This window comes from Pyxidicoccus sp. MSG2 (genome assembly GCF_026626705.1).
Taxonomy (GTDB): Bacteria; Myxococcota; Myxococcia; order Myxococcales; family Myxococcaceae; genus Myxococcus.
On the sequence record NZ_JAPNKC010000001.1, the window covers coordinates 5,511,927 to 5,568,167 of the forward strand.

General features: G+C 70.4%; 53 protein-coding genes (2 of these 53 running past the window's edge). 20 read left to right on the forward strand and 33 right to left on the reverse strand.

The window, feature by feature from the left end; translation table 11 throughout:
- The 5 genes from epsB to OV427_RS21405 form a co-directional block, all read right to left on the reverse strand.
- On the reverse strand, positions 1-706 hold the 5' portion of the coding sequence (epsB, locus tag OV427_RS21385; protein WP_267863456.1) for a GH44 family glycoside hydrolase EpsB. 1,481 nt of this gene lie to the left of the window's left edge; only the first 706 of its 2,187 coding nucleotides appear in the window; it begins with the start codon at positions 704-706; its stop codon lies beyond the left edge, outside the window.
- A 54-nt stretch (positions 707-760) separates the two neighbouring features.
- The gene (epsC, locus tag OV427_RS21390; RefSeq protein WP_267857992.1) at positions 761-1,315 is read right to left on the reverse strand and encodes a serine O-acetyltransferase EpsC; all 555 of its coding nucleotides are present in this window, start codon (positions 1,313-1,315) and stop codon (positions 761-763) included.
- 9 nt (positions 1,316-1,324) lie between these two features.
- A complete protein-coding gene (epsD, locus tag OV427_RS21395; protein WP_267857993.1) occupies positions 1,325-2,338 on the reverse strand; it encodes an exopolysaccharide biosynthesis glycosyltransferase EpsD in 1,014 nt (337 codons plus the stop codon).
- Entirely contained in the window at positions 2,335-2,862 is a 528-nt protein-coding gene (locus tag OV427_RS21400) for a hypothetical protein (protein ID WP_267857994.1), read from the reverse strand. Before OV427_RS21400 ends, epsD begins: the two co-directional genes overlap by 4 nt.
- Before the next feature lie 161 nt (positions 2,863-3,023).
- Complete coding sequence (locus tag OV427_RS21405) at positions 3,024-4,445, reverse strand: hypothetical protein (protein WP_267857995.1); 1,422 nt, start codon at positions 4,443-4,445, stop codon at positions 3,024-3,026.
- A 470-nt stretch (positions 4,446-4,915) separates the two neighbouring features.
- On the opposite strand from OV427_RS21405, the gene epsF reads away from it, so the two are divergent.
- The 3 genes from epsF (at position 4,916) to mgtE (ending at position 9,104) form a co-directional block, all read left to right on the forward strand.
- Positions 4,916-6,478, forward strand: a complete 1,563-nt coding sequence (epsF, locus tag OV427_RS21410) for a response regulator EpsF (protein ID WP_267857996.1) — start codon at positions 4,916-4,918, stop codon at positions 6,476-6,478.
- Positions 6,479-6,544: 66 nt separating this feature from the next.
- Positions 6,545-7,603 (forward strand): cation diffusion facilitator family transporter, encoded by a 1,059-nt coding sequence (locus OV427_RS21415; RefSeq protein WP_267857997.1) that lies wholly within the window; start codon positions 6,545-6,547, stop codon positions 7,601-7,603.
- Positions 7,604-7,784: 181 nt separating this feature from the next.
- The gene (gene mgtE, locus OV427_RS21420; protein ID WP_267857998.1) at positions 7,785-9,104 is read left to right on the forward strand and encodes a magnesium transporter; all 1,320 of its coding nucleotides are present in this window, start codon (positions 7,785-7,787) and stop codon (positions 9,102-9,104) included.
- 3 nt (positions 9,105-9,107) lie between these two features.
- Here the strand turns inward: mgtE and wzy are convergent, their stop codons facing one another.
- Positions 9,108-10,700, reverse strand: a complete 1,593-nt coding sequence (wzy, locus tag OV427_RS21425) for an exopolysaccharide repeat unit polymerase (RefSeq protein WP_267857999.1) — start codon at positions 10,698-10,700, stop codon at positions 9,108-9,110.
- Positions 10,701-10,757: 57 nt separating this feature from the next.
- Here wzy and epsH point away from each other — a divergent pair, with 57 nt between their 5' ends.
- Positions 10,758-12,065 (forward strand): exopolysaccharide biosynthesis glycosyltransferase EpsH, encoded by a 1,308-nt coding sequence (gene epsH, locus OV427_RS21430; RefSeq protein WP_267858000.1) that lies wholly within the window; start codon positions 10,758-10,760, stop codon positions 12,063-12,065.
- Between the two features lie 4 nt (positions 12,066-12,069).
- Here the strand turns inward: epsH and OV427_RS21435 are convergent, their stop codons facing one another.
- The 4 genes from OV427_RS21435 to OV427_RS21450 form a co-directional block, all read right to left on the reverse strand.
- Positions 12,070-12,471, reverse strand: coding sequence for a carboxypeptidase-like regulatory domain-containing protein (locus OV427_RS21435; RefSeq protein ID WP_267858001.1), 402 nt, complete (start codon positions 12,469-12,471; stop codon positions 12,070-12,072).
- A 93-nt stretch (positions 12,472-12,564) separates the two neighbouring features.
- Positions 12,565-13,470, reverse strand: coding sequence for a nucleotidyl transferase AbiEii/AbiGii toxin family protein (locus OV427_RS21440; RefSeq protein ID WP_267858002.1), 906 nt, complete (start codon positions 13,468-13,470; stop codon positions 12,565-12,567).
- On the reverse strand, positions 13,467-14,051 hold the full coding sequence (locus OV427_RS21445) for a type IV toxin-antitoxin system AbiEi family antitoxin domain-containing protein (RefSeq protein WP_267858003.1): 585 nt from the start codon (positions 14,049-14,051) through the stop codon (positions 13,467-13,469). The genes OV427_RS21440 and OV427_RS21445 overlap by 4 nt, the downstream gene beginning before the upstream one ends.
- Positions 14,052-14,173: 122 nt before the next feature.
- Complete coding sequence (locus OV427_RS21450; RefSeq protein ID WP_267858004.1) at positions 14,174-16,309, reverse strand: YfbK domain-containing protein; 2,136 nt, start codon at positions 16,307-16,309, stop codon at positions 14,174-14,176.
- 243 nt (positions 16,310-16,552) lie between these two features.
- Between OV427_RS21450 and OV427_RS21455 the strand changes: the two genes are divergently transcribed.
- Together OV427_RS21455 and OV427_RS21460 are read left to right on the forward strand one after the other, a co-directional pair.
- Positions 16,553-18,673, forward strand: coding sequence for a hypothetical protein (locus OV427_RS21455; protein ID WP_267858005.1), 2,121 nt, complete (start codon positions 16,553-16,555; stop codon positions 18,671-18,673).
- A complete protein-coding gene (locus OV427_RS21460) occupies positions 18,661-20,139 on the forward strand; it encodes a M48 family metallopeptidase (protein ID WP_267858006.1) in 1,479 nt (492 codons plus the stop codon). Before OV427_RS21455 ends, OV427_RS21460 begins: the two co-directional genes overlap by 13 nt.
- Positions 20,140-20,208: 69 nt before the next feature.
- Here OV427_RS21460 and epsU read toward each other — a convergent pair whose 3' ends face one another.
- The 10 genes from epsU to glp form a co-directional block, all read right to left on the reverse strand.
- Entirely contained in the window at positions 20,209-21,417 is a 1,209-nt protein-coding gene (epsU, locus tag OV427_RS21465; protein WP_267858007.1) for an exopolysaccharide biosynthesis GT2 family glycosyltransferase EpsU, read from the reverse strand.
- Between the two features lie 22 nt (positions 21,418-21,439).
- Entirely contained in the window at positions 21,440-22,954 is a 1,515-nt protein-coding gene (gene epsV / locus OV427_RS21470; protein WP_267863457.1) for a PCP family exopolysaccharide biosynthesis protein EpsV, read from the reverse strand.
- 2 nt (positions 22,955-22,956) lie between these two features.
- Complete coding sequence (gene epsW / locus OV427_RS21475) at positions 22,957-23,361, reverse strand: exopolysaccharide biosynthesis response regulator EpsW (RefSeq protein WP_267858008.1); 405 nt, start codon at positions 23,359-23,361, stop codon at positions 22,957-22,959.
- A gap of 29 nt (positions 23,362-23,390) precedes the next feature.
- Positions 23,391-23,567 (reverse strand): hypothetical protein, encoded by a 177-nt coding sequence (locus OV427_RS21480; RefSeq protein WP_267858009.1) that lies wholly within the window; start codon positions 23,565-23,567, stop codon positions 23,391-23,393.
- 10 nt (positions 23,568-23,577) lie between these two features.
- Complete coding sequence (gene epsX / locus OV427_RS21485) at positions 23,578-24,840, reverse strand: exopolysaccharide export protein EpsX (protein ID WP_267858010.1); 1,263 nt, start codon at positions 24,838-24,840, stop codon at positions 23,578-23,580.
- A gap of 3 nt (positions 24,841-24,843) precedes the next feature.
- Positions 24,844-25,479, reverse strand: coding sequence for an exopolysaccharide export protein EpsY (gene epsY / locus OV427_RS21490; RefSeq protein ID WP_267858011.1), 636 nt, complete (start codon positions 25,477-25,479; stop codon positions 24,844-24,846).
- An 18-nt stretch (positions 25,480-25,497) separates the two neighbouring features.
- Positions 25,498-27,063 carry an exopolysaccharide biosynthesis flippase gene (gene wzx, locus OV427_RS21495; RefSeq protein WP_267858012.1) on the reverse strand — a complete coding sequence of 522 codons (1,566 nt, stop codon included), beginning with the start codon at positions 27,061-27,063 and terminating at the stop codon, positions 25,498-25,500.
- Between the two features lie 124 nt (positions 27,064-27,187).
- Positions 27,188-28,663, reverse strand: a complete 1,476-nt coding sequence (gene epsZ / locus OV427_RS21500) for an exopolysaccharide biosynthesis polyisoprenyl-phosphate hexose-1-phosphate transferase EpsZ (protein WP_267863458.1) — start codon at positions 28,661-28,663, stop codon at positions 27,188-27,190.
- Between the two features lie 344 nt (positions 28,664-29,007).
- Positions 29,008-30,399, reverse strand: coding sequence for a formate dehydrogenase accessory sulfurtransferase FdhD (gene fdhD, locus OV427_RS21505; RefSeq protein WP_267858013.1), 1,392 nt, complete (start codon positions 30,397-30,399; stop codon positions 29,008-29,010).
- Entirely contained in the window at positions 30,396-31,658 is a 1,263-nt protein-coding gene (glp, locus tag OV427_RS21510) for a gephyrin-like molybdotransferase Glp (protein WP_267858014.1), read from the reverse strand. Before glp ends, fdhD begins: the two co-directional genes overlap by 4 nt.
- 259 nt (positions 31,659-31,917) lie before the next feature.
- Between glp and mobA the strand changes: the two genes are divergently transcribed.
- Positions 31,918-32,532, forward strand: a complete 615-nt coding sequence (gene mobA / locus OV427_RS21515; protein ID WP_267858015.1) for a molybdenum cofactor guanylyltransferase — start codon at positions 31,918-31,920, stop codon at positions 32,530-32,532.
- Between the two features lie 3 nt (positions 32,533-32,535).
- Here the strand turns inward: mobA and amrS are convergent, their stop codons facing one another.
- The 3 genes from amrS to OV427_RS21530 form a co-directional block, all read right to left on the reverse strand.
- On the reverse strand, positions 32,536-33,615 hold the full coding sequence (amrS, locus tag OV427_RS21520; RefSeq protein ID WP_267858016.1) for an AmmeMemoRadiSam system radical SAM enzyme: 1,080 nt from the start codon (positions 33,613-33,615) through the stop codon (positions 32,536-32,538).
- Positions 33,616-33,739: 124 nt separating this feature from the next.
- A complete protein-coding gene (locus OV427_RS21525) occupies positions 33,740-34,786 on the reverse strand; it encodes a hypothetical protein (RefSeq protein ID WP_267858017.1) in 1,047 nt (348 codons plus the stop codon).
- Between the two features lie 149 nt (positions 34,787-34,935).
- A complete protein-coding gene (locus tag OV427_RS21530; RefSeq protein WP_267858018.1) occupies positions 34,936-35,343 on the reverse strand; it encodes a hypothetical protein in 408 nt (135 codons plus the stop codon).
- A 172-nt stretch (positions 35,344-35,515) separates the two neighbouring features.
- Here OV427_RS21530 and OV427_RS21535 point away from each other — a divergent pair, with 172 nt between their 5' ends.
- Both OV427_RS21535 and OV427_RS21540 read left to right on the forward strand, forming a co-directional pair.
- The gene (locus OV427_RS21535) at positions 35,516-35,833 is read left to right on the forward strand and encodes a DUF3817 domain-containing protein (protein ID WP_267858019.1); all 318 of its coding nucleotides are present in this window, start codon (positions 35,516-35,518) and stop codon (positions 35,831-35,833) included.
- A 159-nt stretch (positions 35,834-35,992) separates the two neighbouring features.
- Positions 35,993-36,574, forward strand: a complete 582-nt coding sequence (locus tag OV427_RS21540) for a DUF2378 family protein (RefSeq protein ID WP_267858020.1) — start codon at positions 35,993-35,995, stop codon at positions 36,572-36,574.
- A 10-nt stretch (positions 36,575-36,584) separates the two neighbouring features.
- On the opposite strand, the gene OV427_RS21545 is transcribed toward OV427_RS21540, so the two are convergent.
- From OV427_RS21545 to OV427_RS21560, 4 genes are all read right to left on the reverse strand, one after another.
- The gene (locus tag OV427_RS21545) at positions 36,585-37,943 is read right to left on the reverse strand and encodes a PQQ-dependent sugar dehydrogenase (RefSeq protein ID WP_267858021.1); all 1,359 of its coding nucleotides are present in this window, start codon (positions 37,941-37,943) and stop codon (positions 36,585-36,587) included.
- 128 nt (positions 37,944-38,071) lie between these two features.
- Positions 38,072-38,887, reverse strand: a complete 816-nt coding sequence (amrB, locus tag OV427_RS21550) for an AmmeMemoRadiSam system protein B (protein WP_267858022.1) — start codon at positions 38,885-38,887, stop codon at positions 38,072-38,074.
- 135 nt (positions 38,888-39,022) lie between these two features.
- On the reverse strand, positions 39,023-39,781 hold the full coding sequence (locus OV427_RS21555) for a hypothetical protein (protein WP_267858023.1): 759 nt from the start codon (positions 39,779-39,781) through the stop codon (positions 39,023-39,025).
- On the reverse strand, positions 39,778-40,821 hold the full coding sequence (locus OV427_RS21560) for a radical SAM protein (protein WP_267858024.1): 1,044 nt from the start codon (positions 40,819-40,821) through the stop codon (positions 39,778-39,780). The genes OV427_RS21555 and OV427_RS21560 overlap by 4 nt, the downstream gene beginning before the upstream one ends.
- Before the next feature lie 466 nt (positions 40,822-41,287).
- Here OV427_RS21560 and OV427_RS21565 point away from each other — a divergent pair, with 466 nt between their 5' ends.
- Both OV427_RS21565 and OV427_RS21570 read left to right on the forward strand, forming a co-directional pair.
- Positions 41,288-41,896 carry an SDR family NAD(P)-dependent oxidoreductase gene (locus tag OV427_RS21565; RefSeq protein ID WP_267858025.1) on the forward strand — a complete coding sequence of 203 codons (609 nt, stop codon included), beginning with the start codon at positions 41,288-41,290 and terminating at the stop codon, positions 41,894-41,896.
- A gap of 95 nt (positions 41,897-41,991) precedes the next feature.
- Positions 41,992-42,564 carry a hypothetical protein gene (locus tag OV427_RS21570; protein WP_267858026.1) on the forward strand — a complete coding sequence of 191 codons (573 nt, stop codon included), beginning with the start codon at positions 41,992-41,994 and terminating at the stop codon, positions 42,562-42,564.
- Between the two features lie 118 nt (positions 42,565-42,682).
- Here OV427_RS21570 and OV427_RS21575 read toward each other — a convergent pair whose 3' ends face one another.
- The 6 genes from OV427_RS21575 to OV427_RS21600 all read right to left on the reverse strand — a co-directional run bounded on the left by OV427_RS21575 (position 42,683) and on the right by OV427_RS21600 (position 47,101).
- Positions 42,683-43,585, reverse strand: a complete 903-nt coding sequence (locus OV427_RS21575) for a hypothetical protein (protein ID WP_267858027.1) — start codon at positions 43,583-43,585, stop codon at positions 42,683-42,685.
- A 465-nt stretch (positions 43,586-44,050) separates the two neighbouring features.
- Positions 44,051-44,497, reverse strand: a complete 447-nt coding sequence (locus OV427_RS21580) for a hypothetical protein (RefSeq protein ID WP_267858028.1) — start codon at positions 44,495-44,497, stop codon at positions 44,051-44,053.
- 117 nt (positions 44,498-44,614) lie between these two features.
- Positions 44,615-45,289 (reverse strand): O-methyltransferase, encoded by a 675-nt coding sequence (locus tag OV427_RS21585; RefSeq protein ID WP_267858029.1) that lies wholly within the window; start codon positions 45,287-45,289, stop codon positions 44,615-44,617.
- A 214-nt stretch (positions 45,290-45,503) separates the two neighbouring features.
- The gene (locus tag OV427_RS21590; RefSeq protein ID WP_267858030.1) at positions 45,504-45,806 is read right to left on the reverse strand and encodes a hypothetical protein; all 303 of its coding nucleotides are present in this window, start codon (positions 45,804-45,806) and stop codon (positions 45,504-45,506) included.
- A gap of 89 nt (positions 45,807-45,895) precedes the next feature.
- Positions 45,896-46,834: a proline dehydrogenase family protein gene (locus tag OV427_RS21595; RefSeq protein ID WP_267858031.1), complete on the reverse strand. Its 939-nt coding sequence runs from the start codon at positions 46,832-46,834 to the stop codon at positions 45,896-45,898.
- Positions 46,835-46,858: 24 nt separating this feature from the next.
- Positions 46,859-47,101, reverse strand: coding sequence for an alpha/beta fold hydrolase (locus OV427_RS21600; RefSeq protein WP_267858032.1), 243 nt, complete (start codon positions 47,099-47,101; stop codon positions 46,859-46,861).
- A gap of 296 nt (positions 47,102-47,397) precedes the next feature.
- Between OV427_RS21600 and OV427_RS21605 the strand changes: the two genes are divergently transcribed.
- From OV427_RS21605 to OV427_RS21645, 9 genes are all read left to right on the forward strand, one after another.
- Complete coding sequence (locus tag OV427_RS21605) at positions 47,398-47,895, forward strand: hemerythrin domain-containing protein (RefSeq protein WP_267858033.1); 498 nt, start codon at positions 47,398-47,400, stop codon at positions 47,893-47,895.
- A 192-nt stretch (positions 47,896-48,087) separates the two neighbouring features.
- Positions 48,088-48,609: a cell wall protein gene (locus OV427_RS21610; protein WP_267858034.1), complete on the forward strand. Its 522-nt coding sequence runs from the start codon at positions 48,088-48,090 to the stop codon at positions 48,607-48,609.
- Between the two features lie 134 nt (positions 48,610-48,743).
- Positions 48,744-49,622, forward strand: a complete 879-nt coding sequence (locus tag OV427_RS21615; protein WP_267858035.1) for a tryptophan 2,3-dioxygenase — start codon at positions 48,744-48,746, stop codon at positions 49,620-49,622.
- Positions 49,623-49,737: 115 nt separating this feature from the next.
- Positions 49,738-49,914 (forward strand): hypothetical protein, encoded by a 177-nt coding sequence (locus OV427_RS21620; RefSeq protein ID WP_267858036.1) that lies wholly within the window; start codon positions 49,738-49,740, stop codon positions 49,912-49,914.
- Between the two features lie 130 nt (positions 49,915-50,044).
- Positions 50,045-50,599, forward strand: coding sequence for a Uma2 family endonuclease (locus tag OV427_RS21625; RefSeq protein WP_267858037.1), 555 nt, complete (start codon positions 50,045-50,047; stop codon positions 50,597-50,599).
- A 20-nt stretch (positions 50,600-50,619) separates the two neighbouring features.
- On the forward strand, positions 50,620-51,741 hold the full coding sequence (locus OV427_RS21630) for a hypothetical protein (RefSeq protein WP_267858038.1): 1,122 nt from the start codon (positions 50,620-50,622) through the stop codon (positions 51,739-51,741).
- A gap of 117 nt (positions 51,742-51,858) precedes the next feature.
- Positions 51,859-54,891, forward strand: coding sequence for a GAF domain-containing protein (locus OV427_RS21635; RefSeq protein ID WP_267858039.1), 3,033 nt, complete (start codon positions 51,859-51,861; stop codon positions 54,889-54,891).
- Positions 54,892-54,966: 75 nt separating this feature from the next.
- Entirely contained in the window at positions 54,967-55,986 is a 1,020-nt protein-coding gene (locus OV427_RS21640) for an OmpA family protein (protein WP_267858040.1), read from the forward strand.
- A 58-nt stretch (positions 55,987-56,044) separates the two neighbouring features.
- A protein-coding gene (locus tag OV427_RS21645; protein ID WP_267858041.1) for an adenylate/guanylate cyclase domain-containing protein crosses the window boundary here: on the forward strand, positions 56,045-56,241 show its 5' portion. The gene runs 1,264 nt beyond the window's last position; 197 of the gene's 1,461 nt are visible here — the first part of the coding sequence; its start codon is at positions 56,045-56,047; its stop codon lies off the right edge, out of view.

Sequence of the window (56,241 nt, forward strand, 5' to 3'; positions counted from 1 at the left end):
GGCTGATGCGGTGGCCGGGCGCGGTGCAGTCGATGGACATGCGCGCCTCGCGGCCGGTGCCCTTGCCCGTCTTCCCGCCTCCCGCGGCGAGCGCGGCCGCCACTTCCGGCGGCAGCGGGACGAGCGCCACCTTGTCGAAGAGCACCCAGTCCCGGCCCACGTCCTTGGACGCGCGCAGCACCACGCGGTCGAACGTCTCGCCGCGCGGGTTGAGCAGGTCCATGGGGATGACGACCTCCGTCCACTCGCCGTCCTTCTTGACCTTGAGCTCGGGCGTCACCGGGACGCGCGGGAAGGTGGCGGCGCCGGGGGCGTCGAGGCGCGCCTCCAGGAACTCGCCGTAGGCCTCCGGGGCGCTGAAGCGGAACGTGAGCGCACCGAAGCCTCCCTCCAGCTTCGGCCGGTAGAGAATCCACCCGCCGTAGTTGAACAGGCGCATGCGCGCCGGAGCGCCCTTCGGCAGCTCGCGAGGCGACCAGCCGATGTCATTCCACCCGGAGGACAGGCCGCCGTCGTAGACCATGACGGGCGTGGTGGACGGGGCAGGCGTGGGGGCTGCTGCTCCGCTCGCCGGGGTCTCCGTCGCCGGAGCCTGGGCCTCCGCGCCCGAGCCACCCGTGCCCGCCGCGTCCGTACCCATCCGTGCAACCGCCACCGTTCCGCCCGCGAGCAGGGCGCACGACAGCACGGCCGCGCCAGCCTTCATCCGCGCACGCTTCACACCATCCTCCATGAGCTTCCTTCCCCCGGCAGCAGCGCCTCAGAGCGCGACGTCGTCCTGGTCCTTGCGCGGGAAGATGCGGGCGGGAATGCCCACGGCCACGCTGTCGGGAGGAACGTCCTGGAGCACCACCGCATTCGCGCCAATCCGCGAGCGCGCGCCGATGCGCACCGGCCCGAGGATGCGCGCCCCGGCGCCAATCCACACGTCATCCTCGATGACGGGGTAGCCGTTGTCCTTCGCGGTGCCCACGGTGTTGTTGCCGTAGAAGCGCACGCGGTCGCCAATCTTCGCGTCGCCGCCGATGACGACGCCCAGGCTGTGCACGAAGTACACGCCGCTGCCGAGCGTGACGTCCTTGCCGATTTCAATCCCCATCACCGCCGTCTGCGTCACGCGCAGCACGTGGTTGAGCAGGGGAATCCGGTACGTGAGCGCCGCCTCGCGGGCGCGGTTGAGCGCGGTAATCCGGTACGAGTCGCTGGTCAGCACCACCCGGGCGATGGACTTCGCGTCCGAGGAGCCATTCGCGGCCTTCGCCAGCTCCAGCGCGTCCGTGACGAGCGAGCCAATCATCGACGTCTTGAGCTTCATGGTGCCCACTCAGTCCTCTCGCCCTTGCAGGTAGCGGGCGACCTCGCGGGCGACGCCCGTCCAGCCGCCGGCCTCGTTGCGGGCGCCGCGCAGGTACTCCATGCCGTACGCCACGGAGGTGCCGGCGAAGGCGGCCTTCTCCAGCCCCAGCTTGTCCGCCGTCTTCGCCACGTTCATCACCGTGTTCGTCAGCACGCGCGTGGCCTCGGGGGCGACGACGGTGGCGGCGAGCAGCGGGCGGGCCAGCGGGTTGGTTTCGAAGAGCAGGCGCCACGGATTGAGGCCGCGCCGGTCCGGGTGCTTGCGCGCCACCTGCGTGTCGAACATGCCGTAGCGGTTGGCGCGCTTGAGCCAGCGCTCGAAGGACACGTGGTCGCTGCCGTGCAGCACGTACGCGTCGCTGGCGAAGACGAAGGTGCAGCCGGCCTTCTCCAGGCGGACGCCCAGCTCCACGTCCTCGGACTGGCCCAGGGACTTGTCGAACCCGCCCACGCCCACGTAGTCGGCGCGGTGGAAGGACACGTTGCCGGTGTAGAGGTGGTTGCCGCGAGCGCGGGCGCCGGGGGCGGACAGCTCGTCGGCCATGCGGCCGTTGAGGTACGCGTACCAGCGCTCGAACAGCGGCATGTCGCCAATGGACGGGTCCGGGCGGATGCGGCCGAGCACCACGTGGCGCGAGCCGGGCGGGTGGTGCGCCAGGTGCCGCTCCAGGAAGTCCGGGGCCACCTGCATGTCGTCATCGGTGACGAGGACGACCTCACCGCGCGCGGCGATGACGCCCCGGTGGCGCGCGGCGGCGGCGCCGGCGTTCTGCTGCACCTCCACGCGCAGGCTGTACGGGAGCTTCTGCTCGAGCAGCGGCTCGCGCACGGGCTCCTTCGAGCCGTCGTCCACGACCACGACTTCGAACTGCTCGGGCGGGAGCGTCTGGCCGGCGAGCTGCCACAGCAGGCGGGTGATGAGCGGCAGCCGGTTGTAGGTGGCGATGACGACGCTGAGGCGGGGTGTGGAGGCGGCGGTCATGGCTTCTTCTTCTTGTCCTGCGCGGCCTTGGCCTTCTTCTTCTTGGCCTTGGGGAAGATGACGCTGCCCACGAAGCGCTCCGCGCCCACGTACTCCATCGTCTTCCGGGCGGCGCTGAACTCCGTGTCACCGAGCCCGACGCAGAGCAGGACGCCGTCGGAGGCGAGCGCCAGGGGCAGGCTGGCGGGGTGGGTGAGGAGGGAGTCGAGGACGACGACGACGCGCTCACCCTGGGCGACGCGCTCGCGCAACTGCACGACGAGGCGCGTGGCGTCTCCGGGGGAGATGCCGGTGGCGTCCTGGAGGTGGATTTTCTGCGAGTACGCGTAGGGCGCGCCGGCCTCGAGGATGGCGGTGGCGGCCTCGAGCGCGGGCCCGCCGGGTTGGGCGGGGACGATGGTGAGGTAGGACCAGGCGCGGCGCTCGAGCGCGAACCACAGCCGTTGCAGCTCCGGAGATGGCACGGAGCTGTCGGGCGGAGCGGCATCCGCGGGACTGGAGGGTGCGCTGGAGTCGGCGGCCATGGGGAGGCGCCCGGTATAGCGCAACGCGTGGCGGGGGCCCAACGACCTGCCCGGGCGGGCAGGAGAGCGGGTGTTGGTTGCCCTGCTCCCAGGGATTTCGCGGGCTTCTCGTGGGGGAGGGGGCCGGCCGGGCGCCACGTGGGCGCCCGGCGCCGCCTGGCTCAGCCCGCGGAATAGAGGTCCGGGGACTGGGAGATGAACGAGTGGTCGCGGGGCGGCTGGTCTGCTCGCGCGGGCGGATAGAGGCCGTTGGTGCTGCCGGGGTTGTTGATGAGCGCGAGGAAGTTGTCGGCAATCTCCCGGTAGATCTGGTCGGCCGTCTTGGTGCCGTTGTTGAAGGCGCGGGACTGGGCCTCCGTCCAGCCCTTGTTGAAGGCCACCAGCAGCGCCCAGTCGGGCTGGGCGGCGTCCAGCCCGGGCCACGAGGTCAGCATGGGGCCGAAGGGCGTCTGCTGCGTGCCCACGCCCCGCGCGGCGTCCTCCGCCGACGGCATGGCGTTCGGGTAGACCTGCTGCGCCTTGTAGAGCGTGAGGTTCGCGAAGACCATCAGGTTGTAATACGGGTCCTGCACCGCGCGGGCGATGTCGATGTCCGGCATCTGCAGCGTGAGGTTGGCGTCCGCCGGGAAGGGGTCCGCGGCGGTGCCCTGGATGCGCTGGCCGTTCTGATAGACGTCCACGGACGCGGCGATGGTGACCGTGGGGAAGGTGAGCTGCGTGAGCCCCAGCCCCAGTGTGTCGCCGGTGGTGCGGTCTCCCTGCTTGACGCCCGCATCCCAGCCGATGTTGACGGGCACCTGCTGGCCGTTGACCTGGATGGTGGGCCAGCCGTTCTCGCCCTGGACCTGGGTCCACAGCTGCGGGTAGCCGTCTCCGTTCAGGTTCCGGTACTGGTCCTCCGGCTCCAGGAACTGACGCGGGTAGGGGTCCTGGTAGTAGCGCGCCTGGGCCTCGCCGAAGGTGTAGGCCTTGAGGATGTCGGCGGGGACGCCCGTGCGCAGCTCCACGGCCTCGAAGAGGATGAGGTACTCGTTGCGGGAGAAGTCCGTCACGCCCGCCATGGCGCGCTCGGAGATGAGGTCGGCGCGGGTGAGGACGGCGGCGCGGCGCGCGCGCTCGTCGGACGGGAGGTCCGCGGGCTGGGCCGCGAGGTAGGCGTCGTACTTCGCGAGGGCGGCATTCGCGGCTTCCTCGCGGATGGCATTCGCCTCGGCGATGTTCGCGCCCTGGGGAATGACCGCGTTGTCGCGCGCGGCCGTCCGGATGGCGGAGCGGGCGCGGTCGCCGCTGAAGCCGTCCGCCTCGGGCATGGAGACCCGCGCCGGGTCGATGTTCGAGCGCGTGGTGGCGGCGGGCTCCGAGCCCAGGTCGAGCGCTCGGGACTGGGGACGTCGCGAGGTGAAGGTGTCCTGGGGCCGGCCCGTCTTCCGGGCGGCTTCCTCCGCGGCACGCCGGACGGCCTCCTCCGCGGCACGTCGAGCTGCTTCCGCCGCCGCGCGCCGGGCGGCTTCCTCGGCCGCGCGCCGGGCCACGTCCCCCGACGTGGATGGCGGGACCTGCGGTCCATTGATGGTGTTGCCCATGGCTGTTCCCCCTCTTCGGTGTCACCCCGGCAATGGAGTGACACCTGAATCTTCGAGAGCACGGTGGGGAACGTTCATCGGGCAAGTGGCCGTGGCGAACGTGGCGCCGGACCGACGCAGGCCGGAGGCGGCCTCATTCCCATGACGTCTCGCCCAGGCGAGCCGGGGAACCCGTGACGCGCGGCCTGGACGCTTCCCCGCACGGTGGGTGCTGCCCCTCTTCGGCGTGCTCGCTCGGAGAAGGGGCCGCATTCCCGTGGAGCCTTCCTGCTCCCGGTGTGCGGCAGGCCCCGGCAGGACTGCCGGGATGCGGTCATGGACTGGCCCCACTCGGAGGCTGGCGTCATGATTGGGGGACCTGACCGGGCAGTCCTTCCCGCCTCGTCCGCCACCGGGCCGGAGTCTCGGGGGCCCGTTGTCGGGAGGTCCGGTGCTGATTACCGCGAGGGTTCAAAGCCAGAAAGGAGGCGATGTCGTTGGAAGGCTCCCAGCAGCTCACCGCGAGTGCCTCCGTCCGGGCCGCGCCGTCTCCCACGAGCATCCTCATGGTCGACGACCACGAGGCGAACCTGCTCGCCCTGGAGGCCATCCTGGAGCCGCTCGGTCAGCGGCTGGTGAGGGCGACCTCGGGCCCCGAGGCCCTGCGGTGGCTGTTGCGCGAGGACTTCGCCCTCCTGTTGCTCGACGTGCAGATGCCGGGGATGGACGGCTTCGAGACGGCGCGCCTCATCCGCCAGCGGCAGCGCACGCGCTACACGCCCATCATCTTCCTCACCGCGCACAGCCGCGACGAGGCGCACCTGGTGCACGGCTACGCGACGGGCGCGGCGGACTACGTGGTGAAGCCCTTCAACCCGGACGTGCTGCGCTGGAAGGTGGAGGCCTTCGTCGCGCTGTACCGCCAGCAGCAGCGCCTGCAGGCGCAGGAGGCGGCGCTGTGGGAGCGTGAGCGGCACGTCCTGGAGCGCCAGAGCGAGCAGCGCTTCCGGCGGCTGGTGGACTCGATGCCGCAGCTCGTCTGGGCGCTGCTGGTGGACGGCACCATCAGCTACGCCAACCGGGGGTGGCTGGAGTACGCGGGGCTGACGCCTCAGCAGGCGCGGCGGCTCGAGGAGATGCGGCGCTTCATGCATCCGGAGGACCTGCCGCGCGTCCAGGACGCCTGGTCGGCGTCGCTGCGCACGGGGCAGCCGCTGGAGGCGGAGTACCGGCTGCGGCGGGCGAAGGACGGCGAGTACCGCTGGTTCCTGGGCCGCACGCTGCCCGAGCGGGACGAGGAGGGCCAGCTCGTCGGGTGGATAGCCACGGCGACGGACATCGACGACGCGCGGCGGGCGGTGGAGGTGCTGCGGGCGGCCAGCGAGGCCAAGGACATGTTCCTCACCATGGCGGCGCACGAGCTGCGCACGCCGCTGCAGGCGGCGCGGAGCTATGCGCACCTGGCGAAGGTGAAGGCGGGGCCGGAGGTGGAGCCGGCGGTGGACAAGGCGCTGCGAGGCATCCACCGCAGCGTCAATCGCATGGCGAGCGTGGTGGAGAACCTGCTGGACGTGGGGTGGCTCCAGCGGGGCGAGCTGAGCCTGGAGCCCGGTGAGGTGGACCTGGGGCTGCTGCTGCGCGAGGTGGTGGAGCACTTCCAGCCGCTGCCGGAGGAGTACCGCATCGACGTGGAGGCGCCGGAGTCGCTGGTGCTGCGGGGAGACCGGGAGCGGCTGGACCAGGTGTTCACCAACCTGGTGGCCAATGCGCTGCGCTACTCCCCCGGGGGTGGGCCGGTGCGGCTCACGGTGCGCGAGGAGCCGGGGCAGGTGCACGTGGAGGTGATGGACCGGGGGCTGGGGATTCCGGCGGGGCAGTTGGAGCGCATCTTCGAGCGCTTCAGCCGCGCGCACGGAATCTCCTACGGGGGGCTGGGGCTGGGGCTGGCGATTTCGCGAGGCATCGTCGCGCGCCATGGCGGGCGCATCTGGGCGGAGTCCTCCGGCCGCGAGGGCGAGGGCAGCACGTTCCACGTCGTGCTGCCGAGGGGCTGAGCGCGGGGGCTGGCTTCACCCCTGCGTGGTACCCTGGGCCCCCACTTTCCACCCGACAGCAGGTCCATGGCCGCGCCCGCCTCGTCCCTCACGTCCGTCCTCGTCGCGCTGAGCGGCAACACGCTCGTCACCGTCGTGAAGTTCCTCGCCTTCCTGCTGTCCGGCTCGGGGGCGATGCTGTCGGAGGCCATCCACTCGGCGGCCGACACGGGCAACCAGGTGCTGCTGTTCCTGGGGCTCAAGCGCGGCTCGCGCGAGCGCGACGCGGCCTTCCACTACGGCTACGGCGGGGAGCGCTTCATCTTCGGCATCCTGTCCGCGTCGGGCATCTTCTTCGTGGGCTGCGGCGTCACCGTCTACCACGGCATCCAGTCGCTCCTGCACCCGCACACGCCCGAGATTGGCCCCAGCACCTTCGCGGTGCTGGGCTTCTCCTTCCTCATCGAGGGCGGAGTGCTCGTCTTCGCCGTGCGCTCCACGCTGAAGGCCGCGGCCGGCCAGCCCTTCTTCCGCTACGTGCGCGAGAAGGCGGACCCCGCGACGGTGGCCATCCTCCTGGAGGACGGCGCGGCGGTGCTCGGGCTCGTGCTGGCCACGGTGGGCATCAGTCTCGCGTACTTCACCAGCAACCCCGTCTGGGACGCGACGGCGTCCATCATCGTGGGGCTGCTGCTGGGCCTGATTGCCATCTACCTCGTGGTGGAGAACCGCGCGCTGCTGCTCGGCCGCGCGGTGCCCGAGGAGACCGAGCTCCGCTTCGTGAACGTGGTGCGCGCGCGCGGCAGCGTGGCGGACATCCACGACGTGAAGACGCGGCAACTCACCCCGGAGACCTTCGTGTTCAAGGCGGAGGTGCGCTTCAGTGAGGCCTTCGTCGCCGCGAGGCTCGCCGAGGCGCTGCCGGTGTCGGCCCTGCCCGCGTCCGGTGAGGCGCGCACCCACGCCCTGAGCGGCGTGGCCGCATTCCTCATCCGCGCGCTGAGCGAGGAAATCGACGCCATCGAGGCCGACGTGCGCCGGGCCATCCCCGAGGCGAAGCACATCGACCTGGAGCTGGAGCACCTGCTCGTGCCCGGCGCCGTGGCCGCGCCCGCCCCCGTGCGCGGCGTGGTGGCCGTGCCCTGAAGCAGGGGCAGCCCCGCCTGCCTGCTCGCTGCTCCAACGACTCCACCCGTCCGCACGGTCCGTCCCCATCAGGACACAGCGAGTCCGCACGGCGCGAAACGGTTCCCTCCCGGTGCCTCCCGTGCTTGAAGGCGCCACATGCGCAGGCGTTGCCCGGCCGCGCGGGTGGAGGGAGGCGACCTTGAGTCCCGAGACGGAGCCCATCCTCGAAGACGAGCTGCGGGACGCGTGGGCGGTGCTGTCACCCCGCGACAGGGTGGAGGGCTTCCGCCTGCTGCCCCCCGCGAGCGTGGATGATTTCTTCCTCTCCCTGTCCTCGCAGGAGCAGGCCGGGCTGCTGCTGGCGCTGCTGCCCGGGGAGAGGCGCACGTGGATGCGGGTGCTCGCGCCCGACGACGCGGCGGACGTCATCCAGTACCTGCCTCCGGACGAGCGCGGCACCTTCCTCGGCCTGCTCGACGACACCTCCCGCCGCGAGGTGCAGGCGCTGCTGGCCTACGCGGAGGACGCCGCGGGCGGGTTGATGAACCCCCGCTTCGTGCGCGTGCGGCCGGAGTCGAGCATCGACGAGGCGCTCAGCTACCTGCGCAAGCAGGCCCGCGAGAAGGTGGAGACCGTCTACTACGGCTATGTGCAGGACGCGGAGCAGCACCTGCTGGGCGTGGTCTCCCTGCGCCAGCTCTTCCAGGCCGCGCCGGGCAAGGTGGTGCGGGACGTGATGCGCACGGACCTCGTCACCGTGACGGAGGAGACGCACCAGGAGGAGGTGGGCCGCCTCTTCGCGGAGCACGGCCTCGCGGCCATCCCCGTCATGGACGCCCAGGGGCACATGAAGGGCATCGTCACCGTGGACGACATCGTCAGCGTCGTCCAGGAGGAGGCCACCGAGGACATCCAGAAGGTCGGTGGCATGGAGGCGCTCGACGCGCCCTACTTCGAGGTGGGCTTCGTCGCCATGCTCAAGAAGCGCGCTGGCTGGCTGCTGGTGCTCTTCGTGTCGGAGATGCTCACCGCCACCGCCATGTCCCGCTACGAGGCGGAGATTGCCCGCGCCGTCGTCCTCAGCCTCTTCGTGCCGCTCATCATCTCCTCGGGAGGCAACGCGGGCAGCCAGGCCTCCACGCTCATCATCCGCTCGCTGGCGCTGGCCGAGGTGCGCCTCAAGGACTGGTGGCGTGTCATGCGGCGCGAGGTGTTGTCCGGGCTCGCGCTCGGCGGAGTGCTGGGCGTGGTGGGCCTGATACGCATCCTGGTGTGGCAGTCCCTCTTCCACAGCTACGGCGAGCACGCCACGCGGGTGGCCATCACCGTCGGCGTGTCCGTGCTGGGCGTGGTGATGTGGGGGACGCTGTCCGGCTCCATGCTGCCGTTCATCCTGCGGCGGCTGGGCTTCGACCCGGCGAGCGCCTCCGCGCCCTTCGTGGCCACCCTCGTGGACGTCAGCGGGCTGGTCATCTACTTCACCACCGCCGAGGTCGTCCTCCGCGGCACGCTGCTCTAGCGCTCACGACGCCTTGTGGGTGCCGGACGCCGCCGCGGCCCCTTCCGGGTTCGGGAAGGAGATGGCGCCGGGCGGCGGAACGGGGGCGGACGGCGACAGCGAGAGCAGCGTGCTGTTCGGCATGGGCCACGCCCCCGACAGCACGGCCAGCTTGCCCGCCATGGCCACGCAGACCGAGATGTGGAACGTGCAGATGTACGAGATGATGCCCATGTCTCCGAACACCTGATTGATGTACGCGGCCGTGATGCCCACGATGATGAGCGCGCACGCACGGTCCTCGGAGACGGGACTCCGGTGGTACGCGCGCACGGCCAGGTACACGGTGACCACGAGGTACAGCCACACGCCCGTGTAGCCGAGCATCCCTCCGAAGGCGAACAGCCCCAGCAGCGAGTCGTGGGGGTGGAAGCGGTACTGCGGGAAGACGAAGGCGATGTCCGGCAGCGGCACCGGCAGCAGGAACTCGTGGCCGTACCCCGTGCCCAGGAGGGGGAACTGGGCCCAGGTGGCAATCAGGTCCAGGTTCTCGATGTCCCGGTAGTCCAGGTTGCCCTCGCCGCCCTGGCCTTCAATCAGCGACTTGATGGTGTCCACCGGCCCGAAGATGCCCGTGGGCCGGTTCCACCCCACCGCGATGTAGACGATGAGGAACGGAGCGATGAACGGCAACGTCCGCACGAGGAAGCGCTTGAGCGGCGTCCACGGGTTGATGAGGAAGGCGGCCAGCAGGCAGCCCACGAGGCTGACGTAGGCCAGGCGCCGGTCATTGAAAATCATCCCCGTGACGATGATGGCGATGACGGCCAGGCCCCGGATGATGTGCGCCGCCTTGGGTTGCTCGATGAAGCGGATGAACACCACCAGCATGCAGAAGATGAACGTCATCGAGTCCGAGTGGGACGTCGTGTACTCCACGAAGATGCCCAGGGCGGGGATGATGACGAGCGCGAAGTAGCTGCCCACCAGCGCCTTGGTGATGCCGGCGGCGATGACGATTTTCGCGATGATGGGCCAGTCCTGCGGCCCGCGCAGGGCGTAGTGATACATGGCCACGATGAACGGCATCATCGCGGCCTGGTGCCACTGCCAGAGCGATTGCTTGAAGTCCCCGCCCCGGACGACGCCGCGCACTTCCATGAACAAGAGGGCGATGAGTGACAGCGCCGTCACGGCGATGAGCGGCCGGGGCATGGGCGGCGTCGGCGGGTCGATTTTGGACCCCACCACCTTCCGGTACATGGCCAGCCCCATCAGCCCGACGATGAGCACGTCGATGAGGGGGAAGCGCAGGGCTCCAATCTTGGTGATGTAGCTGAGCTGGGCGAACAGCAGCTCCCCGAGGGGGTACAGCGGGGACTCCCAGAGGCCGGACTGGGGGCGCTCGGCGACGTAGTCCACGGCCAGCGTCAGGTACGTCACCACGAAGACGGGGTAGCGGACGGGTACCTTGAGGATGACCCACACCACGGCGACGCCCAGCACGGGGGCCAGGGCGACGATGGGGTGGATGATGCCCCCTCCCACGGTGGCCAGCACCAGGAAGCCGAGGAGCGCGAGGTAGCGCAGGTAGGGTGGGCGCTCGGGGGAGTACATCGTGGGCGGCAGGAGGCTACATCTGGAGGTCGGGTTGGGATAGATGAAGCGGCACGTATGCCTGCTTCCCGTCCTCGCGTCCTTTTGATTGCCGAGCTGTGCAACCCCGACTGGGTGAGCGTCCCGCTGGAAGGGTGGTCGCTCTACCGCGCGCTGACCGAGGTGGCGGACGTCCACCTCGTCACCCACGTGCGCAACCGGGAGAACATCCTCAAGCAGGGGGTGCAGGAGGGCGCGGGCTTTACAGCCTTGGACTCGACGCCGGTGGAGAAGCCGCTCGACAAGGTGGGGCAGCTCTTGCGCGGCAGCGCGGGCGTGGGCTGGACGACGGCCACGGCGCTGAGCGCGTTGCCGTACTACTACTTCGAGGAGGTGCTCTGGCAGCGCTTCGGCGCACGCATCCAGGCGAAGGAGTTCGACCTGGTGCACCGCTACACGCCCATCAGCCCCACCACGCCGAGCACGCTGGCGGCGCGCTGCAAGGCGGCCGGGGTGCCCTTCCTGATGGGGCCGATGAACGGCGGCCTGCCGTGGCCCAAGGGCTTTGGCGGCGCGCGGCGGCGGGAGAAGGAGTGGCTCAGCTACGTGCGTGACATCTACAAGCTGATGCCCTTCTACAAGTCCACGCGGGAGAACGCGTCGGCCATCCTGACGGGCTCGCGGGCGACGCGGGGGCAGGTGGCGGAGAAGTGGCAGTCGAAGACGGTGTACATCCCGGAGAACGCCATCGACACGCGGCGCTTCGGCTCGGCGAAGTCGGAGGGCCCGGTGGAGTTGCCGCTGCGGGTGGCCTTCGTGGGGCGCTTCGTGCCGTACAAGGGCATGGCCATGCTGATGGAGGCGGCGGCGCCGCTCATCCGCGAGGGCAAGGTGGTGCTGGAGTACATCGGCGACGGGCAGGAGATGCCGAACCTGAAGGCGCAGGCGGCGCGGGAGGGGATTGAGGCGGGGGTGACGTTCGCCGGGTGGGTGAAGCACCAGGAGCTGCAGGGGCGGCTGGCGAAGAACCACGTCTTCGGCTTCCCGAGCGTGCGCGAGTTCGGCGGCGCGGTGGTGTGCGAGGCGATGGCGCTGGGGCTGGTTCCGATTGTGATGGACTACGGCGGGCCGGGAGAAATCGTGAGCCCGGCGACGGGCTTCGCGATTCAGATGGGGACGCCGGAGGAAATCGTGGTGCGGGTGCGCGAGGTGCTGGCGAAGCTGGCGGCGGACCCGTCCGTCATCCGCCCCATGGGTGAGCGCGCCCGGGAGCGCGTCTTCAAGTACTTCACGTGGAAGGCGAAGGCCGAGCAGGTGCTGGAGGTGTACCGCTGGCTGCTCAACGAGCGCGGGCAGCCGGACTGGGGCATGCCGCTGGCGGACTGAGGCGTCAGCGCCGGTTCACGACGGGCTCGGACTCGGTGACGGGCGGACGCGCGAGCAGCTCCACTCTCGCGCGCACGGTGCGGGCGGGGCGGAGCTGGATGTCCGGCCGCTGGTAGAGCTCGTAGTCGGGGTGCTCGAAGCGCAGGGTGTACATGCCCGGGGGGAGCAGGGGCATGCGGAAGTTGCCGTGCTCATCGGTCAGGGTGGCGCGCTCGATGTGCAGGTTCGGCGAGAAGGCAATCACGACCACGTCCGAGGCGGGCTTCCGCGTCTTCACGTCGATGACGGTGCCGATGAACATGCCCGTGCGGGTGTCGGGCTGCGCGGGCGCCTCGGACTGGGCGAGCACGGGCACGGCGAAGAGGAGCAGGAGGCTGCACAGCACGTAGGGGGCGGAGAGCTTCATGGTGGAGCACCTCGGTGGAGCGAGAGGTGTCCATGATTCCTGCGACGCGCCCCGCGAGCTTCATGCGGGGCTCGTGTCTTCATCACGGTTCCATCACGGGCGAGGCCGCCAGCACCACGAGCCGGGCTCCCAGTGCAGGTCGTGGTCTCCCGCGAGCACCGGGTCGAGGAAGGCCCGCACCACCGTGGTGACCTCTTGGAGTGTCTTCCAGGGGAGGGCGTTCTCGTGTGCCAGGTCCGCGTACGGCTGGAGCCACGTATCGGGCGGGGATGGTGTTGAGGCCGGAAGCGGGTGCGTGTCGCGGATGCCAAAGGTCTCCGCGAGGGCGGCCTGAATCCGGGATGCCTCCAGCACTCCGACGCCGGCAAGCAACGCGAGGTCTGGCAGGTCCTTCACACGCGAGTTCGGGCGCGAGCGTGGAAGCGTATAGGCGTGGAGCTTCTCCGCGATGTGTGCCGCCACCGGGTAGAGACGTACTCGAGGCGGCGCGACTCCCGCAAAGCCGAGCACGTCCGGTGCGACGATGAACTCGGGCTCATCCAGGCGCGGGTCGTCGAGCACCACGTCGACGCCGAAGACCTCGCCATAGCGTTTCTCCGCAAGTTGGCATTCGGCACGAAAGCGGAAGCCCTCGTGCTTCATGCCCTCATTCTGGAGCTCGGGGTGGTTCGCATCGGAGTGCACCTCGAACTGCATGAAGTCACCCAGCTCGAGCTGCCCCGCCGTCTGGAGCCGTGTGAGCAGTCCCGCCGGCGTGCCGGTGAGGCGCAGGTCGACGTCCTTGGTGGCTCGTGCACGCTCGATTCGGAGCTCCAACACCAGTCCGCCCTTCAGCGTCACGGCATCGCCGAAGACTTGACCGACACGCGCGAGAAAGCGCTCGAACACGAGCCGTTGGCGGCGGCGGACGAGCTCCTGCCCGTCCCGCGATGCGGACCGCAGGCGTTGCTCCAGGGCCTGCTTGAACGCGACTGGGGACGCATATCCGCGCGCCGTCACGCAGGGACCAGGTAGGGCTTCAGTACCTGTTCCACGTCCTGGACATCCGACCGGGCGACCTTGCCCCGGTGCAGCGCCTGGTGGAAGGCCTGGAGCAGGAACTCGGGCGATAGATGCGTGGCGGCACAGTCGCTCAAGGTCCGGCGGGTCGTGGTCATGGGCACCGAGCCCCACCAGGTCCGGTCGGCCTTTGGAAGGTCGGCGTAGTGAAGGATGACGCCGGAAGGGACGCGAAGCCGTCGTTTCTTCCAGGCCAGGGGCAGGGTCATGTGGACGCGTGAAGGCAGCACGTCCGACAGCCCCTGCATGGAGAGTGCCGTCACGTGGGAGAAGACGCCCTGGTGCTCCGACCAGAGCCACAGGGTGACGTACTCCTCATCCTCGGCCAGCGGGTAGTGCACCAATCGGTACACCCCTCTCTGAACCCGGACGATGCGCTTGATCCGCACGTAGTGGACCAGCAACTGGGGCGAGTACCCCGCCTCCGCCGCCTGCTTCGTCGTGAAGAGGCCCGCCTGCGCCACGGCGAACTCGAAGAGCCGGTCCCAGCTGGGTCCATGTCGTACCTGCTCGCTCTCCACGCACAAAACTTAAAAACCATTTTAGTTTCGTGCAAGGAACCACCCTCGACTCGCACGAAACTAAAACCACATTTTAGTTTTGTGCAGACCCAGGCAGGGGCAGTTGCCCACCTGCTCCCACCTCAAGGAACCGTGGGCACCCGGTCGAAGTCCATGGTGCTCACGGGGGCGAAGCGCTCGAACCGGTCCTCGCGCCGGTCCAGGGCGCCGGCCTTGCGGATCAGCGCCCCCAGCTCCGTCACATCCGCCCGGCCCTTCAGCGGCTGGCCAACCTCTTCCCACAGCGACACCAGCCCGTCCCAGGTCAGCGGCCGCGCCCAGTACGAGCCGCGGAGCTTCTCCGCGAATGCCGCCGCCACGTACGACAGCCGCGTGGGCGGAGCGGCCCGGCCATACGCCGTGCGCACCAGCGATGACGGCAGCGGCTTCTCCATCAACTTCGAGTCCCCACCCTCCGGCGCCTTGTAGCGGATGCGCAGCGTGCCGAAGGACTCGGAGGGCTCGCGCAGCTTCACCTCGTACAGCGCGGTGACGGCGTGCCCCGCGCCCACCTCGCCCGCGTCCACGCGGTCATCCGCGAACTGCTCCTTCGTCAGCAGCCGATTCTCATAGCCAAGCAGCCGGTAGCTCACGACGGCCTTCGGGTCGAACTCCACCTGCAGCTTCACGTCCTTCGCCACCACCTGCAGTGTCCCCGTGAGGTTCTGCACGAAGATGCGCCGCGCCTCCTCCAGCCGGTCCACGTACGCGTAGTTCCCCTCGCCCACGTGCGACAGCCGCTCCATCAGCACGTCGTTGTAGTTCCCCATCCCGAAGCCCACCGTGGACAGCGTGATTCCCCGCGACGCGTGCTCCTTCACCCGCGCCCAGATGCCATCCGCGTCGGTGATGCCGTTGTTCGCCACCCCGTCCGAGCAGAGGATGACGCGGTTGATGCTCCCCTTCACCACGTGCTTCGCCGCGAGCGCGTAGCCCAGCTCCAGCCCCTGCTGCGCATTCGTGGAGCCCTCGCTCGACACGCTGTCGATGGCGCTCAGCAGCTTCTGCTTCTGTGTCGCATTCGTCGGCCCGAGCACCAGGCGCGCCTCGGAGCCATAGACGACGATGGACACCCTGTCTCGCTCGTCCAGCGCGTCCACCAGCAGCCGCAGCGCCCGCTTCACCAGTCCGAGCCGCTCCTCACCCTCCATGGAGCCAGACACGTCGATGACGAAGACGAGGTGGCTCGGCTTGCGCTCCGCGCGGCTCACCTCGCGCGCCTTCACGCCGATGTGCACCACCTGGTAGCCCTTGCGCGCCGGGGACGGGAAGCCCTCCACGTGGACGCTGAAGGGCGCGTCCGGCTCCGCCGCGTAGCCGTAGTCGAAGCTGTTGATGAACTCCTCCACGCGCACGGCCTGCTCGTCTGGCAGGGCCCCGCGCTCCAGGTACGCGCGCGTCAGCGTGTACGCGGCCGTGTCCGTGTCCACGGAGAACGTGGAGAAGCGCTCCTCCTCCGCCGTCACCTTCGGGTTCACCCCGTACCCCTTGAAGTACATGTCGAAGAAGGAGCCCTCCTTGGGCGGCGCGGTGTGCTCGGACGCGCGAACCCGGGACGCGGGTGCGGAAGGGAAGCCCGTCACCTGGGGGCTCGCGTTGATGCCGAAGGCGGGCTCGGACGTGGACAGTCCATCCACCACGTAGCCATTCTCGGGCGAGGTCGCGCCGTTGATGGACACGCCGTAGCTGTCCGCCTGGGCGCCAGGCGCCACTTCGGCCAGGGACTCGAAGGCGTGGGCCGCGCCGACATTGCCGCCCGGACGGGCCACGGCGATGCGCTTGATGAACTCCTGATCCACGTTGACGCCCGTGGTCGTGGAGCCCACGTCGATGGTCGGCGGGCCACCCATGAGCCCGATGACCTCACCGAGCGACTCGGGGAGCAGCTCCACATTCACACGGATGGTGCGGTTGGGACGCAACTGGACGTTTTCGCGCGCGTACGTCTTGTGCTCCTCCACCTCGAATCGGAGCGTGTAGACGCCCGGCGGGAGCCGCGGAATCCGGTAGTTGCCCTGCGCGTCGGTGACCGCGACCTGCTCGTCCTGGAGATTGGGAGAGGTCGCGGTGACGACGACGCCAGGAAGAGGCAGTCGCGCCTGTACTTCGACGACGGTACCGATGATGACGCTGGAGCCCGTACCGGCATCCGGCTGGGCCACGGCGGGTGCGGCCATCATCAGGAGACCGCAGAGCAGGCTGCGAGAGAGGGATTGCATCGGTGCCACCTCGGTGAATCGGGAGGTGGCCATATTCCGGAAGACGCCCGCCGCGTTCCGCACGAGGCGCTCCGCGCTTCATCACGGTTCCATCATGCGGGTAGTCCGCGAATTGCAGGACACGGCGTCTGGCCTCGCGGGGAGGGGGGCTCCTCAAGAGGGCCTGCTTTGTGGGTAGTCTGTCGTTGGGTGCCGGCGGCGCCGTACGCGCGCCAGGGAATCAGCAGACAGAGAGTGTCAGTGATGATGATTGAAGACCCATCGGGGCTGCTCCAGCGCATTCCGGAGCTGCGGGCGTTGTGCGAGGACGCGAAGGTGCGCCGGGCGGTGGAGCGCGGCGACCCGTTCAAGGTGTACCGGGCGCTCATGTGGGCGCGATGGCTCGGGAGGCTGCGCTCGCACCGTGAGGTGCTCGACACGTTGCTGCGCCGTCGCCGCCTCTTCGCGCGGCCGCTCAAGGGCAAGAGCCTCTTCCTCGGCACCCTCAACGGCTTCGGCGCCACCATGCTGGGCGACGCGGAGCCGGACCCGCACGACGGTACCTCCATCGCGACGCACGCGCTGGTCGCGCTCTTCGTGCTCCCACTGCTCCCGCTGGGCGCCTACGTGGTGCGTCCGGGCGAGGGCAGCGGCCCGATGAGCCGTTCCTGGACGTTCTTCGCGCGCGTGCCGCTGGGGACGCTGCCGTGGATGTGGAGCCGCGCGGTGGCGCTCTCCGTCATCGCCCTGGTGGCCACCGGCGCGGCGCGGGCCTTCCATGCCTCGCTCTACCGCGACGTGTACGTGGCCAACGGCTTCGAGGAGCCCTTGACTGTCACTCTGGGTGGCACGACGCAGGAGGTGCCCTCGCGCCAGGTGGCCACCATCACCGTGCCCATGGGCACGCAGCCGGTGCACGCCGTCACGCGCGGCGGCGCGGAAGTGGACGCGACGGAGCTGAACGTCACGTCGCATCCGGGCGTGCTGGCGTGGAACATCGCGGGCGCCATGCCGCTCTACCTGGCGCGGGTGGTCTACTCCGAGCGGTCCAATCCGGACGCGAGCGGGGAGAAGCCGACGGTGTTCTGCGGGCAGCGCGTCGTCGAATTGGGCGAGGTGGACTACGTCTTCAAGGAGCCGCCCGACACGCTCAGCATCCCGAAGGGCAGCAGCCATGTCGCGCGCAGCCAGCTGGGCATCGCGATGCCGGAGGAGCCCCCGCTCCAGGTGTGCTTCAAGTACCTGGCGCAGAATGACAAGCTGGGCCAGGCGCTGCCCTTCACCGAGGCGGAGGCCCGTATGTCGGGGTGGGCCGGGGAGCAGGCATCGCTTGCGTTCCAGGCGGCGATTGCCGCGGGCCCGCCGGAGGCCGCACGGGTCGCGAAGGCGTGGCGGGATGCGCGCCCGGACGACTCCGACAACCACCGCACGTACCAGTGGGCCGCCCAGCGCAATGGCCAGCTCGAGGCCATCACCGCCGAGTACGCCGAGCGCGCCGGGGCGGCGCCGGACTCGCCGACCGCCCAGTACCTCCATGCCCGCCTGCTGCGCGGCGCCGAGGGCCTGCGCGCCATGGAGCAGCACGTCGCGCGCTTCCCGAAGGACGCCAACCTCCTGCGGGCGGTGACCCATGGCCGCTACCTCGCCGGGGACTGGGAGGGAACGACGCGAAGCTTTTCGCAGCTGCGCGCCGAGAATGAGAAGGATGCGGCGGAGGTCCTCGGAGCACAGACGACCGCGCTCGTGGCGCTCGGGCGTTCGGAGGAGGCGCTCGAGCTGCTGAAGCAGTTCTTCAAGTCCGACCATCCTCGCACGCGGGCCACGAGCGCCGAGCTCTACGCGCTCGTCACGGCGCACATGGGCCAGGGCCATCCTGACGCGCTCGTCGCCGCGCTCGAGAGTGAGGGCAAGGACGAAGGCGAGGAGTTCGACTGGCTGCGGGTGCGTGCCGGCCTGCCGGTGAAGGCAGAGCCCGAACAGCCCGGCACCCGGTTGATGCAGCTGATTGGGAAGGACCCGAAGGCGGCGCTGGCGGTGGCTCCGCGCGTGGCGATGTACGAGCTCATCAGGCTCTCCGGAGAGGCCTGGGCGCTGGCCTATGGCGAGGCGGTGCGCACCGGGGCCGCGGACAGTGAGCGCGCCCTCGCCGGCGCCCCGTTCCTCCAGCCCGAGGACCTGGATGGGTTCCGGCGCTTCATCCGCGGGGAGAGCGGCTCGCTGGACATGAGCGAGCTGACGCCGGACCTCCGCGCGGCGGCGTACTTCCTTCGCTCGCGCAACGCGGTGCTGCCAGAGGGTGAGCGCAAGCGGTTGGTGGAGCAGGCTCGACGGGAGGACTGGCTCCACGGGCCGGTCAGCGAGGCGATTTCGTCATGGAGTCCGTGAATCCTCCGGGCATGGCCCGGCGCGCCGCGCTGACGGTGGTCCTCTGGGCGGGCTTCTGGCTGCTGGGGCTCGCCGTCGCGGGGGCGCTGCTCTGGGTGCCTGTCGCCGAGGCGCGCTACACCGGCTCCATGGGGCTCGCCGGCATCATGGCGGCCCTGGGTGCGGTGACGGTGCTGTGGGCGCTGCGCCCGCGAGGCTGGTTCAGCCGTCAGAACAACGACGCGAAGCCCCTGTCGCGCGAGGAGTTCCCCGAGCTGTTCAAGCTGCTCGACCAGGTGGCCACGCGGGCGCACACGGCCGCGCCGCGCAAGGTGTACCTGTCGGGTGAGGCCACGGCCTTCATCGGCATGGAGCGGCGCTGGCTGGGCCTCAAGCGCGAACCGGTGGTGGGCATCGGCCTGCCGCTGTTCGCCTTCCTGGACCGCGAGGAGCTGGCCTCCGTCCTGGCGCACGAGTACGGCCACCAGACGGGCGGCGACCTCTCGCTGGGGCCGTGGGTGTACCGCACGCGCAGGTCCATTGCCCTGGCGGTGGACTCGCTGGAGGACTCGGCCTTCTTTCTGGACGTGCCCTTCCAGCTCTACGGGCGGTTCTTCCTGCGCATGTCGGGCACGGTGTCCCGGCAGCAGGAGCTGGCGGCGGATGCGCTCGCGGCGTCGGTCTGCGGGCCCCGCCCCACGGCCGAGGCCCTGCGCAAGGTGCATGCGCTGGCGCCCCTGTGGGGCGCGTACTTCGCGCATGAATTGGTGCCCCTCTTCGAGCAGCGCGTGCGCGTGCCGATGCTGGAGGGATTCCGCCGCTTCGTGGCCGAGGAGCGCCGCCGCCGCGACGTGGAGGAGGGCCTGCGCGAGGTGCTGGAGCGGCCGCCCTCTCCGTGGGACTCGCACCCGCCGCTGGAGGAGCGGCTGCGCGGGCTGGGGCGCGGCGGGGACTCCGGAGCCGCGACGCCCTCGCTGCCGCTGAGTGGGAGTCTGGAGCTGCTCGGGGGCGAGCAGGCAGCGGAGGAGGCGTGGTTCGAGCGCGCCGTCAGCGAGGGGCTGGTGGCGCTGCGGTGGGAGGAGCTGCCGGAGAAGGTACTCGTGCCGGACCTGCAGAAGCAGTGGGCGGGCTCGGCCATCGACCCGAGCCGCATGTCGCTGCGCGACCTGCCGGGGCTGCTGAAGGAGGGCGGGGCGCTCTGGCAGCGTATCCGTCCTCCGGGCATCGAGCTGCTGTCACCGGAGGGACAGCGCCAGCGCGTGCGTCAGTTGCTGGTGGGGTGGCTCGGCTCGGCGCTCGTGCACCGGGGCTTCACTCCCGAGCTGCGTCCCGGTGCATATCTGCGCATGACCTGCGACGACGTCTCGGTGGAGCCGCAGGCCATCGTCGAGCGGCTGGCGACGGGCGCGCTCACCGAGGAGCAGTACCTGGAGGCCTGCGAGGTGCTGGAGTCGGCCTCGCAGCAGCGCGCGGCGGCGGCGGGGTAGCGCGCCCCCGCGACACTCCGGAGTACGCGCCGCCGCGGCCTGCACGGCGTGGCGGCGCGGACGGGCCCTTCAGCGGCGCTCGGCCTCGCGCGTGGTGCGCACCCACTCGCCGCGCTTCTCCGCGCCGGGGCCGCGCAGCATGAGGCCCACCTTCCACACCACGTAGACGGGCGCCCAGGCCAGGTCCAGCAGGCCGCGCGGGCCCACGCCGGACACCCACCAGCCGCGCAGCACGTACGCGCCCAGCGACGCCAGGCCGAAGCCCGCCACGCTCGATGCCAGCACCGCCGTGCCCCCGGACAGCCACGCCACCACCGCCGCGGCCACCGCGCCGCCCACCGCGGCCAGCACCAACTGGCTCAGCGGCGGCACCAGCACGTCCATGGACAAGTCGAACAGCAGCCCGCTGCGCTGCTTCAGGGCCTCGCTCAACAGCGGCCACCCGTGCAGCTTGCGCATCTGCCGGCGCCCGCCCTCCCAGCGCTGGCGCTGCGAGCGGCTCTGCTTCTCGCCGGACACCATCTCCCCGAGCACCTCGGCCTCCCACGCGTAGTGCACGCGGTGGCCCTTCTTGCCCAGGCGGATGCCGTACTCCAGGTCCTCCACCACGCTGAAGGCGTCATGCGGCACCTCGCGCAGCACCGCGTGCGTGAAGCACATGCCGTTGCCGCGCAGGCCGCAGGACACGCCCAGCGCCTCACGGCCCAGCGAGCGCACCTTGTGGAACATGCCCAGCGCGATGGTAATCAGCCGCGTGCGCCACGACGCCGTCGGGTTCATCACGCCGTAGTGCGCCTGTGCCGCGTGCGCGCCCTGCTCCAGCCGGGCCGCGTACGCGTGCAGCAGGTTGGGGGACACCACCGTGTCCGCGTCCACCACCACCACCGCGTCCGCGAAGCCGTCCTTCTGGCTGAACTCGAAGGCGTACGCCAGGGCGTAGCCCTTGCCGCGCTTCTCCGTGTCGTGCCGCTCCAGCACCGTGGCGCCCGCCTCGCGCGCCTTCTGGGCCGTCGCGTCCGAGCAGTTGTCCGCCACCACGAGGATGCGCCGCAGGGCGGCGGGGTAGTCCACCGCGGACAGGTTCGCCACCGTCCGGGCGATGCCCAGCTCCTCGTTGTGCGACGGAATCACCACGTCGAACTTCCGCGTGGGCGCCGGAGGCACCGGTGCCGTCCGTCGCCACGACAGCAGCGTCAACAGCAGCAGATAACCGCAGGCCACCGCCACCGGCAGCAGCCCCACACACAGCGCCAGGTCCACCCAGGTCCACACCGTCACGACTGTCTCCCCCGAGGGCGTGTTAGCGCCGCTCCAGCTGCGCGAGCACCGGCAGCTTCAGCAAACGTTCCACCTGCCACCGCTCCAGAATCCGCCGGCGGATGATGTCCAGCGCCACCGCCGCGAAGATGCCCAGCGCAATCCCGCCCACCACGCCCGCGGCGACGATGAGCTGCACCTTCGGCTTGGACGGCTTCTCCGGGAAGGTGGGCGGCGCCAGCACGCTGAAGCGGTGCTTCATGGACGCGCGCGAAATCTCCAGCTCCGTCCTCGACTGGTCCAGCCGCCGCATCTTCTCCCCGTACCGGGCCACCAGCATGCGGATGCGGTCCGTCGCCACCGACACCTCCGGGTTGTCCCCGATGGACGGGCCCATCGGCCCCGTGGCCAGTCCCGTCGTGGAGAGGCCCGACTCCAGCTCCGCCGGGTTGCCGCCGTTGCGCATGTACTCGTTGATGAGCTCGGTCAGCTCCGAGCGCAGCGCCACCAGCTGCGGCGAGTCCTCCGTGAGCGCGACGATGCGCTGCTCGATGTCCGTAATCTGCGGGTGCTGCGGCGAGTACATGACGCGCGCCTCGGAGAGCTGGTTGCGCAGCTCCGTCAGCCGCCTCGCGCGGAACTCCTCCACGTCGCTGATGGCCCGGCGCTTCGTCTGAATCATGAAGCGCATCTGCGCCAGCATGTGGTCCGTGTTGATGAGCCCGCCGTTCGCCGCGGGGAGGCTCTTCTTGCCGGACTTCTCCTCCTCCTTCTTGCGCTTGAGCTCGAGGCGCTTCACCGTCGCCTCCCAATCCGCGACGGCCTTCTTCACCCCCTCCGCTTCCTCCACCACCTGCTTCTCCAGGATGGTGATGGCCTCCTGCACCGCGCCCATCTCCGCCGCCTGGCGCATGTCGAGGAAGTTCTTCTGCGCCGCCTCCACGATGTTCAGCGCGAGCTGCGGGTCCGCCCAGTCCACGCCGATGGTGACGGTGCCGCTGCCGCCCTCCACACCGACAATCAGCGCCTGCTCCAGCATGGCGATGAGCGCGTCCTCCTTGGCCTTGTCCTCCATGGGCGCGGGCGGCTTCTTCGTCACCTTCTCCTTCAGCCGGGAGACGGGCGAGCGCATCAGCTCCCAGTACTCCACGAGCTTCGCGTTGTGGACGATGGTCTTCAGGCTGTCGTACTTCATGATCATCTCCCACGCGGAGCGCGTGGGCTGGTCCGCGTCCACGGGGATGGAGCGCCCGGGGTTGGCCAGCGAGGCGATGATGAAGTTGCGCTGCGTCAGCAACCGCGTTTCGACGTGGTACTTGCGCGGCATGATCTTGCTCACGCCCACGCCCATCGCGGACACCAGGCCCATCACCACCAGGGCGAGGAACCAGTGCCGCAGGATGGAGTTCTTCAGGTAGCCCACCGAGTCGATGAGCATTCCCCAGTCGATGAGGTCCGCGGGCGCGTAGGTCTCCGGGCGCTCCGGAACGAACATCGGGTGGGGAGGCGGCACCGCCTGCGGCTGCGGGCGCGGCCCGGAAGGCCCGGGCGCGGACATCGTCACGACTTCCTCCTCGGCCCGTAGCCCTTCATCACCTGCTGCACGCGCCGGGTGAACTCCTCCTGCGTGAAGGGCTTGCCCAGATAGCCGTTGGCACCCGCCTCCTCGGCGTGGGCCTTGTCCTCGGGCAAATCACGCGCGCTCACCACCAGCACCGGCACGTCCTTCATCGCCGGGGTGCGGCGGATGACTTCACACAGGTCGTAGCCGGAGATGTCCGGCAGCGTCAGGTCCAGGCACACCAGGTCCGGGCACGAGGCGGTCTCCAGGTGCTTGAGCGCCGCGCGGCCGCTGGGCAGCTCCACCACCTCCTCGAAACCCATGTCCCGCAGGTAGTCGCCCAGCATCTTCCGGAAGAAGGGGGCGTCCTCCACCAGGAAAACGGTCTGCAGTTGAGGCTCCATCCGTCGTCAGCCTTTCTTCGGAAACTCGCTCAGCCGAACCCGAGCCTCGGCACCCAGACGAGGACGCCGTACGTGTATGCCGCGTTGAAGAGGACGATCCACAGGATGGCCTTCTTCAACCCCCGCACGGGGTGCGGGTCCCTCGCCGCAATCGCCGGCAGGGTGATGGTCATGAAGAGCACGGACATCAGGATGAGCTTCGCCATGTCTCAGCCCTCAGAGGATACCAGTTTGCCGTACGGACAGGCCCAGCGAGGCCGCCCAGTTCAGGCGGGCCGCTGGCAGCTCGGGCGAGCGGCTCCACGTACTCCGCGTATCGGCATCCACAGACACCCATCTTGTGAGAAACCACGAGGCTGACACGCCGCCGTTGATGATGCGGTCCCCGGTGGCCCCGCCCACGGCGAAGGCGGTGCCGGCCGTGCTGGACACCCGCACGCGCGGCCCCAGCATCCAGCTGCCCGTCAGGGTGAGGTCGGCCCTCGGGTACACCCTACCTGTCAGGCGGTCCACGAAGGGCGTGATGCGCGTGCCGAGACTGCCGTTGAAGTCCGCCGTGCGAGAGGGGATGTGGTGGCCCACCGAGAAGGTGAGGTTGGGCAGGAGCTCCAGGCGGGGCACCTCCGTGGCGGGCCCACCCACCGGGTCTTCTGGCGGGTCCTCCTCGCCCGTCGGCGCCTCCTGGGAGTTCACCACGCTCACGCCCGCGCCCGCCTGCAGGGACGTGCGCCTGCTTATCCGCCGGCCCCAGCCCTCCGTCAGCGTCACCACCGTGTTGTTGGCGCCAGTGGAGAAGCGCGAGTGGTTCACCGAGACGGACGTGGTGATGGCGCTCAGCGAGGACAGCGCGTGGCTCAGCGACACGTCGAAGCGCGGGCCGTACTGCATGGGCACCGCCTCGCGCGCGGGTCCGTCCAGACCGCCGCTGATGGAGAAGCCGGTGGAGCCGCCCAGCTGCCAGCCCCGACCCAGCCAGCTGGTGTTGGCCGTCAGCGTCGTCGAGGAGGACAGGAAGTAGACGGTGTCCGCCTCCGGCAGCGGCTGCAGCGGGCCGCCGCCCTCGGGAGGCCGCAGCGGGCCGTCGGGGTCCGAGCCGTCGCCGTCCGGCAGCGGCAGTGCGTCCGTGGTGAAGAGGTTGACGGCGCCCAGCGTGAATTCCTGGCTCAGGCGCAGGGACAGGCCGCGCTCCGGGCGCCAGTCCGCCGCGAGCCGGCCGCTGTGCTGGATTTCGGTGCGCGGCTGCGCGGTGATTTCGCGCAGGCTGATGCGCGGGACATAGTCCAGCAGGAGGGCCACGTTGCCGTCGCGCATCGCCAGGCCCAGGGTGGGGACGATGTCCGTGTCCCCGGCGATGCTGGGGGCGTCCTCGGCCGGGTCCTCGTTGGAGCGCACCCGCGAGTCGACCCGCGCCGCCACGTCGTAGGTGACGGAGGCGGCGGACACCTCGAGCAGCGCGGCGGTGAGCGCGGCCCCCAGCACGGGCTACTCCACCACGACGACGTCGCCGGGATGCAGGCGGAAGGTCGGGGCCTTCCCCTCGGCGCGGATGAGGTCCTCGTAGCGGAAGCGGATGCGCACCGGGACGCCGTCCTCCTGCCGCATGACGAAGACGCGGTCCTTGTGGGCGTACTCGGTGAAGCCGCCCGCGCCGGCCAGCGCCTGGAGGAGGCTTGCGCCCGTCTCGATTTCCAGCGGACCGACGTTGGTGATTTCCCCCACCATGGTCACCTTGATGGGGCGTGCCTGCTCCAGCGCCACCGTGACGACGGGGTGGTTGATGTAGTCCTTCAGCCGCGTGGAGATTTGCTGCGACAGCATGGCGGGCGAGTGCCCGGCCGCCTCCACGTCGTCCAGGAAGAGCAGGCTGATGCGCCCGTCGTCACGCACGCGGGCCTGCGTGGTGAGCGCCTCCTGGTTCCACACGCGGATGTTGAGCAGGTCTCCGGCGGCAATGCGGTAGCTCGCGTCCGGCGGGGGTGGCTTCTCCTGGTACTCGTCCACCCAGGTGTACTTGCCCAGCCCGCTACAGCCGGAGGCCACGAGCAGCAGCGCGGCGCAGGCGAGCGCGCGAAGCGGGAGGCGCGAGGAGGGCGGGGACTGGCGGGGCGCGGACGGCATATGCGGCGAAGGTCTCCTCTAGGGGGCCGGTGAGATGGACACGGCGGGGACTGCTTCCGCCTCCGGCGCGGGGTTGCCACGGCGGCGCGCCACGCGCACCACCTCCAGGACCTCGGCGGGACGTACCGCCCCGGTGGCGAGCACGCCAACCACGTAGAGCACCGCCTCGATTCCCAACCGCACCCACGGATTCAGCGAGGCGAAGACGGTCTGGTCCGCCACGGCGATGGCGACGCACACCGCCGCCGTCTTCCCAATCATGGTGAGCAGGCGGGCGTCGAAGGCCGCGCTCTTCATGCGGCCCATCAGGCTGATGGTGACGAGCACCTCCATCAGCAGAATCGCCAGCGCGGTGCCCGCGGCGCCGCCGCCAGCCCCCAGCGCCGAGTGCATCATCGGTATCAGCACCAGGTTGAGCACGGGGATGATGAGCAGGCTGCCGGTGACGTTGGTGATGGTCACCCACCACTCGCGGTTCGTCATGGTGAGCCACATGCCGGCGTTCATCGTCACGAAGGCGAGCACGAACAGCGGCGACATCAGCCGCAGCGCCAGGGCGGACGGGCCGAACTTGCCACCCAGCAGGCCCACCCACAGCGGCGCGCCCAGGACGATGAGCATCATCAGGGGCACGGTGATGGCGAGGGTGCCCTCCAGCGCGCGGCGGATGAGCCGGGTGAGCTCCGCCTCGGAGCGCTCGGCCGCGCGCGACGCCAGCGGCATCAGCACCCAACTGAAGACGGGGTTGAGGAAGAAGGTGAGGCCCGCGATGTTCCACGCGGCGCCGTAGTAGCCCACCTCTTCGTGGGAGGCCTTCAGGCCCAGAATCATCACGTCCAGGCGCCCGTTGGTGGCCAGGGCCGCGCCGGTGATGAAGAAGGGCAGGCTCTTGCGCAGCACCGTCCACGTGGCGGGCAGGTCCACCTTGAAGGTGAGCCCCATGTGCTGCTTCGCCAGGTACCAGCCCACGCCCAGCTTCACGGCTTCCGACGCCACCAGCGACGCGGCGAACCAGGGCAGCGACAGCTTCAGCACGACGGCCAGGAACAGGCCGCCGCCCCACACCAGCTTGGTGACGACGTTGGAGATGGACAGCCCCGCCACCTTGCCCTTGGCGTGCAGCAGCGCGGCCATGGACGCGTTCAACATGATGAGCGACTGCGCCACCGCGGAGACGTAGACGAGCTGCCGCACCTCCGGCGAGTGGTTGTCGTGCGCCATGACGAACGCGAGCGCGCCCATCAGCACCGCCGTGAGGCCCATGCGCAGCAGCAGCGTGGCGCCGAAGAAGTCGCTGGCGTGCTCCGGCCGGCGCGTGACCTCCTTGCGGATGTACATCTCCAGGCCCAGGTGCGTGGCCACGAAGAAGACGGCGGAGAAGCTGTCGGCCCAGTTGAAGCTGCCGAAGCGCTCCACGCCCATCTGCTTGGGCAGCAGGAAGCGCACGCCCATGGCGATGACGTACGTCACCAGCAGCGAGCCGCCGAGCTGCAGCCCGTTGCGGACCGCGCCCATCGTCTCGTGCGAGGACGCGGAGTCACGCCCCTCGGCGTCCTGCGGAATGGATTGGCTGGGACTGTTCACGGTGGATTCTCGGGCCCCCCGGCCCTGAGCCGGTCCTACCCGGATGCATAGAAGACGAGCGGGGGCGGCACGTCAATGCCGCCCCCGCGTGAGACTGGTTGCCTGGAAGCCTCCCAGGTCGTGTCTAGCTGGCCCCTCGGCCGGTGAGCACCACCGGCACCGTCTGGAGCAGCAGCGTCAGGTCGCTGGTGAGGCTCCAGTGGTCGATGTACTGCATGTCCAGGTACATCCACTCCTCGAAGGAAATCTGGTTGCGGCCGGAGACCTGCCAGATGCAGGTGAGGCCCGGGCGCACGGACAGGCGGCGGCGCTGCCACGTCTCGTACTTGGCGACCTCGGTGGGCACCGGCGGGCGCGGGCCGACGATGCTCATCTCACCGCGCAGCACGTTGATGAACTGGGGCAGCTCGTCGATGGAGAACTTGCGGATGAACCGGCCGATGCCGGTGATGCGCGGGTCGTTCTTCATCTTGAAGACCGGGCCCGTCTGCTCGTTCATCGCCGCCAGCTTCTCCTTCAGCTCCTCGGCGTTCACCACCATGGAGCGGAACTTCAGCATGTAGAACGGCTTGCCGTTCTGCCCCACGCGAAGCTGCTTGAAGAAGATGGGGCCCTTGGAGGTGAACTTCACCGCGGCCGCCACGGCGGCGAGCAGCGGCAGCAGCATCCACAGCGCGACGGCCGACACGCAGATGTCGAACAGGCGCTTCATGGCCATCTGGTGCGGCTTGGGGCTCACCGCGGCGAAGTGCAGGAAGCCGTCGGACACCGCGCGGCGCTCGATGGGGCGGGCGCGGTCCAGGCGGAAGCTGTGCGCCGGCAGCGCGAAGGGCACGCCGAAGCGCTCGGCCAGCTTGATGGCCGCCTGCATGGACTCGCCCTGCTTCAGCGTGTTGCCCGCGATGTAGACCTCGTCCACCGCCGTGTTGCGGAGGATGCGCTCCAGGTCCTCCACGGAGCCCATGATGCGCGCGGGCAGCTCGCTCGTGCCCGCGTCCTCCGGGAAGCGCACGTAGCCCAGCACCTGACGGCGGCCGCGGCCCACCAGGTCCTCGCCCGTGTAGCGGCCCATGGCGCCGGTGCCCACAATCAGCACCGAGTCCATGGGGCGCTCCTGCGCGGCCACCGGACGGAACACGAACAGGCGCAGCAGCAGCGCCACCGGCCAGAAGATGACCAGCAGCGGCGCCACGCCCGTCATCGTCACGCGGTCCGGCAGCGCCAGGCCCACCACCGCGAGCACCGTCACCACCGCCAGCGTCGTGACGGAGACGAGCGCCACGTGGTCCAGCTTGCTGCGCTCGGCGAAGCGCGAGTCGTACAGGCACAGCGCGGTGCCGGTGATGATCCACGTCACCAGCGACGCCGCCACCAGCCCGGGTACCACCCAGCCGGACTCCGGCGTGAGCAGGCCGCCCAGCCACGAGGCCACGGTCAGCACCGCCGTCATCAACACCAGGTCCACCGTGAGGTTCAGCTTCGCCGCGAACCCCGGCGCCAGCTTCGGCGCCTGGACCTCCGCCAGTCCCTCGCCCTGAGAGGACGCCGTCCCGGGAGCCCCGACCGCCGCACTTGCCGTTGCGCTGCTCATCGTCTCCACCCCCCTCTGCGCTGAGTGCATGCTTTTGTTCAGTTCAGGCAGAGGATGCCGTTGAGGGTAAAAATCTTCAAGTCGGAAAGAACTACTTATCATCGATACTGCGACGCGTTGCAACCGTCGCTCTGCAAGTAAGACGTGACAGGAGGTGAATTCTTGGGATCGTCCCGACCTGGGTCCCGGGTCGATTGAGCCCCATGAATCTGCATCCCTGACGCGCCCGCCTCCCCGAGCCATTCGTGGCGCCCTGCCGGGAGAGTGCATCTACGGTGCCGGTCTGACGTTGGATCTCGCGGGGGGTTGGAACGCGGGGCGTCATGGTGAGGGGCCGACGAGGATTCGCGGGGTTACGGGAGGCGGATGCGCTCGGGTGCGGTGTAGATGTTGAAGCGCCCGTCCCGGACGAACGTCGCCAGCGTCATTCCAGAACGCAGGGCGAGCTCAATCGCGAGGGAGCTCGCTGCAGAAACTCCTGCGACCACGGGGATGTGAGCCACCGCTGCTTTCTGGATGATTTCGAAGCTGACGCGTCCACTCACCGCGAGGAGTGCCGCTTGACGTGTCAGTGAGGTGCGGGGGACTCGCACGTTGTGTATGGCCCCGGCGAGGACGAGGGCGCCCACCACCTTGTCCACGGCGTTGTGGCGGCCGACGTCCTCGTAGGCGGCGAGGACATGGCCGTCGGCATCGAGCGCGGCGGCGGCGTGGACCCCGCCGGTGCGGGCGAAGATGCGCTGCACGTCGCGCAGACGCTCGGTGGCGCGGGCCACGGCCTCGGGAGGGAGCTGGGGGCCGGGCGGCACGGGCGGGCAGACGGCGAGCAGGTCCTCCACGCTGCGGCGGCCGCAGACCCCACATGCGGAGGTGGTGAGGGTGCCCCTGCGCGCGGCACGCACACGCTCCACGTCGAGCACGGCGCCGGAGGCGGGCGTGACGTCGAGCACGTTGCCCCAGCCTTCATCTCCGGGTCGGCCACAGTGGGCGAGGGTGCCCAGGTCGTCCACGCTCCGGAGGATGCCCTCGGAGAAGAGGAAGCCCGTGGCCAGCTCGCGGTCGTGGCCGGGGGTGCGCATGGTGATGGCGACGGAGTCTCCGCTGACGCGAATCTCCAGCGGCTCCTCCACGGCGACGTCGTCTTCCACGGCGGGAGAGAGCGCGGCGCCGTCCCACCGCTGCACGAGGCGCCGCGTCACGCCGCGCGAGTCCGCGGGAGGCAGGGGCCCGCGCCGGCCCGGGCGCAGGTGCATCAGGACGAGGTCCGCCACGGCGCGCACGTCGTCGCGGTCGAGCACCCGCACGTCCTGGGAGACGCCCGTGGGCCGCGAGGAAAGCTCCGAGAGGAGGGCGAGGACCTCCGGGCGCGACGGGGCGAGCGGCGGGCCGAGGTCCTCGCGCCAGAGCTCCAGCTTGGGCAGGGGGCCGTCCTTCCAGCCCTCCACGAGGATCAGGTCCACGGCGCCGGAGAAGCGGCGGAACAGTGGAGGCAGCGCGTCAGCGGGGGCGTCGCTGGTGGTGAGCTGTACGCCGGAGGGGGTGGCGAAGCCGGTGAGCACGGCGCCGGCTTCCTGGAAGCGCGCGGTGTCGCTGCCCGGACGGTGCAGCGGGTGCGCGTCCGAGGAGTGCTTCACCACGGCGACGCGCAGGCCGCGCGCGGAGAGCTCCGGGACGAGCTTCGTGAGCAGCGTCGTCTTCCCGGAGCCGGACCAGCCGACGATGCAGAGGGCGGGCACGGCGCTCATGCGGTGGTGCTCGGAGCCAGGTCCGCCGCGACGTGGGCGGAGTCGTGGAACAGCTCCACGTCGACGGAGTCGCCCGCGGCGAAGTCGGCGCGGCCGGAGGGGAGGACGGCCCAGCCCTCGCCGTGGACGTTCTGCAGAATCTGTCCCGCGCCCTGGGGGCGGAGGCGCGCGACGGGCTCGCCGTCGCCGGAGTGCTCCAGCGCGGCGGTGATGAGGTACGTGAGCCCGGCCTGCTTGTGGCGCGGCTCGGAGAGGCGGGCGCGGACGCGGCGGCGCGTCTCGAGGACGCCCTGGCGCTTGAGGAGCAGCGGGCGCGCGAACTGGTCGAAGGCGACGGTGGCCGCGCCGGGGTTGCCCGGCAGCACGACGACGGCGGTGTCACCGAGGCGCGCCACGGCCACGGGCTTGCCGGGCTTGAGGGCCACGCCGTCCACATGGAAGCGGGCCCCGAGCGCGGCCAGCACGCGCTTCACGTGGTCCTTGTCGCCCACGGACGCGCCGCCGGTGGTGATGAGCACGTCCACCTGGGGCGCGAGGCGGCGAAGGGCGTCGCGCAAGGTGTCCTCGTCATCGCGAGCGCGGTCGAGGTGGCGCACGTCGGCGCCGGCCTCGCGGGCGAGCGCGGCGACGAGGATGAGGTTGCTCTCGTAGACCTGGTGGGGAAGCGCGGGCGTGCCGGGCGAGACGAGCTCGTCTCCTGTCGCGAGCACCGCCACGCGCGGCGCGGGACGCACCCAGGCGGCCGTCTCTCCCATGGACGCGAGCACGCCGAGCACCGCGGCACCGACGCGCTGGCCGGGGGGGAAGAGGGGTGTGCCGGCGACGACCTCTTCTCCGGCGCGGCGGATGTCGTGGCCGGGCGGGACGGTGATGAAGATGTCCACGTGGAGCCCATCGTCACTGGCGCGCGCGGCCTCCTGGCGGATGACGGCGTCGGCGCCGGAGGGGAGCGGGGCGCCGGTGAAGATGCGGGCGGCCTCGCCGGGCTGGAGCGGGCGCGAGGGGAGGGCGCCCGCGTAGATGGCGTCGACGATGCGCAGGCGCGCGGGACGGTCGCGGTTGGCGCCCCGGGTCTCCTCGGCGCGCACGGCCCACCCGTCCATGGCGGAGTTGTCGCAGCCGGGCAGCGAACGCGCCGCGGTGACGGCGGCCGCGAGGAATCGGCCGTGAGCGTCGAGCAGTGACACGCGCTCCGGTGCCGCCGGGGCAATGGCGTCGAGCGCGGTCTGCCGGGCGGTGGAGAGGGGCGTGAGCGGCATGCGTGGCCGCGCAGCCTACGCCGTGGGCCCTGGCCCGTGTCCACGGGGCCCCTCCGTCCGTTCGCCTGCTGCCCTCGCGAGGGGGCGACAGGCCGTCAGGTGGTTCTTCCTCCGCCACGCTCTCCGCGGAGCAGGGCGCGAGGCCCCGTGACGAGCAGGGCACCGACCCGCCCATGGCACGGGAGCGTGTGCATGGGCTCACGGCGCCACGGCTGCACGGAAGCGGGTACGGTATCCACCTCACGAACAGGAGCGTGCGATGGATGCAGCCGGAGCTGAGTTCCCGGACGTGTCGCTGGCCATCATCGCGGGAGGCCAGGGGCGTCGGCTGTCCGGCGCGCCGAAGGGGCTGCTGGCGGTGCAGGGCCGCACGGTGCTGGAGCGGTTGCTGTCGCAGGCGCCACTCTTCGGGGACGTGCTGATGGTGGCGAACGTGCCGGAGCTCTATGCGCGCTTCGGGTTGCGCACGGTGGCGGACGTGGTGCCGGGCAAGGGTGCGCCGGGAGGAGTCCACGCGGCGCTGGTGGCGGCGCGCACGCCGTGGGTGGTGGCGGTGGCGTGTGACATGCCCTTCGTTTCGACGGAGGCGCTGCGCATGCTGCTGGGCGCACGGGATGAGGCGGTGGATGCGGTGTGCTTCGAAGTCGCGGGCCGGCTGGAGCCGTTGCTCGCGGCCTACCGGACGACGCTCGCGGCGGGGTGGGGTGAGTCGCTGCGGGAGGACCCGTCGCTGCGCCAGCTCCTGGCCCACGCCCGCGCGCGGCTGTTGCCCGAGGAGACTCTGCGCACGGTGGACCCGAGGCTGCGCTCCCTCGTGAATGTGAACACGCCGGAGGACCTGGCGCGGCACGGTGTCACGCTGCCTCGGGGGTGAGGCCTACTCCGCGATTCCAATCCGCACCGGAACCCGCCGTGCCCCGAACGCTCCCGGCGCCGCGTCGAACCGTCCGGGCACCTCCGCTCCACAGTCCGGACACCGTCCCTCCGGCGTCACGCGATAGGACAGCAGCCGGTACCAGTCACGGACGATGAGCGCCGCGCCACACCCCGCGCACAGCGTGGTGTCGCCCTCCGTGTCGTGCACGTTGCCCGTGTACACATGGTGCAGCCCCGTGCGCCGCGCAATCCTCCGCGCACGACTCAGCGTCTCCGGCGGCGTCGGCGGTACGTCGAGCATCTTGAAGTCCGGATGGAACGCCGTGAAGTGTAGAGGCACGTCCGGGCCCAGGTGCTCCAGCATCCACTCCGACAGCCGCGTCACCTCCGCCTCCGAGTCGTTCTGCCCGGGGATGAGCAACGTCGTCACCTCGAACCAGACGCGCGTCTCGTGCTTCAGGTACTCCAGCGTCTCCAGCACCGGCTGCAGGTGCGCGAAGGTGACACGCCGGTAGAAGTCCTCCGTGAAGGCCTTCAGGTCCACGTTGGCCGCGTCCATCTTCGCGTAGAACTCCCGCCGAGGCTCTGGATGGATGTAGCCCGCCGTGACGGCCACCGTCTCCACCCCCAGCGCATGGCACGCATCCGCCACGTCCATGGCGTACTCGGCGAAGATGACGGGGTCGTTGTACGTGAAGGCCACGCTCCGGCAGCCCAGCCGCGCCGCGTACTTCGCAATCGCTTCCGGCGAGGCCTCGTCCGCCAGCGTGTCCTGCTCGCGCGACTTGGAGATGTCCCAGTTCTGGCAGAAGCGGCAGCCCAGGTTGCAGCCAGCCGTGCCGAAAGACAGCACGCTGCTCCCCGGGTGGAAGTGGTTCAGCGGCTTCTTCTCAATCGGGTCCACGCAGAAGCCCGACGAGCGCCCATACGTGTCCAGCACCATCCCCTCGCCCACGCGCTGGCGCACGAAGCAGAAGCCGCGCTGTCCCTCGTTCAGCTTGCAGTCGCGCGGGCACAAATCACACTGCACACGCCCGTCCTCCAGCTTGTGCCACCAGCGAGCGGGAAACGCGGTGCTCATGGCGATGTCCTCCCCCCGGCCCCTCGGCGGGGCCTCGAAGGACAATCGCTAACGCACGCGACTCCACAGCGCCGCGCCGGCCCGGCCGTCCGCGCGGCGAGCGGACGTGTCACCCCGGCGGCTTCTACATCGGCTGGAGCAGCTTCGGCAGGTCAGCGAAGTTCACCGTGAGGCTCGGGTGTATCTGGCCCAGCGCATCGCTCAGGTCCTCTCCGGTGCCCTGCACTCCGAGCCCCACCGTCCAGTTGTCCGCCAGCACGATTCGCGTGGCCGCGATGACGCTCGCGCGCTTCGTGTCCGTGTCCTCCAGCTTCGCGAAGGACTGAGTCGCCTCCACTCGCAGCAGGAAGCGCGGTGAGGCGATGCCCACCGAGAAGCCCACGTCCAGCCACTTGCTCATCGGTACTCCAGGGCTCTGCCGCTCGTACAGCGCTCGCAATTGGAGCGCCGCCTCCACGCTGGCGTCGCCGCTGGACAGCAGCTCCAGCGTGGCCGCGCCGAAGCCGCGCTGGATGGCCACGCCGTCGCCCTCCTGCGCCTTGAGCCCCGGCGTCACCCACCTGCCACCCACCGAGAGGAACAGGGCGCTCGAGGACGCGCGCGCCTGCTTCGTGCACGCGCTCAGGCCCTGTCGAATCTTCTGGATGCCCGCCTGTTTCACGCGCTCCGTCTCCGCAGCGGCTTCCGCTTTTGCCTTCTGGAACGCCTCGTCGCTGCTGAACTCGCCTGGCAGCGGTTCGTCGGGGAGTTCTTGAGAGATGGAATCATCATCGAGCACCTTGTCGAGGCACTTGCTGTACGCCTCGCCGTAGATGCTCCGCTCGCCGAAGACGTCCACGGACGCGCCGGCCATTACCGTGGCGAAGCGGCCCTTGTCGAAGGTGAGCCGCTCGTACGGCGCCCCGTCCGCAATCGCGAGGGTGAGGGCGCTGTCCTGCAGGTACCGGTTGAGGCGCTGCTTCCGCGCCTCGAGCGCCTCGTTGTAGAGCTGCTCGTAGCCCTTCGTGAGGAGATAGGGATTGAACTGCACCACGAAGGACGTCTGCGTGCCCTCCAGCACGGCGCCCGCGTTGCGCAGGCTGGCCACCAGCGCGGCGGGGTTGGATGGGTGCACCACCTCGCCGGCGGTGGCGATGTCCAGGCCCGCGGCGGCCTCAGAGCCGCCGCGCAAGAAGCTGGGGAAGTCCAGCTCGGCCGTGCCAGCGTCGGGAGTCTTCGTGCCAGGCGTCTTGGGGCCGGGAGTCCCAGGGTTGGGAGTCCCCGCGTCCTGTGCCCGCGCCGCTGTGCAGCAGAGAAGAAGTAGGACCGCGAGCGCTGCCCTCATTCGATTACCGTCCAGGCCAGGTTGATGTAGTCCGCCTGCGCGCCCGCGGGCAGGTTGAACTCGTCCCAGAGCTGCTCCTGCTGCCCGTTGGGAAGCACCAGCGTGCCCTTCTGCACGAACGTCGCGCCCAGGCCCGTTGGGTCCGCCACGGTGAAGGTAGCCCGCACCCAGCCCTGCTCGGCGGTGGGCAGGAAGTCGTCGGGCAGCGTGATGGTCTCTTGTTGGCCCGAAAAGACGGCGCTGTGGAACTGCCGACGCGTCTGGCCCAACATCTTCCCGCTCACCGCCAATCGTATGGCGACGGTGTTGAGCGTCCCCTGCGGCCGTTCCAGCACCAGCTTCGCGCCCTTCCGGTCCGCCCGGGCCACCTTGAGAGTCACCGCCAGCTTGTCGTTGTCCGCCATTGTGTTCCCCCCTCCGTGAGTGGAGTCGCGGTCGCGGGCTTCACTCGCCGCGTGGGCGGCATCATACAGTCAGCTCCCGCGCGCGCCCGAAGAGCATTCGAGCGTGAGGGTGCGTCACCCTGACGCATGGACCCCGGACGCCAGGGGTGAGAAGCAGGGTGCGGAGAGCCCCATGCTCAAGACTCCCCTTGGTCGTTTCCGTGCGGTGGCCCTGTTGGAGGGCCTGTCCTTCATCCTCCTCCTCTTCGTCGCGATGCCGCTGAAGTACCTCGCGGGCCTGCCGTTGGCGGTGCGGGTGGTGGGCCTGGCGCACGGGCTGCTCTTCGTGCTCTTCCTCTTCGCGCTCATGGAGGTGGCCATCGCGTACCGCTGGTCGCTCGTGCGCGTGGTGGGGGCCTTCGTCTCGTCGCTGGTCCCCTTCGGCACCTTCGTGCTCGACGCGCGGCTGCGGCGCGAGGAGGCGCAAGCCGCCGTCCAGGCCGCGCCCTGACGCACCAGACGTGCCGCATCGGGCTCGCGGGAGCAGACCTGCCGAGCCCGGGCCGCCAGGAGTTCGCACGCGCACAGAAGGCGTGCCAGATTCCCCACCCGGACATCGCACCGGGGGCTGACGACCATGGAGCGCGGAAGGTGGGAAACGCCTGAGGACGTGGAGCGCGAGCTGAGCTCGCGGCTGGCCGTCGTGGAGCCCACGGAGGGCATTCGCGGCATGCACTTCGCGGCGGTGCTCGACACCGTCCGGTTCCTCGGCGGCGAGCAGGCGGTGGCGCGCATCGTCGAGGGCGGTGACTTCCCCGCGGACCTGGACCCCACCGAGCTGTACCCGGTGCCGCCCTTCATGCGCCTGTTCTTCGCGGCGGCGCGGCATCTGGCTCCGCAGCTCGGAGGCTTCGAGGAGGCGATGCGGCAGATTGGCGTGCAGGGCACGCTGGCCTTCATCAACTCCATGTTCGGCGCCGAGGTGCGGCAGCAGGTGGGCGGAGAGCCGAAGCGGCTCGTGGAGATGCTGCCCGAGGCCTACCGCATGGCCATCAACTTCGGCGAGCTGCAGGTGGAGTGGACCGGCCCTCGCGCCGGCCGCATCCACATGCGGCGCATCTTCACCCCCGTCGCCTACAACGAGGGCATGCTGGAGGGCGCCCTGCAGGCCGTGGGCGCCCAGGACATCCAGGTGCGCGGGTGGCAGACGTCGCTGCTCGACAGCGAGTACACCCTGGCGTGGGACAGTTGAGGCGCGCGGGCTACTTCGCGCCGTGCCGCACGCGGTAGATGCGGCCGTTGCCGTCCTCCGTCAGCAGCAGGCTCCCATCCGGTAGCTCCAGCAGGCCCACGGGCCGGCCCCACGTCGTGGGCCCCTGGGGGTCCGAGAGAAAGCCGGTGAGGAAGTCCTCGTAGCCGCCCGTCGGACGTCCCTGCGCGTCGAAGGGGACGAAGACGATTTTGTAGCCGGTGCCCTCGGAGCGGTTCCAGCTTCCGCGGAAGGCGACGAAGGCGCCGGTGCGGTAGCGCTCGGGAAAGGCCTGGCCCCGATAGAAGGTGACGCCCAGCGCCGCCGAGTGCGAGGCGAAGAGCACGTCCGGCGTCACCGTCTTCGCGGCGAGCTCGGGCGCTTCGCTCCTGCCGTTCTTCAGGCGGCGCGGGTCCAGGTTCTTCGGCGACAGGTACGCGTAGGGCCAGCCGTAGAAGGCGCCCTGCTGCACGCGGGTGAAGTAGTCCGGCACCAGGTCATCACCCAGGCCGTCGCGCTCGTTGATGGCGGCGTAGGGCTCGCCGGTGCGCGGGTGGAAGTCCAGGCCCACCGGGTTGCGCAGGCCGCTGGCGAAGACCTGCCGCCCGGAGCCGTCCAGCCCCATGACGAGCACCGAGGCGCGCGGGGACTCCTCCACATTCACGTTGCTCTCGCTGCCCACGGTGACGAAGAGGCGCTTGCCGTCCGGCGCCACGCGCACGTTGCGCGTCCAGTGCTGGTTGTAACCGAGCCCCGGTAGCTTCGTGACCTCCTCGCCCTTGCCGGTGAGCCGGCCCTGGCCGCGCTGGTACGGGTAGCGGCGCACGCCGTTGGTGTTGCCCACGAAGAAGTGCGTGGGGCTGAAGGACATGCCGAAGGGGAGGTTCAGCGCGTTGGACGTGTCCGCGAAGACCTCGCGCGACTCGGCGACGCCGTCACCGTCCGCGTCGCGCAGGCGGTGGATGCGGTTGGCGCGGCTCTCCACCACGAGCACGTCGCCCTCGGGGGTGAGCGTCATCCACCGCGGTTGCTGGAGCCCGTCCGCGTAGAGGTTGACGGAGAAGCCGTCGGGGACGCGCAGCGTGGCGCCCGAGGGCACGGGGATGACGTCCGGGCTCTTGCTCGCGCTCTGCGTGGCGAAGGGCTTCGGCAGGGAGTCCAGCTTCACGGAGATGGGCGCGGGCTTCAGCGGCTCGGTGCGCAGGCGCGAGGCGGGAGGTGGCTCGCGCGAGGGCGGGGCCGCGGGCTGCGGTGTCGATGGCGCGGACGCGTGTGGCGGAGTCGCGGGGGCGGGCTGTGACGCCTGGGCGATTCCGGTGCCAGGGAGAATGACGGTGAGGAGCAGGGCGGGCAGTGTCGCGCGGCGGAGCAAGCAGGGCGTCCTTTCATCACCGGCGGCAGGAGCCGCCAGGGTGGGCGCCCTCGTCATGCGAGGGATGCACCCGGCCCGCAATCACTTTGCGTGGCGGAGTGCCCGGGTGTGCACATCTCTCGAACGGCTCAGGACGGCGTCCCGGAGGAGCTCTCGCCGGGCGGATAGAACGCGAATGCGCCGTAGCCCACCACCTCGTCCTGTCCGCCGGCCGTGTCGCCCGAGCTGCGCAGGTCCAGCAGTCTCGGGCGGAGGCCGCGCTTGCGCGCCGCCAGCATCAGCCCGCTGATGGCCGCCGCGCCGCAGGCGCTCCCCGCGTCCAGCGGCCCGTCGAGCGTGAGCACCCGCTCGGCCGTCTCACGGTCCGCCTCCCGAGCGTCCTTGTACGGCAGGTAGTGCGACAGGTCCGAGCTGACGACGGGCAACACGTCGGAATCCCAGAGCGCATCGAGCACCTCCTGCACCTCCTCGCCCCGCGCGCTGCCCACCACCAGGGGAAGCACCCGGAAGCGCCCCAGCACGCGCTGCAGGAAGGGCAGCTGCACCTCCAGCGAGTGCTCCGCCTCATGGGCCTCCGTGGAAGCCGTCACCTGCCGGAGCGCCGCCGCGCGGCGCCGCAGGTCCTCATCCACCGGCACCTCGCCCAGCGGCGTACACAGCACGTCCACGTCCGGATACGCGAGCCCCCTCAGCGGAACGAAGTGACATGGCCCCAGCAGCAGCACGCGCGGCGTCTTGCCCTGGTACGCGCGCAGCGTGGCATAGGCCGTCGCCGCCACCGGGCCCGAGTACACATAGCCCGCATGGGGAACGACGAGCGCCAAGGGCCGCTCCGGGGCATCGACGGTGGCCTGCTCGAGCCACCCGTCCACCGCCGTGGCCAGGGCGGAGGGACTGGCGGGATAGAAGGAGCCCGCCGCGGCGGGAAGTCGCACACGAGACATGGTCCTCCAACCGGTCATTCCGATGATGGCTTTTGCCAAGCATGGCATGCGGGAGCCCCGCTCTCCCAGCCGGGGCACCGCCGGGCGGGCGGGGGTCTGATTGGAATTGCACGAATGCGTGTCTGGGAATGGAAACTACGGCGTCGGCCGGGGCGGCTGACACGGCCTCAGGAAGTCGAGCGCATCCCGCGTCTTGTTCCACGTCTCGAAGATTCTCACCCGGAGCTCGAAGCCGTGCTCCCGGGCGATTCGGTCCACCGCGGCGAAGCCCTTGGCGAGGTCGTTGAACACGGCGCCCACGGTGAGGTCACCCTCATGGGCGTGCTCGCCCACACGCCAGGCGGGCAGCGGCTCCGAGGCGGCGAGCTGCGTCAGCGGGCCGTCCTCCCCGCACAGGGCATCCAGCAGCCGCAGGGCCCGTGCCGGGATGTCCTGGCCCGCGCGCCCCTGGTAGTCCACCCAGAAGTCGAACACGCCGACGACGGGGTGGTGCGAGTGCTCCAGCTCCGTCTGCACACTCCCGCCGCGCTTGTAGAAGAACTCGCCGAGCGCGGGCGGCAGGCTCGTCGTGTAGCCGTGGTGGATGAGCACCTGATACCCCTGGGCCCACACCACGGGCGTGTTGTCCTCGCTGTACTGGGGCCAGTCGCTCTCCGGCCCCGAGCCGCCCGGCGCGTTCAGGCCGTGGCGCTGCATGAAGAGCTCCAGCGGCGACGGCGGAGCGCCATCCCAGCCCTTCTCCCGGCGCTCCTCCATCCACGTGGTGTGCTCGGCGGCCACGCGGGCCAGCTCCGCGGCGACGTCGGCGGCGAGCGTCTTGTCGGGGAAGCGGCCCACCAGCGTGTAGCTGCCGCTGTTGTTGCTCGCGAACGCATTCCAGACCTGCACCTTCATGCCGCACCTCCCGTGGCCGGGGACTCCAGCCCGTAGCCGGGCGTGCGCGCGCACCCCGGCAGCCGCGACGCGGACGCCAGCGCCTCGCGCCGCCCACGCCATACCGCCATGACCTCGTCCGCCGACGCCGCCGGAATGGCGACGTGGTGGAAGCTGCACGGCATCACCTTCCTGTCGCTCGTGAGCACGAGGAACTCGCGCCCCGCGCCGCAGTCCGCGCGGTCGAAGAGGCGCGGCACGCCCTCCATGCGCTCGCCCCAGCACACGTCCAGCTTCAGCGTGCACCGGCTGCCCAGCGCCCGGCCGAGCAGCGCCACGCGCCGCGCCAGCCCCCGCGCCTCGTCCGGCGACAGGTGCAGCGCGCGGTCCGCGCCGTTGTAGCTGAGCAGCAGCACGTCCCGGCAGCCCAGGGCCACCAGCTCCAGCACCACCGTCTCCAGCGAGGGCAGCCGCTCCGGCGTCACCAGGTAGTTGACGCCGAAGCGCGCGCCCGCATCCGCCAGCCGTGCCACCGTGTCGCGCCACGCGTTGTCGTCGTAGAGGGACACGCGGCACTGGCCGTAGCGCCCGCGCACCGCCGCGAGGCGCCGGGGCGTCAGTGCCAGCCCGTTGGTGGTGAAGCTCACCGCGAGCGGTGTCTCGCCGTGCAGCCGGCACACCAATTCCTCGAAGCGGGGGAAGGCCCAGGGCTCGCCGCCGCCGAAGGCCACCTCCAGCACGCCCGCGGCGGCCAGCCCGGACAGCACGTCGAAGGCGCTGTCCGCCGTCCACTCGCTGCGCGCCTCCGTGTCACGCGAGCAGAAGGTGCACGCGAGGTTGCAGCGGTTGGTGATGCCGAACTGCACCACCCTCGGGGCGCGCTGGCGCAGGTGCGCCGTCTCGGGGCCTTCGCAGCGCGCGTTCGTCCCGCTGTCGCGGTCGAACAGCAGCAGCGCTCCATCCAGCGGGAAGCGGCGCAGGCGCGCGAAGGGGGCGGGCACCGGCACGCGGGCGGCGTCGTCCGCGTCGGAAGGGGGCGTGTAGGTCGGAGTCGGGTGCATGGAGGACCGCGACGCGGACGGGAGCGCGCGCGGGCTTCTGACGGGGATTGTCCGCCGCTGGGACGCCCATGTCCCAAGCCCGGGAACGAAGGGGCTTCCTGGAAGCACCCAAACTCCAGGATTCAGTTGGTTCCACGAAGAACTTGCCATGGCGCGTCGCTTGCTACATGACATCCCGTGTCACGAGGCGCCCGCCCCTTCTCATCGGGACGGGCGGCCCCTCGAACGGAATACGCCCCGAGCACTCCTCCCCGGCGGCAAGCGCCCGCCGGGAGCGCGGGGCGAGCGGGCAGGGGGTCGGCCGGATTGCTACTCCTCCACCGGCCGTCCCCCTTGTCCGTGTTTCCCAAGCCCGCCGCCGGACCCGCCCTCGCCGCGTGGGGCAGGCAGGCGAACGGGCTGGCGGGCGCGGGCCGGTTACCGCCCCGGGCGGCCCGCCGCATCGTCCCTGGAGTCGCTCCGGAAGGTGGTGGAGGACGCGGGCGGCGAGTGCCTCGTGGTGCCCGGTGACGTGACGGTGGGCGAGGACGTGGACCGCGCGGTGCGCGAGTACCTGGCGCGCTACGGCCGCATCGACCTGCTGGTGAACGACGCGTGGGGGCAGACCTACGGCTACTTCGACCCGCTCCCGTGGGAGCACATCCAGCGCACGGTGGACGTCACCTGCCTGGGCTTCCCGCGCTTCGCCCACGCGGTGCTGCCGCACTTCCGCGCGCAGGGCAGCGGCCACGTCCTCAACATCCAGTCCATGCTGTCCAAGGGCGCCGCGCCGCTCCTGTCCGTGTACACGGCGGCGAAGCACGCGACGCTGGGCGGGGCGAAGGCGCTGACGCTCGAGCTGCACGGCACCGGCATCCAGGTGTCCAACGTGCTGGTGCCCCGAGGGCAACCTCTTCCAGCCCATGCCCGAGGGCGTGGGGCCCTCCGGCAGCGTACCGCCGACGCCCAGGTGGAAGCGCTTCACGGCCGCGGCGGGGCTCGCGGCGCTGGCCGGCGGCGTGCTGGGCGGTGCGGCCCTGGGCGCGCGCGGGCTGGCCCGAGCAGTCCGTTGATACGGTATTGCTCACAAGGATGACGAAAAAACAGGTGTTCCTCCGTGCCCTTTCGCTAGAAGGGGCCGCCGAGTGCCCGGGATGTCTCAGCCGGGCTCACGAACCGGAGGGACGCTTCATGAATGCAAACAAGTGGCAGACCCTGGCCGCGGTGGCCGGGCTGATGGTGTCGGTGACGGCGGGCGCGCAGGAGACGACGGCTTCGACGGGCGGCGGCAGCTTCGGCAATGTCGGGCAGCTGGTCATCAGCACCGACGCTTCCGGCAGCCTGGGCTATTCCACGCAGGGCAGCGGTGCGGGCTTCATCTTCCTGGAGCCGGGCGCGGACTACTTCATCAAGCAGAACCTGTCGGTCGGCAGCGGCCTGCAGCTGCGGGCGATTTTCTCCGAGGGCGATGACCCGGTCGCTTTCGGGCTCAACGTGCGCGCTGGCTACAACATCCCGCTCACCGACAAGGTGTCGGTGTGGCCGAAGGGCATCATCTCCCTGCAGCTGGGCGACCCCCTCCTCCCCTTCGCGAACGCGAGTCTCCCCGCCGACGTCACCGTCATCCTGGAGGGGTACGCGCCCTTCCTGTTCCACGTGACGGACCACTTCTTCGTGGGCGGTGGCCCGCGCCTGGCCTTCGGCCTGGGCGATGACGTGGAGGTGGCGTTCAGCGTCGCCACCACGCTCGGCGGTTACTTCTAGGCCGGACGCAGTCCACGGCCGTGAAGCCGCAGGAGCCCCGGGCGTGACGGAAGCCTTCCGTCGCGTGCCGGGGCTCGTCATGTCCGGGGTGTTTCAGTGGCACCGGCGCGGGCGGGACTCAGCGAAGACGCTGGTCGGTGACCTCGCCCTCCTCCGGTGGCAGGGCCTGGTCCACGCGCGTCTCCTCCACGCCTCCACTCGCGACGGCTGCGTTGCCCCGGTGGGACAGCCGCGCGCCCAGGTGGACCACGCGCTGGCCGGTGCAGGGGGTGTAGAGCAGGATGAGGCGGGCCACTTCGGTCGCGACCTCCGGAGACACCGCGCGCGCCTTGCCGCCCCGGCCGGAGAGGATGACGTGAGAGCTCGCCAGCTCCACCCCCACCATGCGCCCGTTGCGCACGCGTGCGTTGAAGTCCACGCTCACCGTGCCATCCGCGGGCACCTGCACGGACTTGAGCAGCTCGCGGACGGCCGCGGCCACGTCGTCGGCGGTCTGCTCGGAAGACAGGGCTCCCTGGCGGCCGGGCAGCGTCCGGGCCCCGGTGGGACGGAAGGACTGCACGAAGTCGGTCGACTCGACACGCCAGCCGGACTCACTCCGGCGCAGCGTCAGCGATACCTCACGGCCGGGATGCTTCATCGCGGCCACGAGCGCGTCCGTCACCCGGCGCTGCGTGCCCTCGGCATCCGTCGCGGACTTCCCCTGCCGCCCGCCCCGGTTCTCCGCCACGTAGCCCAGCAGCGTGAGCGCGCCCTGCTCGGACCAGAAGGTGAACTTGAGGTTGGAGTCCACGTCGCGCACGCCGCTGGCCACGGCCCACACGCGCGCGGCGACCTGGGCGGCCTCCTCGCGGCCCGCCTTCGTGTCCAGGAGCGGTGGACGCACCAGGTCCAGGTCGCCCGTCCCCGACCCGCCCGTGCCCTCAGGCGTGCTCGCGCAGCCCGAAGTCAGGGTGAGCAGCAACACCGCGCATGCAAGGAATCGGGCCGTGGAAGGACAGCGAACGAAACGCAGCGACATGCCACACCCCCTCCGGGCGAGCCGTGCCCGGGTGACATGAGCCCAATGTCTCAGAGACGTCTGACAGGGCTCCGTAGAGGTATGGACGCTCACGCAGGTGCCGTGCTGACAGTCAGCGACGCGAGTCCCGGGTGATTGTCCATTCCGTCACGCCCGTCCGTGGATGCCGCCGTGGTTGATAGGGATTCGCTGACGGATGCGAGGCGCACGGTCCGGACGCTGTTTGATGACCTCGCGACAACCCACGTCCCCGGAGTACGAAGCGGAGCCCCCGAGTATCCGGCGACTCCCGTCCTGGAAGGTCATCACCGGGTGCGCCGAAGCACCGGACCGGGCCTCGCCTGGCAGCGTCCTGTTCGGAAATGTCGGGACATTTCCCGGCGCAAAACCCCCGACATTTCCGAACAGGACGGGTCAGGCGCCGTCCCGGAGCCCGCTGGGTTCAGAAGGGACGCACGTCCTGAGTCAGCGCAGGAGCGCGGAGAGCGTGGCTTCGGTGACGAGGCCATACACGGCGGTCTGCGCCACGAGCCACGCGTGCTCGGCGGCGCTCCAGGTGTGGAGTGACTCCGTCGCGCGCAGCACCGGGAGGCTCGCGAGCTCGAAGCCGAGCACACCCACGCCGAGCAGCAATCCGGCGGGCAGGGTGCTCCCGGACGCGCGCTCCCGCACGAGTGTCCACGCGACTCCCAGCAGCGGGCCATACCCGGCGCGCATGGCGTCGCCCCAGCGGCGCGCCTGCACGGGAGACAATTCCCGGTGGAACACGGAGCGGGCAAGTCGAGCGGCAATGTGCCGCGCGGCATACGGTGGCGCCCGTCCGAGCACCCGGTTGCGCAGCGCCACGAAGGCCCGCAGCGCCACGGTGCCAGCGGCTCCAGCAACCAGTGCCTGGGAATGCGTCGCGCGCATGACCGCAAGGTGCGGCGTGGGCACCCCGTCCCTCAAGCGAGGACAGGCTGCGAGGCGAGCCCACGGTGGCCCGATGGCCGGCCACCGGGCGACACACCCCGCGAGGTCCATCTGGCGTTACACGTCACCCGTGACGAGCGCCATCGCGAAGCCGTCATACCCCTTGCTGCCCACCGTCTGGACCGCCGTGGTGCTGACGCGCGGCTCGGCGGCGAGCATTTCATACAGCCTGCGCACGCCCTGGATGTTGGGGTCCGTGCTGGTGGCATCCACCACCGCGCCGTTGCGCACGACGTTGTCGATGATGATGAGGCTGCCCTTTCGCGTGAGCTTCAGGGCCCACTGGAAGTAGTCCGGGTTGCTGCGCTTGTCGGCGTCGATGAAGACGACGTCGAACGGCCCCCGCTTCTCGGCGGCGATGAGTGGCAGCGTGTCCAGTGCCTTCCCGACGCGCAGGTCGACCACCTCGGACAGGCCCGCGCGAGCGAGGTTGGCGCGGGCCACCTCGGCGTGCTTCGGGTCCATCTCCAGCGTCACCAGCCGGCCGCCCGGAGGCAGGGCCCGCGCGAGCCAGATGGTGCTGTAGCCGCCCAGCGTGCCCACCTCGAGGATGTTGCGTGCGCCCTGGAGCCGCGCCAGCAGGTGCAGGAACTTGCCCTGGTTCGGAGCGACATGGATGGCGGGCAGTCCGGCCGCGTCGCTGGCCCGGAGCGCCTCCTCCAGCGCCTCGTCGTGCGGCGCGAGCTGGTCGGTGATGTAGCGGTCAACCGCTGTCCACTGTTGCTGAGACATGGCGCTCCTCCGGGTGGCGCCGACGCGGCGCATACGGAGGCAACAGTAACGACGGCCCCGAGGACTCAGGGACTGGAACGCCCCTGCTCCGAAGCGCACCTGATGCCTGCCAACACGCCCGGCGGAGCGCGCGTCACCCTCCGAACACCGTCTCCGCCGTGAGCCCCAGCAGCCCCGGGTACGTGAGCTGCCCGTGGTGGCCGATGATGTGCTGCTACACCGGCCCGCGCACCGTCAGCCCCAATGGCACACGGCCCACGGGATACGTCAGCCCGCCGCCCACGAGGACATCCGTGCGGCCCGGGTTGCCGTCCTGCTGCACGAGCCCGTTCCACCGCTCCGGTTGCTCGTTGGCCACGTCCGCGCCCTCCGCGAGCGCCGGCAGCGGGTCGAAGGACATGTCCGGGTGGCAGGTGTGGCACTGGGACTCGGGGACGCCGGGCTCGACGCCACGCTCGGTGGGCTGAGCTGTCCGTGCGGCGCGTCCGCCGAAGCCGCGGTGCGGGACGAAGCACATCCGGACACCACCAGCACCGCGCCGCTGATGAGGAGTGATTTCGTGAGACTCATGGGTGGAGCGGAGGATTCCCACTCCGAGGCGTGGCGCTACCCTCGAACGAGGTTGCGCATGACGAACCAGAGGTTGGCCGGACGCTCGGCCAGCCGGCGCATGAAATACGGGTACCAGTGCCGCCCATACGGAACGTAGATGCGCACCGGGTGCCCGTCCTTCACCAGCCGCTCCTGCAGGTCGCGCCGGATGCCATAGAGCATCTGGAACTCATACGCGTCGCGCGGCAGGTGCTGCTTCGCCGCGTACTCCCGCGTGGCGTCCACCATGCGCTCATCATGTGTCGCGATGCCGTGATACACGCCGCTGTCGAGCAGCACCTTCATGCAGCGCACGAAGTTGGCGTCCACGTCCGCCTTGTCGGGGAAGGCCACGTCCGGGCCCTCCAGGTACGCGCCCTTGCATAGCCGGATGCGCACCCGCTCCCTGCACAGGGCCTTCGCGTCCTCCTCCGTGCGCCGCAGGTAGCTCTGCAGCACCGCGCCCACGTGCGGCTCACCGAACTCCGCGTGCAACTCACGCACGATGTCCAGCGTCGCCTGCGTCACCGCGCTGTGCTCCATGTCGATGCGCACGAACGAGTCGCGCCGCGTCGCGTCCGCCACCACCTCGCGCGCGTTCCGCAGTGCCAGGGCGCTATCGATGAGCAGGCCGCACTGGGTCAGCTTCAGCGACACGTTGGCCTTCACCCCCGTCTGGTCGATGCGGGCCAGCAGGCGCTGGTACTGACTCACCTCGTCGCGCGTCTCCTCGGGCGTCTTCACCGCCTCGTTGAGGTGGTCGAAGGACGCCGTCAGCCCCCGTTCGTTGAGGGCCTTCACCGCGTCCACCGCCTCCTCCAGCGTCTCGCCGGCGATGAAGCGTGACGCCATCTTCCGGAAGGGGCGCAGGCGCGTGGCCAGGTCCTTCAGGTTCTCTTGCTTGGAGAGGAACAGCAGCGCGGAGCGGGACAGGTGGGCGGCGGCGGTGGTCATGGATGTCTGGCGATGCGGCGTCTTTCAGTCCGCGTGACTCAGGAGGAAGTCTCCGACGAAGTTATTGAAGGCATGCGCGTGGCTCATGTACGGCAGGTGGCTGGCCTCCCGGAGGACCTCCAGGTGGGCTCCGGGAATGAGCGTGGGCGCCCGGAGTTCCTGGAGCCGCGGCATGAAGTCCGCCGCCAGCACGCCGCGCAGGCGGCGCAGCAGCTCCCCCGCCACCAGCGGCCCCGGCCCGTCCAGCGGCAGGTGCGCGGTGCCCACCCGCCTCGCGCGGTGGTACAGCGCCGAACAGCGCCGCGCCCTTCTCGGCGAGGCGGAACACGGCCTGGCGCAGGCTGGCGAGCGAGGCTTCCACGGGGGAGAAAGATGGCGACGTCCCCGCGCGCCGCCACCCGGGCCCTTTCTGGAAGGCGTCCTGCCGGGCAGGCACCTGTCTCCTGAGACACCCTTCCGGACCCCACCTGGCAGGGCGGTGTGCTTTGGCGTGAGCAGGATTAATGGCAGGCTGAAGCCCTGCTCTGGTTGTCTGCTTCCTCTACAATGTCGAACGTTGGGTCATGAGCAATCCGTTCGACATCCTCATCGAGCAGCATCGGGAGCTGGAGGAATGCTTCGAGCGGCTGGCCTCTGACGCGGACTCCGAGGAGCAGCGTGCTCAAGTCTCTGAATTGCTGGAGTTGCTCCGGCTCCATTCCCGACTGGAGGAGCGCTGCTTCCATCCCCTGCTCATGCAGGTGGAAGGCCGCTCCCGGGCCCGGGAGGAGGCCGAAGACCACCTCGTCATGCGGGAGCTGATGGACGAATTGGAAGAACTTCCCCCCGGTCATCCCGAGTGGCAGGCACGCCTTTTCGCCCTCGAAGACCTGGTCGTGGCTCATTTCCAAGAAGAAGAGAGCGCCATGTTGCCAAGGTTGAGGATGGCGCTGGATGCGCAGCAACAGGATGATTTGAGGCGCGATTTATCGGCCACGCGCGAGGAACTGCTCGCGCGCGCGCACGTCTTCCACGTCCCCGGGCGTGGCCCCCTGCTGGAGACCCTCCGCTGGGATGGCTGAACCGGGGGTCCGAGCGCCGGGAAACAGGTGAGACCTGCGACAAAGGGGCCGGGCTCCGTTACTCAGTCACAACTTTTATCACTTCCTTTAGACAAATCCTAATTTGGAAGGTAAGGGTATGCCTGCATCACAAGACACCCCTCGTCTTCCATCAGCAACCCCCCTTCGTTTCCCCAGGTGAGGATTCAACGAATGTCCGTGGATAAAGCGTTTCGGGACATGATCCGCAACGAGATTGACGCGCAGCTCAAGCCCCTCCGCGACGTGGTGTCGCGCCTGGAGGCGGGCACGGCGGATCTGGATGCACTTCGCAACGTGGCCGAGCGGCTGGCCCCTCTGGCCGAGGTCGTGGGCCCCCTGTTCGGCGCGCAGGCGCCGGCTGGCAAGCCGGGCCGTCGTGGCCCTGGCCGTCCTCCGTCGCGCGCCGTGGTCGCCGCGCCGGCGGCCGGTGGCAAGCGCCGGGGCCGCAAGCCCGCGGCGGGCAACGAGGGCGCTCGCGAGTGCGCCATCAAGAACTGCGGCAAGCCCAGCCGCACCAAGGGCTACTGCGCGGCCCACTACCAGAAGCTGCGGATGCTGGAGAAGACCAACCGCCGCCCGTCCGCGTGGAAGGACTACGCCGACTCCAACAGCGTCGAGGACATCAAGCTGCCCCGTGGACGCGCCGCGTCCAAGGCGCTGGCAGCGGCCGCCCAGGCTGGAAACGCAGGCTAGCCTAGCGGCACGCTGCCCCGGCCCGGGCAGAATGTGACCGCGCCCCCGTCTACCGAGCTCCCATGTTGTCGGGAGGAGGTTCGGGGTATGCCCGTGCGAGAGAGACTTGCTCGCGGGGGCTCGCAGGAGCATGTATGCCCGGGCCCATGAACAAACGAGACCTGGAGCCTGGAATCATCACCGACCTGGCCGGAAGGACCACGTACGGTGACTATCTTCAGCTCGACCGGCTGCTGTCTGCGCAGGTGACGCGCTCGCAGCCTCCCCACCACGACGAGCTGCTGTTCATCATCCAGCACCAGACGAGCGAGCTGTGGATGAAGCTGCTCATCCACGAGCTGGGCGCATGCATCCGCTACGTGCAGGCGGACCGGCTGGAGCCCTCCTTCAAGATTTTCGCGCGCGTGGCCCACATCCAGCGGATGCTCTTCGAGCAGTGGAGCGTGCTGGAGACGCTCACGCCGAATGAGTACCTGGAGTTCCGGGACACGCTCGGCAGCGCGTCGGGGTTCCAGAGCTACCAGTACCGCGCGGTGGAGTTCCTGCTCGGCAACAAGGACCCGAATGCGCTGGGGCCCTTCAAGCACGTGCCCGCCGTCCATGCGGAGCTGGAGCGGCTCCTGGAGTCGCCCGGCCTGTATGACGAGTTCCTGCGGCACCTCTCGCGCGTGGGGCACAAGGTGCCGCAGAGCCACGTGCAGCGCGACTGGCGCCAGCCGTACGAGAAGAGCCCGGAGGTAGTGGAGGTATTCCGCCGCATCTACGAGGACCCCCACGCGCACTGGGATGCGTATGAGATGTGCGAGAAGCTGGTGGACACGGAGGAGCGGTTCCAGCTGTGGCGCTACCGTCACATGATGACGGTGATGCGCATCATCGGCTTCAAGCAGGGCACGGGCGGCTCGTCGGGCGTGGGCTTCCTGCGCAAGGCGTTGGACCTGCGCTTCTTCCCGGAGCTGTGGGACGTGCGCACGGAGCTGTCGCCGCCGTCGGCGCGGAACCGGGGGCCGTGAGGGGCTGGCCGGACGGCAGCCCTGCGTCCGGCCCGTGAAGCCTGCCCGCCTCGGCGCTGCTTCCTAACTTGAAGGGACTGACACCGTCTTCATTCCCTCACGGAAGGAGCGAACCATGGCCGAGCGCGAGACTCCCAAGAAGGACCCACGGCTTCCCCAGGATGAGACACCGCTCAAGCGCGAGGCGGGAGACCGTCCCCTCCCCACGCCAGGGCATATCGGCAACCTGCCGGATGACAGCCCCGGCCCCGGCAAGCCCGTGGTGTTTCCGCCGCATGAGCCCATCGACTGACAGGCAATGGGCATGAGCGGAGGGGCCCGGTTTCCGCCGGCCCCTCGCTCCTGTTACATCGGTTGGCCATGTCGGACCCGCGTGAGAGGGTCCGGGCATGAGCCTACCCCACAGGTTGTATACTCCGTCAATGACCCGGAAGCCCGCCACCTACGCCGATTTGGAAGCGCTCCCGCCCGACAAGATTGGGGAGCTCATTGGCGGTGTGTTGTATGCGAGCCCACGGCCCACGATGGGCCACAGCCGGGTCGCCACTCACCTTCACGGCGAGCTGTACGGCCCCTTCGCGCGGGGCCGCGGCGGTGGCCCGGGAGGCTGGCTCATCCGCTTCGAGCCGGAGCTGCACCTGGGGGACGACGTGCTCGTCCCGGACGTCACGGGTTGGCGGCGCGAGCGGGTGCCCAGCCTTCCAGACGGCCCCGCCGCCAGGATTGCTCCCGACTGGGTCTGCGAGGTGCTCTCCCCGTCCACCGCCGTGCTGGACCGCGACAAGAAGATGACCGTCTACGCGCGTGAGGGTGTGCGCCACGTCTGGCTCATCGACCCGAAGCCCCGCACCCTGGAGGTCTTCCGCCTCGAAGGGGCGCACTACCTGCGGCTCGCCACGTGGACGGGTGACACCACCGTCCGTGCCGAACCCTTCGACGCGCTCGCGCTGGAACTTCAACGCCTCTGGGAGGACTAGCGGGTTAGGCTGGCCACACCATGGCTGCCGAAGTCCCCCTGCTCTTCGACAAGGCCCACGTCCTCTGCTACCGCACCTTCGACATCGCCGAGGAAATCGACCTCGAGCGTGCGCGCAAGGCCATCACCGAGGACTCGCGCCGCCTGAAGCTGTCTCGCGAGAACAGTCAGTACATCCAGCTCCCCAATCCGCCCCTGGCCTATGAGCTGGGCCGCAAGCCGCTGGCCCTGCGTGATGGCCCCGTCACCGTGGATGCCACCGCGCGCCTGTTCGACCACGGCGCCGTCTCCATCATCCTCCGCGTCCCCGTCGTCCCCGGCACCACGGTGGAGCACCTCACGCGCGTGGCCGACGAGCTCTATGACAGCCAGGCGCTGGAGGACCTGGCACTGGAGCTCGTCGAGGGCGTGCGCCGCACCATTGCCCGCGCCGTGCAGAAGACGCACCTGTGGGACCAGAACGAGAGCTACACCGTCATCTTCGCGGAGAGCATCCGCGGCAACCCGAGCGCGGATGAGCTCTTCGCTCGCATGGACCTCGCCCGGCTGCTCCTGGGAGAGAACGGCGCCGTGCCGCTGTCCTCCGGCGAGAGCGAGTCCGTGACGAAGGCGCGCTTCAGCTACACCATCAACGACCTGGTCGTCATCGACTGGAACAGCGCCTTCGTCTACGAGCCGTCCGGCTCGGGGGACATCCCGGACCTGCTCGAAATCGCCAACGCGCAGCTGCTGGAGTTCCGCTACTACGACGAGCGGCTGGACGAGCACATCGCCCGCATCCACGACGAGGTGCAGGCCAAGCGCCACGAGTGGACCCGCCTCTTCCGCAGCCCGTATCGCACCCTGACGCGGCAGACGCTCACCACGCTGGTGGACCTCAACGAGTTCATCGAGCGCGTGGAGAACAGCCTCAAGGTCATCGGCGACTTCTACCTGGCCAAGGTCTACGAGGGCGCGGTGCGCCGCATGCGCATCCCCAACTGGCAGGACTCCGTCACGCGCAAGCAGGCGCTGCTCGCCCAGACGTATGCCCTGCTCAAGGGGGATGTCGACATTGACCGCTCGCACACGCTCGAGGTCGTCGTCATCCTGCTCATCGCGCTCGAAATCGTCTTCGCCTTCTTCCGGGTACTGGACCACTGAGGTCGAATCCACACCCTGTACCCTCGGACAGGGTGGGCCGGGTTTCGCGGATTCCCCGGACGTGGGAGACTGAGGCCCGAGGCAGGGTGCTGCAGGCCGTGCCGGGGGGAGTGGGGCATGAAGGTGCCCGAAAGCAGCCTGGTGGCCGCGGTGGACCGCATGTCGCGGGCCCTGGAGCGGCTTGCGGCGGCACCGCCCGTGGTGGCGGTGCTGGAGGAGCTCCTACGTCAAGCCGCGGCCACGCTGGGCGCGCCCGGCGCCTTCGTCTGCTGGTGGGGCGACGGGGGACGGTTGCGCACGCTCGTCACGCCCGGAGTGGGTGAGGACGCGGCGGCCATCTGCGCGCAGCGGCTGCTGGCGAATGCGCCGGGGCCCTCGGAGACGCCGGAGCCGTACATCGCGGAGGACCTGGCGCGAGACGCGCTGCTGGCGGACGAGCCCGAGGCGGTGCGGGGGTTGGACGCGGGCTCGCTGCTGTCGTTCCCCATCTTCTTCTCGTCGGGGCGGGGCGCGGCCGGCGTGCTGGCGGTGCTCTTCCGCGAGGCGCGGCGGCCGTCCGAGGAGGACGTGAAGCGTTTCGGCCTCTACGCGCGGCTGGCGGGGCTGGCGCTGGAGCGTGAGCGCATGGCCGAGACGACGCGCCAGTCGGTGCTGCACGCGCGCGCGGAGGTGGAGGAGACGGAGGTGCTGCGCCTCAGCCGCTTCCAGGCGGTGACGGAGGCCTTCGGCCGCGCGCTCACCCGCGACGAGGTGGCGCGCGTGGTGCTGGACCTGGGCCTGCCCGCGGTGGGCGCGGCGAATGGCATGGTGCACCTGGTGGACGCGGGCGGGACGGCGGTGGAGCTGACGGCGTCGGTGGGCATTCCGGACGAGCTGGTGGCCCCCATGCGCGTGCTGCCGAAGGGGGGCAGGGATTTGCCGGGCTACGAGGCGGTGCGCACGGGCGCGCCGGTGTGGCTGGAGGGGCCGGAGGAGGTGCGGGCGCGCTACCCGCGTCTGTCGGCGCTGGTGGCCTCTGGGCGGGCGCGCTCGCTGGTGCTGCTGCCGCTGTTCGTGGAGGGGCGCATCTTCGGGACGCTGGGCTTCGGCTTCGCGGAGGCGAAGCGCTTCTCCGCGCTGGAGCGGACGTCGATTGCCGGACTGGCGCGGCAGTGTGGGCAGGCGCTGGAGCGCTCCCGGCTGTACGAGCGCGAGCGCACCGCGCGGCTCCAGGCGGAGGCGGCCGGGCAGCGGCTGCGGTTGCTCGCGGATGCGAGTGCCCTGGTGGCAGGCTCGATGGAGTGGGAGGAGACGGTGGCGGGCGTGGCGCGGCTGGCGCTGGGCAGCTTCGCGGACGGGTGCACGGTGGACTCGTTCGAGGAGGGCGTGGTGCGGCGGCTGGCGGTGCTGCCCCCGGACCCGTTGAAGGCTCCGGAGGGGGTGCGGACTTCGCCGGAGCGAGGAGAGCCGTGGCATGCGTCGCTGCTGGCGGAGGTGCTGGCCACGGGGCGCTCGCGGATGATGACGCGCTCGGCGGGGATGGCCGTGGGCGGAAGGGCGGAGCTGTCCGAAATGGGGGCCGCGGAGCACCCCCGGGCGATGGCCTCGGGGGCACGCAACCATGACGTGCCCCATGACGTGCCCCATGATGGGCAGCGAGGTGAGTCGACGGGCGCACTGGCGAAGGTCCTGGTGATGCACGTGGAGCCTTCGCGGCAGACGGAGGGCGCCCAGGCGCCCGAGGTGGGCTCGCTCATCGTGACGCCGCTCGTCGCGCGCCATCGCACGCTCGGCGCACTGACCTTCGTGCGGAGCGAGGCCCGCGCGCCCTTCGACGACGCGGACCTCTCGCTCGCGGAAGAGTTGGCGGGCCGCGCGGCATTGGCCATCGACAACGCGCGCCTGCTGCGCAAGGCCCGCGCGGCGGAGGAGGAGAGCCGGCGCAGCGCCGCGCGGCTCCACGTGCTGGTGCAGGTCAGCCAGCTCATCGCGGAGGCCGGGCTGGATTTGACCAGCGTGCTCGACGTGCTGGCCCGCAAGGTGTCGGAGGCCATCGGCGACGCGTGCGTGCTCCAGCTCCTCGCCGCGGACAAGGAGCACCTGGACGTGGTGTCCGTCCACCATCCGAATCCGGGGGCCCGCGCGGTGCTGGAGGACTCGCTGCACCGCTTCCCCGCGAGGCTCGGAGAGGGGCTGTCGGGCCGCGTGGCCGCCAGCGGGCAGACGCTCTTCGTGCCCCGGCTGAACGCGGAGGAGCTGCATGGCGAGCAGGTTCCCGAGGGCGTGTCCTTCCTGGAGCGCTACGGCCCGCAGAGCGTCATCGTCGTCCCCCTGGGCGTGCGAGGCCGCGTGCTGGGCACGCTGGGCGTCATGCGTGAAGCGCAGGGGCGCGAGTACACCGTGGAGGAGCGCGCCCTGCTGGAGAGCCTCGCGGCGCGCGCGGCGCTCGCCATCGAGGACGCGCGCCTGTACGGCGCGGCCACGCAGGCGGTGAAGGCGCGCGATGAGCTGCTGTCGGTGGCGGGCCACGAGCTGAAGTCCCCGCTCAACGCGCTCCAGCTCCAAATCCATCTGCTCGCGCGCATGGCGAAGGAGGCCATGGCGGCGAACGGGCTGGCGGAGCGCGCGGAGAAGGCGGCGCGCGCGAGCCAGCGGCTGGGCCTGCTCATCGACGACCTGATGGACGTGTCGCGCATCAGCTCCGGGCGGTTGAACCTTCAGCTCGAGGAGGTGGACCTCGCGGCCCTCACGCGTGAGCTGGTGGCGCGCATGTCCGAGGAGCTGGCCCGCGCCGGCAGCGAGGTGCGGCTGTCCGTGGACACGGCGGTGACGGGCCGGTGGGACCGGCTGCGCCTGGAGCAGGTGCTCGTCAACCTGTTGTCCAACGCGGCCAAGTACGGCGCGGGCCGTCCGGTGCAGGTGACGGTGGACCTGCAGGGGCCGGTGGCGCGGCTCGCCGTGAGGGACCAGGGCATCGGCGTCGCGCCCGAAGAGCAGGAGCGCATCTTCGAGCGCTTCGAGCGCTCCGCCTCGGTGCAGCACTTCAAGGGGCTGGGCCTGGGGCTCTGGATTACCCGCCGCATCGTCGAGGCCCACGGCGGCTGCATCCGCCTGGAGAGCCAGCCGGGCGAGGGTTCCACCTTCACCGTGGAGCTGCCCCTGGGGACGTGACGCCCGCGCTTCACCGCCCGCCCCACCGCGTGCCTCCTGGACAGCCCGGGCCCCCTGCGCTCTGTTGCCGCGGACATGACGCACGCACGCCTCCGTCTGACGCTGCTCACCCTCGTGCTGGGGGCGCTCTCCCTCGGGTGCCGCCACGCTCCCGAGGACCGGCCTGGCTCCGACGACGACAGGGACGGCGTGCTCAACGCGGACGACGCCTGCCCGGAAGCGCGGGGCGCCTCCGCCACGCGCGGCTGCCCGCCGAAGGACACGGACGGAGACGGCGTGGACGACTCCGTCGACAAGTGCGCGCGCCTCGCCGGCCCCGCCTCCCGCGAGGGCTGCCCCGTGCGCGACGGGGACGGGGATGGCGTGGAGGACGCGCGCGATTCGTGCCCTCGCGTCGTCGGCGTGCTGGAGCGCCAGGGCTGCCCGGTGGAGGACCTGGACCGGGATGGCCTGGAGGGCGCGGCGGACCGGTGCCCGGAGGAGGCTGGCCCCGCCGTCCGCGACGGCTGCCCCGAGGACGACGCGGACCACGACGGCGTCCCGGATGAGAGCGACGCCTGCCCCGAGCAGGAGGGCTTCGCCTCGCTGCGCGGCTGCCCCGAGCGCGACGCGGACGGGGACTCCGTGGCGGACCACCGTGACAACTGCCCTCGCGAGCGGGGCGCCGCGGACAACCAGGGCTGTCCGTCCAAGCAGAAGCAGCTCGTCCTCATCCGGCAGGACCGGCTGGAGCTGCGCGAGCGCCTGGTCTTCGACTCCGGCACGGCGACCCTCCAGCCGCGCTCGTTTCCGCTGCTGGACAACGTGGCCCGCGTGCTCCTGGCGCACCCGGAGCTGACCCCCGTCGTCGTGGCGAGCCACACCGACAACCGCGGCGACCCGGACGTCAGCCGCGCCCTGTCCCAGTCCCGGGCGGAGGCCGTGCGCGCGTACCTCGTGGCGCAGGGCGTGCCCGCGGACCGGCTCGACGCCCAGGGCCACGGGGCCGATAGACCCATCGCGTCGAACGAGACGTCCCAGGGGCGCGAGGCCAACCGCCGCGTGGAGCTGCTGCTCCCAGCGCCCGGCCCCCACTCGAAGAGTCCCCGCCGCTGACGGCCCGTGTCAGCCGAGACACCCGCCACATGCCACCCGTGCGGTGTAGGATTGGCGCATGAGTGCTTCGAGCCCCCTGTTCGGTGACCTGCTGCTCAAGCTGGGCATCGTCACGCCCAGTCAGGTGCAGGAGGCCCTTGCCCTGCAGGCCCTCACCGGCCAGCGCGTGGGTGAGGCCCTCATCTCCCTCGGCTACGTCACGCGCGAGCAGATTCAGGACGCGCTGGGCGAGGCGCTCGGGCTGCATCAGGACAA

What these genes read in the sequence shown, in the direction of transcription:
- epsC (WP_267857992.1), bottom strand. Translation starts at nt 1,315, where the DNA reads ATGAAGCTCAAGACGTCGATGATTGGCTCGCTCGTCACGGACGCGCTG.
- epsD (WP_267857993.1), bottom strand. Translation starts at nt 2,338, where the DNA reads ATGACCGCCGCCTCCACACCCCGCCTCAGCGTCGTCATCGCCACCTAC.
- OV427_RS21400 (WP_267857994.1), bottom strand. Translation starts at nt 2,862, where the DNA reads ATGGCCGCCGACTCCAGCGCACCCTCCAGTCCCGCGGATGCCGCTCCG.
- OV427_RS21405 (WP_267857995.1), bottom strand. Translation starts at nt 4,445, where the DNA reads ATGGGCAACACCATCAATGGACCGCAGGTCCCGCCATCCACGTCGGGG.
- epsF (WP_267857996.1), top strand. Translation starts at nt 4,916, where the DNA reads ATGTCGTTGGAAGGCTCCCAGCAGCTCACCGCGAGTGCCTCCGTCCGG.
- OV427_RS21415 (WP_267857997.1), top strand. Translation starts at nt 6,545, where the DNA reads ATGGCCGCGCCCGCCTCGTCCCTCACGTCCGTCCTCGTCGCGCTGAGC.
- wzy (WP_267857999.1), bottom strand. Translation starts at nt 10,700, where the DNA reads ATGTACTCCCCCGAGCGCCCACCCTACCTGCGCTACCTCGCGCTCCTC.
- epsH (WP_267858000.1), top strand. Translation starts at nt 10,758, where the DNA reads ATGCCTGCTTCCCGTCCTCGCGTCCTTTTGATTGCCGAGCTGTGCAAC.
- OV427_RS21435 (WP_267858001.1), bottom strand. Translation starts at nt 12,471, where the DNA reads ATGAAGCTCTCCGCCCCCTACGTGCTGTGCAGCCTCCTGCTCCTCTTC.
- OV427_RS21450 (WP_267858004.1), bottom strand. Translation starts at nt 16,309, where the DNA reads ATGCAATCCCTCTCTCGCAGCCTGCTCTGCGGTCTCCTGATGATGGCC.
- OV427_RS21455 (WP_267858005.1), top strand. Translation starts at nt 16,553, where the DNA reads ATGATGATTGAAGACCCATCGGGGCTGCTCCAGCGCATTCCGGAGCTG.
- OV427_RS21460 (WP_267858006.1), top strand. Translation starts at nt 18,661, where the DNA reads ATGGAGTCCGTGAATCCTCCGGGCATGGCCCGGCGCGCCGCGCTGACG.
- epsV (WP_267863457.1), bottom strand. Translation starts at nt 22,954, where the DNA reads ATGTCCGCGCCCGGGCCTTCCGGGCCGCGCCCGCAGCCGCAGGCGGTG.
- epsW (WP_267858008.1), bottom strand. Translation starts at nt 23,361, where the DNA reads ATGGAGCCTCAACTGCAGACCGTTTTCCTGGTGGAGGACGCCCCCTTC.
- OV427_RS21480 (WP_267858009.1), bottom strand. Translation starts at nt 23,567, where the DNA reads ATGGCGAAGCTCATCCTGATGTCCGTGCTCTTCATGACCATCACCCTG.
- epsY (WP_267858011.1), bottom strand. Translation starts at nt 25,479, where the DNA reads ATGCCGTCCGCGCCCCGCCAGTCCCCGCCCTCCTCGCGCCTCCCGCTT.
- fdhD (WP_267858013.1), bottom strand. Translation starts at nt 30,399, where the DNA reads ATGAGCGCCGTGCCCGCCCTCTGCATCGTCGGCTGGTCCGGCTCCGGG.
- glp (WP_267858014.1), bottom strand. Translation starts at nt 31,658, where the DNA reads ATGCCGCTCACGCCCCTCTCCACCGCCCGGCAGACCGCGCTCGACGCC.
- mobA (WP_267858015.1), top strand. Translation starts at nt 31,918, where the DNA reads ATGGATGCAGCCGGAGCTGAGTTCCCGGACGTGTCGCTGGCCATCATC.
- amrS (WP_267858016.1), bottom strand. Translation starts at nt 33,615, where the DNA reads ATGAGCACCGCGTTTCCCGCTCGCTGGTGGCACAAGCTGGAGGACGGG.
- OV427_RS21530 (WP_267858018.1), bottom strand. Translation starts at nt 35,343, where the DNA reads ATGGCGGACAACGACAAGCTGGCGGTGACTCTCAAGGTGGCCCGGGCG.
- OV427_RS21535 (WP_267858019.1), top strand. Translation starts at nt 35,516, where the DNA reads ATGCTCAAGACTCCCCTTGGTCGTTTCCGTGCGGTGGCCCTGTTGGAG.
- amrB (WP_267858022.1), bottom strand. Translation starts at nt 38,887, where the DNA reads ATGTCTCGTGTGCGACTTCCCGCCGCGGCGGGCTCCTTCTATCCCGCC.
- OV427_RS21555 (WP_267858023.1), bottom strand. Translation starts at nt 39,781, where the DNA reads ATGAAGGTGCAGGTCTGGAATGCGTTCGCGAGCAACAACAGCGGCAGC.
- OV427_RS21560 (WP_267858024.1), bottom strand. Translation starts at nt 40,821, where the DNA reads ATGCACCCGACTCCGACCTACACGCCCCCTTCCGACGCGGACGACGCC.
- OV427_RS21570 (WP_267858026.1), top strand. Translation starts at nt 41,992, where the DNA reads ATGAATGCAAACAAGTGGCAGACCCTGGCCGCGGTGGCCGGGCTGATG.
- OV427_RS21575 (WP_267858027.1), bottom strand. Translation starts at nt 43,585, where the DNA reads ATGTCGCTGCGTTTCGTTCGCTGTCCTTCCACGGCCCGATTCCTTGCA.
- OV427_RS21580 (WP_267858028.1), bottom strand. Translation starts at nt 44,497, where the DNA reads ATGCGCGCGACGCATTCCCAGGCACTGGTTGCTGGAGCCGCTGGCACC.
- OV427_RS21585 (WP_267858029.1), bottom strand. Translation starts at nt 45,289, where the DNA reads ATGTCTCAGCAACAGTGGACAGCGGTTGACCGCTACATCACCGACCAG.
- OV427_RS21590 (WP_267858030.1), bottom strand. Translation starts at nt 45,806, where the DNA reads ATGTGCTTCGTCCCGCACCGCGGCTTCGGCGGACGCGCCGCACGGACA.
- OV427_RS21595 (WP_267858031.1), bottom strand. Translation starts at nt 46,834, where the DNA reads ATGACCACCGCCGCCGCCCACCTGTCCCGCTCCGCGCTGCTGTTCCTC.
- OV427_RS21605 (WP_267858033.1), top strand. Translation starts at nt 47,398, where the DNA reads ATGAGCAATCCGTTCGACATCCTCATCGAGCAGCATCGGGAGCTGGAG.
- OV427_RS21610 (WP_267858034.1), top strand. Translation starts at nt 48,088, where the DNA reads ATGTCCGTGGATAAAGCGTTTCGGGACATGATCCGCAACGAGATTGAC.
- OV427_RS21615 (WP_267858035.1), top strand. Translation starts at nt 48,744, where the DNA reads ATGCCCGGGCCCATGAACAAACGAGACCTGGAGCCTGGAATCATCACC.
- OV427_RS21620 (WP_267858036.1), top strand. Translation starts at nt 49,738, where the DNA reads ATGGCCGAGCGCGAGACTCCCAAGAAGGACCCACGGCTTCCCCAGGAT.
- OV427_RS21625 (WP_267858037.1), top strand. Translation starts at nt 50,045, where the DNA reads ATGACCCGGAAGCCCGCCACCTACGCCGATTTGGAAGCGCTCCCGCCC.
- OV427_RS21630 (WP_267858038.1), top strand. Translation starts at nt 50,620, where the DNA reads ATGGCTGCCGAAGTCCCCCTGCTCTTCGACAAGGCCCACGTCCTCTGC.
- OV427_RS21635 (WP_267858039.1), top strand. Translation starts at nt 51,859, where the DNA reads ATGAAGGTGCCCGAAAGCAGCCTGGTGGCCGCGGTGGACCGCATGTCG.
- OV427_RS21640 (WP_267858040.1), top strand. Translation starts at nt 54,967, where the DNA reads ATGACGCACGCACGCCTCCGTCTGACGCTGCTCACCCTCGTGCTGGGG.